Below are 57,671 nucleotides of genomic sequence, written 5' to 3'. Positions count from 1 at the left end.
CCTTATGGTCAGTGGGAAGCCGGTTTTGCATTAGGTTTAAACAAACGCACTATTTTCTTTCGGTTCATTATGCCGCAAATGTGGCGCCATGCACTTCCTGGATTAGGTAACCAATGGCTTGTATTATTAAAAGATACTGCGTTAGTTTCACTCATCAGTGTTAATGATTTAATGCTACAAACAAAAACAATCGTTAATAGAACTCACGAACCTTTCACATGGTACGCCATTGTAGGATTGATTTACCTTGCTATTACGTTAGTCAGTCAAGTTATCTTAAAACGTATTGAATTGCGTACCACTCGCTTTGAGCGAGGTGAATCAAAATGATTGATTTAATTTTAGATATTCTTCCGGGGCTACCAACCAGCTTATCACTGACGTTTAGTGCTCTTATTGTGGCTTTTCTTTTAGCGATATTATTTACTTTAATTCTCTCGCTTAAGACCCCCGTGGTTTCTCAAGCGGTTAAAGTCTATATCACGCTATTTACTGGCACGCCTTTATTGGTACAGTTTTTCTTAATATATAATGGTCCAAGCCAGTTTAAATCGTTGCAGGATTATCCAATGCTCTGGGAGTTTATCTCGACCCCATGGGTATGTGCGATGCTCGCATTAGCACTAAACAGTGCAGCGTATTCCACTTTGTTATTCCATGGTGCAGTTAAAGCCATTCCATCAGGCCAATGGCAGTCGTGCCAAGCCCTCGGGATGAGTAAAATGCAAACCATGCGTATTATTTTGCCTTATGCCTTTAAACGTTCGTTATCGTCCTATTCCAACGAAGTCGTTCTGATTTTCAAAAGTACTTCACTTGCCAGTACGATTACAATGCTAGATGTCATGGGCTACAGCCAATTGATCTTTGGGCAAAGCTGGAATGTCATGGCGTTTGTTGCTGCGGGGATTATTTATTTAGTGGTCAATGCAATTTTAACAGTGCTAATGCGTTTAATCGAGCGTAAGGCTCTAGCCTTCGAACACCGCAATTAACAAATTATAATTCAATTGGTTATATAAAAAGCTTGGGTGCCCACCAAGCTTTTTTATTCTATCGTTCTTCCATTCATATTGATAATGAAACCTTAGCTCAAATATGTACGCATATTATCAACTTAAGTCTTATTTTATTTTTAATAATGTTAATACTTCAAAATGTGCAGTGTGTGGAAATAAATCAAACAGTTGTACCTTACAAACTTGATAGCCAGACAACCACTTCAAATCTTGTGCCATCGTTTTTGCATTACAGCTTGAATAGAGAATATATTCAGGTTGCATATGAGAAAGGTAATCACACAGTGCTTTACCTATTCCTCTACGTGGTGGATTGACTAAAATAAGCTGCGGAATATCCTGATTAGCGGTAGCGAAACGCGTAGAGTCGAGGGCTTTAAATTCAACATATTGTAGCCCTAGTTCATTCGCTGATTGTTGAGCACTGGCAATTGCTGGAGCACTGATTTCAATGCCAGTTAAGCGGGTCTCTTTTTCAGCGCAGTGCAACCCAAAACCCCCAACCCCACAAAACAAATCCCACAAGCTATGAATATTTAATGCTTTTACCCACTCTCTCGCGGTTTGGTATAGCTTAGCTGCAACAACAGGATTAGTTTGGAAAAAACCTTGTGGTCGAATAAACAAAGGAACTTGATTAAACTCCTCACGCAATGTGTGTTGCGGGGTTAAGAAAATCTCTTCCTCGCCTTCGAGTATTGCCATATGTACGGGCTGAATATTTGCCGTAATCACCTCAAGTTGTGGTAATTGCTCTTGTAACCAAGGCAATGCATTTTTGAGCTGAACCAGTTTTTTCTCTGAACGCAGCACAAAGCGCAGCATAAACCTACCCGTGTGTCGGCTTTGTGTTAACAAAAGATATTTCAGTTCCCCACGTTTGCGTTCAATGTTGTACGGCGTGAGCCCTGCTCGAGCGATAAAGGGGGAAAGCACACTAAAGATATCTGAAAATGAGGCGGGGTATAATGGGCAATCCGTTAGGTCGACACCGACCCCATTTTCTCCGATAATCCCGAAAATTGGCCTTTCAACACTCCCACTAACCACCATTTTCGCTTTATTACGAAAAGCGACTTGTAAGCCAGTGACGGGGGGTTGAAACTTAATAGCCTCAATTTCTGGTAATAACGCCTGTAGTTGCCCCTGCTTTGCAGCAATTTGTTGTTCTGGTGTCAGTTCTAACCATTGACACGAGCAACATGCGCCCGTGAGGTATTTTTCACAATGCATAACAAAAAGTTAGTGAAGGATTATGGAAGGTTTATCATCATCAGGAGAAAACTCCGACTCATCTTCAGCAGAGCCGTCATCCTCACTAAAATCACCTTGATTGGCATACAAGAGATTATTACTAAAGATTTCATAAACAATAGCAGAAATTTGGTCTTCTGCTTGCTGCACAAAAAGGCAAAACTGTCGGTAAGTCATTCCTGCTTCTAAGGAAAATGATTGACTCACAACGAGTTTAGGTAAGTTTTCATCGTTAATTTCAAGAAAAACTTTAGCTGTTAATGAACTGGCATTGATTTGGCTGATATTCGCCACAAGCGTCACAATAGCCGTTGGTTTCAACTCGGCTAATGCAGACAGTACCAAAACATTATTTAAAATATCGAGCTTCGCATCAAAAATACCCTCTATGTTTTGCATATGAGGTAAATGCAATGCTGCGCAGGAATCACACTCGAAATAAGAGGTTTTGAGTTGGTCTAGCCATTCACGTAACTTTGTGATGTCAGGGTAACAAATAGAATCCATGGGCAATAAACCTTCTTCAACTCAAAATAATCATGCAATATCGGTTTGTTAGAGCCTTGATTTCACCTCTAACAGAAAAGCGAATAATTTTCACACATTGTAAGCCGAAACGCTAGCGAAACCACGTTTTTTATGGCTATTCATCGTGTTTATCATCAAAAGATTCTGGTTTTTGGCTGTGCTTTTTGGTCGATTGTTTATTATCAATCCCTAAAAAACTTAAACTATGGATAGCGCGCCAAATAATATGAATGACAGCAGGAACTAAACAGCCAATCCCAACCATAATAATCGCAATTATTACCCCTTGCTGCATTAAAGGTTCAGGTAATGTCATATAATCATTTAATGTCAGTAAAACGATTATCAGGAGTATAATTCCCACACCTTCTAATACCAAAATAGGTTTGGGCATATCCGCTAATGAGCGCATAGTCCCTTTAGATTCCGGTTTGTTACTCATTATAGTTACCTTTCCACTGTTACATCGCTATCATACTCTCTCGATTATATGTCATACCTATAGGTATAACAGGAAAATTCGACTTTTATTTCACAATTTATGTAGGCATAGTATTGAATATTGCGATTAAAATTCGAGTTCAAGATAAAAGGAGATACTATGTATACTGTTATTTTTGGTCGCCCTGGCTGCCCCTATTGTGTTCGTGCGAAAGAACTTGCTGAAAAACTGAAAAATGAACGTGACGATTTTGACTACCGTTATGTCGATATCCAAGCTGAAGGCATTTCTAAAGAAGATCTGTCTAAAACTGTCGGTAAACCTGTTGAAACTGTGCCACAAATTTTTATTGATGAAACTCATATCGGCGGTTGCACTGATTTTGAAGCTTATGCAAAAGAAAATTTGGATCTATACAAATAATTAGCCCCTCAGATTTCTCTACTCAACAAGCAAAGTGGTTCACTTATTGACAAGTACTCACACTTTGCTTGTTCTTTTTGTGCTATTTCATTTAAATTTCATAAAAAAGTGCATTTTTTTTCATCTGCCTGAGAACTTTCTTTTTTAGATGGGGTCTTAATTTATGCCACTGCTTTTCTTTGATGTCCCCATATTGAGGAGCCCGATAGCCAACTCTATGTTTTCATGCTATCGGGTTTTTTGTTTCTAATCAGCAAGTTCCCCTTGTAATGTAATAATTAACCTGCGTTTTCCGCCGTAATTACGATGTTCACACAAGTAGATCCCCTGCCATGTTCCAAGATTTAAGCGCCCTTTTGTCACAGGGATAGTCAAACTAGCTCCTAATAAACTACTTTTAAGGTGCGCAGGCATATCATCACTTCCTTCATAAGTATGCTTAAAATAAGGTTCATTTTCCGGCACTGCTTTATTAAAGAAACGCTCAAAATCTTCTCTAACGGTATAATCTGCATTCTCATTGACTGTCAAAGAGGCAGATGTATGCTGAATAAAAATATTCACTAAACCAATATCGATTAAACTTAGTTCAGGCAATTGCTGAAGGATCTCCTCTGTGACTAAATGGAATCCCCTTTGTTTTGCATTGAGCTGTATTTCTTTTTGCCACCACACGATTTTTCCCCTTCCTCAACGACGCGAAAACACTTTACCGCGTTAAATAATCATTGAGTAATTGTTTAACCGCAAGTAAATTTGTCGCACAACGCTTTCAATAATAAGACAAAGGGACTTTACCTGCTAAGTCGGAAACTTTAATCTCTCCCTCTTACATGTTTGCTCTGTCTTATTTACTAACTGTCCGAGGTACTGAACTGTGCTGGAACAACTGAATCTTGATCTTTTCAATTTGATCAATGCCACACCAGAGACCGCGAGTGGAACCATTGCGCTAGCCAATGTTATTGCCAAGCGCTTAATCCTTATTTTTCCACTTTTTACTGTTGCCTGTTGGTTCTGGGGTGCCCAGCCAAATATGACCCGCCAACGTGCTTTTGCATGCAAAGCAGCGATTGCTATTGTTGTAGGTTTAGCCATTTCTTGGTTAATTGGCTATATTGCCCCACACGATCGCCCATTTGTCATGGGAATTGGAACAAACTTCTCAGATCATGAAGCCACACCATCATTTCCAAGCAACCATGGCACCATTGTCTTTACTTTCGCCTTTGCCTTCCTTTTCTGGCTAAGAACTTGGGTGGGGTTAGTGATGATGATACCGGCTATCGTGATTGCGTGGTCACGCATTTACCTAGGTGTCCATTGGCCTTTAGATATGGCAGGTGCCTTTATATTAGCAATTGTTGCCTGTGGAATCGCACAGGTTATCTGGTCTATTGGTGCAAATAAAATCCAAGAACCTATAACCCGGCTTTATAGTTTAATTTTTGGTTCTCTTATTCGCAAAGGTTGGTTCCAACCATAGTCATTAAAAAGTACTGGTGTTAATTAATACCAGTACTTTTATTCATTTTAGAAATTGAGCTAAATCAAAGTTTCTGCTTATTTTCTTCCTCTTCTTTAAAATTATTTTTAAGTATTAAACATAATTATTAAAACAATTAATTAACAAATATTTTGTTACGCTTTTTAATTATTTTTTTCGACGCAAAAAAAGTCACAAAAAATGACATGAAAATATCTATAAATAATTAATATATGATTTTACTCCCAACAAATTACCCTCTGGTTAATCACTCACTAAACCATTCCAAGAAATAAAAATATAATGTTAAATAACAACACATTACATAAGACAAAAGTCTAATTTATTGCCCTAGCATTAGAGTAAAACTTCATACTTAGATTAGCGTGGATTATATTTCAATCAGTTTAATGCTGATTATTAATATAATAATGTTTTTCCAGCAGAATTTAATTCTGTTTGTATTTAGCTTATTTAGAATTCATTAAATCAATATATAAACGTTTTAAAAAATAAACCTAACGCAAATTTTATTAACAATTTTATAAAATATAATGATTCCTTGCAAACTTGGTGGATATTTCTCTTTTGAGAGAATGATCACGGTACTTTATTCTGTTAAACTATAGATTCACACACTCAAAAACCATTTTTAAAATTTACTGATAAATTTACAAAACTGATTGAAGATAAAATTAGTATTACTTTTAGTTTTATTTCTAATCAGATTGTTACGTAAAAGAAAACGATTGTTATTTAGTAATTGTTCGTACCAAAAGATTAAAACGTCGTAACGCATTTGAACGTTACGCTTAAATGATTTTTTTGACTTTTATTTTCGGAGACTATTATGGATGCAACAAAAGTTGGTTCCATCGACAAAACAGCCTCGCAAACAGTAAACAGCAATGCTTGGCGCAAAACTGACACAGTATGGATGCTGGGTTTATATGGTACAGCTATCGGTGCTGGAGTACTGTTTTTGCCAATCAACGCAGGTATGAGCGGCTTATTACCTGTTTTATTGATGCTAGTTTTAGCCTTCCCTATGACGTTCTTTGCTCATCGCGGTTTAACTCGGTTCGTTCTTTCTGGTTCGAAACCTGACACAGATATTACTGGTGTTGTAGAAGAACACTTTGGTCGTACAGCAGGCAACTGGATCACCCTACTTTATTTCTTCGCGATCTACCCTATTTTGCTGGTTTATGGTGTATCTATCACCAATAACGTGAATAAATTCCTAACCGAATTATTAGGTGTTGGCGCGCCACCTCGCTGGTTACTTGCCTTGATCCTTGTTGGTGGTGTAATGGCGATTGTTGCTTTTGGTGAAAAATACATAGTCAAAGTCATGAGTATGCTGGTTTTCCCATTTATCGCTGTATTAGTTGCCTTTTCTTTGTATATGATCCCTCATTGGAGTGGGGATGTACTGAATACATTAACCTTTGAAGGCATCACTGAAGCCACTAAAAATACAGGTGGGCAAAGTATTTGGATCACTATTTGGTTAACAATCCCAGTGATGGTGTTTGCATTTAACCATTCTCCTATCATCTCGGCTTTCTCTGTCGCAAAACGCGAAGAATATGGCGATGCAGCGGAAAAAAAATGTTCACGTATTCTTGCTTCTGCACATGTTTTGATGGTTTTGACTGTCATGTTCTTCGTCATTAGTTGTGTGTTTACTTTATCTTCAGCAGACCTAGCACAGGCGAAAGCACAAAATATCAGTATTCTTGACTATTTATCTGGCTACTTCGATCAACCATTCATCAAATACGCAGCTGCAATTATTGCATTCATCGCAATTATTAAATCTTTCCTAGGGCACTATCTAGGTGCTCGTGAAGGTTTCAATGGCCTAGTTGAACGTGCTTATCGTGCAAAGGGTAAAACCGTTGATGTTCGTAAGCTAAACCGTGGTACCGCAATCTTCATGCTAGTCACTACATGGATAGTTGCAACATTAAACCCTGGCGTACTGGATATCATCGAAAGCCTCGGTGGGCCTGTTATCGCCATCTTATTGTTCCTGATGCCAATGTATGCCATCAACAAAGTGCCTGCAATGCGCAAATATGCCGATAAAATCAGTAATGTATTTATCGTAATTATGGGTCTAGTCGCTATCTCTGCGGCAATATATAAGTTATTCTTCTAATTGAAGCTACCAGGTCGTTATTATGAAAATAGCGACCTGATTTCAATGACTTTCTACAAAAGGAAGCACTGAATATGATTAGTGTATTTGATATCTTCAAAATAGGCATCGGCCCTTCAAGTTCCCACACTGTCGGCCCAATGAAAGCGGGCAAACAATTTGTTGATGACCTTATTCAACAAAACTTACTTACCACCACTACACGTATTGCGGTTGATGTATACGGCTCGCTTTCCCTGACAGGTAAAGGCCACGCCACAGATATGGCAATCATTATGGGGCTTGCGGGTAACTTACCCGATACTATTGATATTGACGCTATTCCTGCGTTTATGCGTAATGTCGAGCACACAGGTAAACTTCTTTTAGCCCAAGGGCAACATGAGGTCGATTTTCCGACCGAAGGTGGGATGAACTTTCATCATACCAACTTGCCGCTCCATGAAAATGGAATGACTATCACGGCATTTGCAGGTAACGAAATTCTATACACTAAAAATTACTATTCCATTGGTGGTGGCTTTATCGTTGATGAAGAGCATTTCGGCCAAGAGAATGAAAATGCAGTTCAAGTCCCTTATCCGTTTAAATATGCGGCAGATTTACAAAAGCATTGTAAGGAAACAGGTTTATCCCTTTCTGCACTGGTAATGCAAAATGAATTAGCTTTACGCAGTAAAGATGAAATTCAACATTATTTATCCTCCGTTTGGGATGTAATGAAAGCCGGTATTGAACGCGGCGTGACAACGGAGGGTTTATTACCCGGTCCATTACGTGTCCCTCGCCGTGCCGCAGCACTACGCCGCCAACTTGTCACAACCGATAGCACAAACACAGACCCTATGGCGGTCATTGATTGGATCAACATGTTTGCTCTTGCCGTCAATGAAGAAAATGCTGCCGGTGGCCGCGTTGTAACAGCTCCAACTAACGGCGCCTGTGGCATAGTCCCCGCCGTGTTAGCCTATTATGATAAATTCATTCGCCCTGTGAATGAGAACTCCTACACTCGGTATTTTTTAGTCTCAGGGGTTATCGGTGCTCTATATAAAATGAACGCATCGATTTCAGGTGCTGAAGTTGGTTGCCAAGGGGAAGTTGGTGTTGCTTGTTCAATGGCGGCTGCAGGTCTCGCAGAGTTAATGGGCGGTAGCCCTGAGCAAGTGTGTATCGCCGCGGAAATTGCGATGGAACATAATTTAGGGTTAACTTGTGACCCCGTTGGCGGGCAAGTTCAAGTCCCTTGTATTGAACGAAATGCAATCGCGTCGGTGAAAGCAGTTAATGCGGCGCGTATGGCATTACGACGAGTCAGTGACCCGCGTGTTTGCCTTGATAAAGTTATTGAAACGATGTATGAAACAGGCAAAGACATTAACGCAAAATACCGTGAAACCTCCCAAGGCGGGCTAGCCATTAAACTGGCACACTGCGAATAAATACTTGTATACACTATCTAGCCCTAATCCCCCATAGTGGGGCGGTTAGGGCTAGTTTTAGCTAAAGATAATCACTTACCCAAAGATTGCACTCCACCAGCCGCTGATGGTTTTCATGATATAGTCCCAAATACGACCAAAGAACCCGGCTTCCTCAACAGCAGATTTTGCCACTAAAGGATGTTGCTCAACGACTTCACCATTCAGAATAAAGTTAATCGTCCCTACCGCTTGGTTTTTCGCTAAAGGTGCTTCAAGGAAATCATTTGTAAGCTGAATATCTACTTTTAAATTTTGTAGCTGCCCTTTAGGGATTGTGATAGAAACATCATCAGCAACACCGAGTGAAACCTCCGAGGTATCCCCAAACCAAACCCGTTGTTTCTTCAATGTGGTGTCTGCTTTTATTGGTGTCACCGTTTCAAAAAAGCGAAAACCCCAAGTCAGTAACTTCTCACTTTCTGAAAAACGCACTCGGTCACTTGGCGCCCCTAACACAACAGAAATTAAGCGCATATCACCTTCCGTGGCTGATGCCACTAAATTATGCCCTGCGCCACTAGTGTGCCCTGTTTTTACGCCATCAACTTTTAAATTTTGGTTCCACAACAAACGATTACGGTTAGGTTGGCGAATTTTATTAAAGGTAAATTCTTTCTCTTTATGCAATACATATTCATCGGGGACATCACGGATCATCGCTTGTGTTAAAATAGCCATATCGCGTGCTGTACTAAATTGCCCTTCAGAATCTAGGCCATGAACTGTTTTAAAGTGTGTATTCTTTAAGCCTATTTGTTGCACATAATGGTTCATTAAACTGACAAATGAATCCTGGCTCCCCGCAACATAATCAGCTAAAGCGATACTGGCATCATTCCCTGACTGGATAACAATTCCTTTGTTTAAATCCAATACTGAAACACGGTCTTTCGGCTTCAAAAACATGAGTGAAGAGCCTTTTAATACCGGGTTTCCTGTCGCCCATGCGTCTTCCCCCACTGTTACCATATCCTGCGGCGTAATTTTCCCTGATTTAACTGCCTGACCTACCACATAACTGGTCATAATTTTAGTCAAGCTTGCAGGGTCTAAACGCTCGTCAGGGTTTGCAGACGCTAGGATTTTGCCACTTTTATAATCCATTAGAACGAATGCTTTTGCATCAACTTGAGGAGCAACCGGGGTCTGAGCCGCATACGTACTCCCACTTACGGCAATCAATAGACTCAACCCAACCCCGACTTGTCGGGTTTTTAGGGACAACATTTTTTTACTCATCGGTTATTCCTTCACTTATTCATAAAACATTTAAAATAAATATCATCTTGCTCAACATCACTAAACGATGAAACCACCGCTGTGATCAAATGCGATAACTCAATCTAACCAAGCCTAATATAAGACTTTATTTTCACTGAGACCACCTATAGGAAATAAAGATTTGCCTACGAGTGAATTTAATCTATCTTAACCATGGCTGATGACAAAAAAATCAATTTAGGAGGCTGCAATGTTAACTGTCTGGGGACGCGTCAACTCTTCCAACGTTAAAAAGGTACTTTGGTGCTTAGAAGAATTAAATGTCGCTTATAATCAAAAAGATGTGGGTGGCCCATTTGGTGGGTTAGATACACCTGAATATAAAAAAATGAATCCAAACAGTACAATTCCAACTCTACAGGATGATGACTTTGCACTGTGGGAATCAAATGCAATTTTACGTTACCTTACGGAAAAGTTTGATCACTCTCACTTATTGATCGCTAAAGACCTGCAAGAGAAAGCCGCAGCGGATAAATGGATGGATTGGAGTAGTGCTAATCTGTTTGAACACATCAAGCAGATGATGAACAAAATTGTCCGTGTCCCACAAGCAGAAAGGGACCCAGAACTCGCTAAGGTAATTTATGGCAACATTAATAAATTATTGCAAATTGCCGACGATGCATTAGCAAACCAAGCTTACTTCAGTGGCGACAAATTTGGCATTGCTGATATTGCTATCGCACCGCTATTTTATCCATGGCATGAAATCGTTACCGACCGCCCTGAATTCAAAAATTTAGAGCGTTGGTATCAGCAATTAACCACACGCCCTGCATTCAAAAAAATTGTTATGATCCCAATTAAGTGATTATAGCGTCATATTCATCAAGTCAGGGTTTGGATATTGATATTCAAACCCAAGTTCTTGGCAAATCTTATTACCATTAATTACTTTACCTCCTGACTCATTTATTTCATCAATAAATTCAGGTGGTACTAAGCCAATCGATTTAGCCGCCTTGGTATAGAATTCCGCGCGTGTGGGGTGCGTTGGTGCACACAAGTTAAAAATATGGCCGCCATCAGGCTGCTGAAGCAATAGTAAAATTGCCGTGATAACATCATCTTGATGCACCATATTCACCGGTAGGTTAGCCCCTTTAACCCCTGTTTTACCCGCTAAAAACCGGCCCGCATGGCGTTTCTCTCCCACTAAACCGGCGAGTCGTAAAATATCCACTGAAATGTTCGGCAATTGGTGTAACCAGCGTTCAGCCCTTATGAGTGCCGTCGCTGAGGTTGTTGACCCATTAAGATTCGCTTTTTCCGTGATTTCACCATCTTGCTCCCCATATACCGAGGTAGAAGAGGTAAAAATCACTTTTGGCACTCGAAAAGTGACTGCACAATTAACTAAAGTTTCAATCGCTTCAACGTATTGGTCCACATTCACTTTTGAAGGCGGGAGCAAAATGACCAAGGCATCGCTCTCCACCATAAGCTGAGTTAAATCTTCACTGTCACACTCAATTTCAGGGGTTAGCTTTAATGCATAGCATTCTATACCCACAGCACGGGCGGCCTCTATGCCATCAGGCGTCGTCTTAGTTCCGACAACTTGAATACCCTTTGCTAATAAAGCCTGAGCCAATGGTAACCCAACCCAACCTAGCCCAACGATGGTCACTTTTTTCATACAATCGATCCTCCATTGACTCATTCACTGAAATTCACTCTAGGTTATCTGAAAACCTTAAAACTTCCGAATACATTTTTTGAGGGATTTATCACTATAAATCCTACTCAACTAATTATTATTGGTTATTTTTTAAAAAAAGGTTGCATTCATAGGGGGAAATCGGATAGGTTGAATACCAATGAGTATTTAGTTAGCACAGTGAATGTTTAGTCATTCACGTAAATTAGAGAACGGAAGACATTATGAATCGTATTTCACGCAACCATCATCATCACCATCATCCTGATTAGTCTTTCGGGCGATGTGTGCTGGAAGACGATCAACGAATCTTCCGGTGGCTGAAATGCGAATTGAGAAAACCCTCGGAAGATAATCTTCCGAGGGTTTTTTTATTTTAAAACAAAAATTTATTAAAGGAATATGGGGTAAGGTTATGTTGGATAAATCACGTTTACGTATTGCAATTCAAAAATCAGGTCGTCTGAGTGAAGAATCAAGAGAATTACTATCTCGCTGTGGGATCAAAATTAATTTACAACAACAACGTTTGATTGCTTATGCAGAAAATATGCCTATTGATTTACTTCGTGTCCGCGATGATGACATTCCAGGGCTGGTTATGGATGGCGTTGTTGACCTCGGTATCATTGGTGAAAACGTTCTGGAAGAAGAGCTATTAAATCGCCGTGCTCAAGGTGAAGACCCTCAATATAAAACACTACGTCGCCTTGATTTTGGCGGCTGCCGCCTATCACTTGCTGCACCATTAGATTTCAACTATACCGGTGCAGAATGCTTAAATGGTTCCCGCGTTGCAACTTCTTACCCGCACTTATTAAAACGTTATTTCGACCAAAAAGGCATTCAATTTAAATCATGCTTACTTAATGGCTCAGTTGAAGTTGCACCACGTGCAGGCCTATCAGACGCGATTTGTGACTTAGTCTCAACAGGGGCGACATTAGAGGCAAACGGGCTGAAAGAAGTGGAAGTCATTTACCGTTCAAAAGCCTGTTTAATCCAACGCGATGGTGAAATGTCGGCAGATAAACAGCAACTCATTGACCGCATGATGACCCGAATTCAAGGCGTTATCCAAGCTCGCGAATCTAAATACATCATGTTACACGCGCCAAGTGAAACACTGGAAGAAATTATTGCACTACTGCCTGGTGCTGAGCGCCCAACTATTTTACCTCTAGCGGGTGAACAAAGCCGTGTAGCAATGCACATGGTTAGCTCCGAAACTTTGTTCTGGGAAACCATGGAAAAACTGAAAGCATTAGGCGCAAGTTCAATTCTTGTTCTGCCAATCGAAAAAATGATGGAGTAAATCGTCATGGAAATGGGATTCAACCAGCCAATTCGCTGGGCAGATTGTAACGACCAACAACAAAGTGCATTGCTGATGCGCCCTGCTATTGCTGCCTCTGGCAGCATTACTAGCGCGGTCAGTGACATTATCGACCAAGTCCGTCGTGAAGGTGACCTTGCCCTTCAAACCTTAAGCCGTCGTTTCGATAAAACCGAAATCGACACCGTGCGTATTGCAGCGAATACGGTAGATGAAGCTGAAGCTCGTCTTGGTGATGAAATTAAAACTGCAATGAAAACGGCAATTGGCAATATCCGTCGTTTTCATGAGGCGCAAAAGCCTGTATCAATAACGGTAGAAACCCAAGCTGGTGTTGTTTGCCAGCAAATCACGCGCCCAATTGATGCGGTTGGCTTGTATATTCCGGGTGGTTCCGCGCCATTACTGTCAACGGTTATGATGTTGGGAACACCAGCCAATATTGCGGGTTGTCGGAAAATTATCCTGTGCTCTCCTCCACCAATTGCTGATGAAATTCTGTATGCAGCCAAGCTGTGTGGTATTAGCGATATTTTCCAAGTAGGTGGCGCACAAGCGATTGCCGCCATGGCATTTGGCACCCAAAGCATTCCTACAGTGGATAAAATTTTTGGCCCCGGTAATGCCTATGTCACAGAGGCAAAACGCCAAGTCAGCCAAAGCCATGATGGTGCTGCCATTGATATGCCAGCGGGCCCTTCTGAAGTATTAGTGATTGCGGATAGCGGAGCAAACCCAGCGTTCACCGCATCTGATTTACTATCACAAGCGGAACACGGCCCTGATTCACAAGTCATTTTATTAACTGACGATGAAAACTTTGCCCAGCGCGTGATTGAGGAAACAGAAAAACAATTAGCGCAACTTTCTCGTGCAGAAATTGCAAGGGAAGCACTGAGTGCCAGCCGTGTGATCATCGCTGATTCGATCGAACAATGCGTTGAAATTAGCAATCGCTATGGCCCTGAGCATTTAATATTACAAACCCGCGATGCTGATAACCTAGTCGACGCTATCACTAGTGCAGGGTCAGTATTCGTTGGTGACTGGTCACCGGAGTCTGCGGGGGATTACGCATCAGGGACTAACCACGTTTTACCGACCTATGGCTATACCTCGACTTATTCAAGCCTTGGCCTTGCTGATTTTATGAAACGCATGACCGTACAAAAGTTGTCTAAACAAGGCCTATTAGGGCTAGCCAACACCATCGAAACTTTAGCTCAAGCAGAGCAACTCACCGCTCACAAAAATGCCGTTACCTTACGCGTTAACGAACTAAAAAAACAAAATCAGGAGTAAGTCATGAGCCAAAAATTTAATGCCGCCAGTCTTGCACGTGAAAATGTTAAAACCATGACCCCTTATATGTCTGCACGGCGCTTAGGTGGAAATGGTGATGTCTGGCTCAATGCCAACGAATACCCCATTGCCCCTGATTATCAATTCAGTGAACATAACCTTAACCGTTACCCTGAATGCCAACCGGTTGCCGTAATCAATAACTATGCGGCTTATACGCAAATTACACCAGAACAGGTGTTGGTTTGCCGTGGAGCCGATGAGTCCATTGAGTTGTTGATCCGCGCATTTTGTGAGCCGGGAAAAGATGCGGTGATGTTTTGCCCGCCAACCTATGGCATGTACAGTGTCAGTGCAGAAACCTTTGGTGTTGAACAAAAGAAAATCATGGCGTTGCCAGACTGGGCATTAAACGTTAATGCGATCCGTGAAAACTTATCTAATACCAAACTGATTTATATTTGTAGCCCAAATAACCCAACGGGCAATATCATCGATAATAAAGATTTACGTGAAGTGCTAGATATGGCAGCGGGCCGTGCATTGGTGGTAGTTGATGAAGCCTATATTGAATTTTGCCCGCAATATAGCGTGACTACTTGGTTAGCAGAATACCCAAATTTAGTTATTTTAAGAACCTTATCAAAAGCTTTCGCTCTCGCTGGGTTACGTTGTGGTTTTACCCTTGCTTCACCTGAAGTTATTGAAGTGCTATTAAAAGTGATTGCGCCTTATCCATTATCAACACCGGTTGCCATGATTGCGGCTCAAGCCTTAGATGAACAAGGCATAACCACCATGAGAAACCGCGTAAAAACCGTAACAGAAAACCGCATCGCCCTCAGTGAAGCCCTGCGTGACTTATCGGTGGTTGAACATGTTTATCCGAGTGAAACTAACTATATTTTAGTGCGCTTTAAAGATGGCAATAAAGTGTTTAAAGCCCTGTGGGATCAAGGCATTATTTTACGTGACCAAAGTAAACAACCTGGTCTTGAAAACTGTTTACGCATTACTATCGGGACAGAAATTGAAAATACCCGTGTTATTGAAGCTATTGCAGCACTTTGCTAATTAGGAATGACTCATGAGCCAGAAAATTCTTTTTATCGACCGTGATGGTACCTTAATTACTGAGCCACCGACGGATTTTCAAGTCGACAGCTTAAACAAACTCGCCTTTGAAAAAGCGGTCATTCCTAGCTTACTTGCTCTGCAAAAAGCCAATTACCGCTTAGTGATGATAACCAACCAAGATGGCTTAGGCACCGATAGCTTCCCAACTGCTGACTTTGAACCACCCCATAATTTAATGATGCAAATTTTCACTTCTCAAGGCATCACGTTTGACGAAGTTCTAATTTGCCCTCATAAGCCTGAAGATAACTGCCCTTGCCGTAAACCTAAACTTCAATTGGTAGAACGCTATTTAGATAGCAATGTATTAGATAGCGAAAACAGCTATGTGATTGGTGACCGCGAAACCGATATTCAGCTTGCTGATAATATGGGGATCAAAGGCTTACGTTATAATGCAACTGAGCTTGATTGGGAAGCGATCACAGCACAACTCACTAAACGTAATCGCCATGCACGAGTAGAACGCGTTACCAAAGAAACGAATATACAAGTAGAAGTTTGGTTAGACCAAGAAGGTGGCAGTAAAATCAACACTGGGGTTGGCTTCTTCGACCACATGTTAGACCAAATAGCGACCCATGGCGGCTTCCGTTTAAATATCGAGGTCAATGGTGACTTATTTATTGATGACCACCACACAGTTGAAGACACAGGGCTTGCATTAGGTGAAGCTCTCAGAATTGCTTTAGGTGATAAACGAGGCATCGCACGCTTTGGTTTCGTGCTCCCAATGGATGAATGCCAAGCACGCTGCGCACTGGATATTTCAGGTCGCCCTCACCTTGAATATAAAGCAGAATTTAAATACCAACGCGTAGGTGATTTAAGTACAGAAATGATTGAGCACTTTTTTAGCTCACTTTCCTATGCAATGGGCTGCACATTACACCTAAAAACAAAAGGAAAAAACGATCACCACAAAGCAGAAAGCTTATTTAAAGTCTTTGGTCGGACACTGCGCCAAGCGATCCGCGTTGAAGGGGATACCCTCCCAAGCTCAAAAGGGGTTTTGTGATGAACGTCGTCATCCTTGATACTGGCTGTGCTAATTTGGCGTCTGTCGCTTATGCAGTAAAACGTTTAGGCTATGACCCGGTGATCAGCCGAGAAACCAATACTATTTTACAGGCAGACAAGGTGTTTCTACCCGGTGTCGGTACCGCTAGTGCCGCAATGGAAAAGCTCATTGAGCGTGAATTAGTCCCATTAATTAAGGCGCTAACTCAACCTGTATTAGGTATCTGTTTAGGGATGCAATTGCTTGGCTCCTTTAGCGAAGAAGGGCAAACAAATATCCCATTACTGGGGCTGATTGATAGCCCAGTACAAAAAATGGATGCTAACGGTTTACCTGTTCCCCATAGTGGTTGGAACCAAGTCAAAGCACTTGCTGGAAACCCGTTATTTAAAGGCATTGCCGATGATGCTTATTTTTATTTTGTACACGGCTATGCTATGCCTATTTCAGCGAATACCATTGCGCAAACACAATATGGAAATTTATTTAGCAGTGCTATCAATCGCGATAATTTCTATGGCGTACAATTTCACCCAGAGCGCTCTGGGGCTGCGGGTTCTCGCTTGATTCAGAATTTTTTGGAGATGTAATTACCATGATCATTCCTGCATTAGATTTAATCGATGGCACGGTAGTACGGTTACACCAAGGGGATTACGCTAAGCAAACAGATTACGGTAATGACCCTCTGCCACGCTTGCAACAGTATGAAAAAGAAGGCGCAAAACTCTTACACCTTGTGGATTTAACGGGGGCTAAAGACCCGCAAAAACGCCAAATTCCACTTCTTAAAAAATTATTAGCTGGCGTTAGTGTGCCGGTGCAAGTTGGTGGCGGTATTCGTAGCGAAGACGATGTTAAAGCATTGCTAGAGGCCGGTGCGACTCGCGTGGTGATCGGCTCAACGGCCGTAGCAAAACCTGATCTCGTAAAAACTTGGTTTGAAACCTATGGTGGAGAAGCCATTGTACTGGCTCTAGATGTACGCATTAACACCGAAGGTGTAAAAGAAATTGCTATCAGCGGTTGGCAAGAAAACTCAAATTTAACATTAGAACAAGCCATTGAAATCTATCAACCTTATGGTTTAAAACATGTGCTCTGCACCGATATCTCTAAAGATGGCACGTTAACCGGCTCTAATGTGAATTTATACCAAGAAATCAGCCAAAAATTCCCTGATATTGCCTTTCAAGCATCTGGAGGAATTGGTAATTTAGACGATATTGCGGCTATTCCAGCATCTGGTGCCGCCGGGGTTATTGTTGGTCGTGCATTATTGGAAGGCAAATTTACCGTTACGGAGGCAATCGAATGTTGGCAAAACGCATAATTCCGTGTTTGGACGTCCGTGATGGTCAAGTCGTTAAAGGGGTGCAGTTTCGTAATCACGAAATCATCGGTGATATCGTTCCTTTAGCGCAACGCTACGCACAAGAAGGCGCTGATGAACTGGTATTCTACGATATTACAGCTTCGTCGGATGGCCGCGTTGTGGATAAAAGCTGGGTCGCTAAAGTTGCTGAGGTGATTGATATTCCATTTTGTGTAGCGGGTGGTATTAAAAGCGTTGAAGATGCAGCTCAAATACTGTCTTTTGGTGCAGACAAAATTTCAATTAATTCCCCCGCGTTATCTGACCCAACCTTAATCAGCCGCTTAGCAGATAGGTTTGGCGTACAATGTATTGTTGTTGGTATCGATACTTGGTTTGATGACAGTACTAATGAATACCTTGTATACCAATTTACCGGTGATGAAAAACGTACAACACAAACTCATTGGAAAACCCTCGATTGGGTCAAAGAAGTGCAACAACGTGGCGCAGGGGAAATCGTTTTGAATATGATGAACCAAGATGGCGTCCGCCAAGGATATGACCTTGTTCAACTGAAAAAAGTCCGTGATGTGTGCCAAGTACCACTCATCGCATCAGGCGGTGCGGGGGAAAAAGTCCATTTTCTTGATGCCTTTGCTGACGCCAATGTTGATGGGGCTTTAGCCGCCTCGGTTTTCCATAAACAAATTATTAATATCGGTGAGTTAAAACAGTACCTAGCCGAAAATGGAGTTCAAATTAGAGTATGTTAACCACAGAACAATGTAGCCAACTGGCATGGCAAAAAGTCGATAATTTAATGCCTGTGATCGTGCAACATGCCGTATCAGGGGATGTATTAATGCTTGGGTATATGAACCCTGAAGCATTACAAACCACTTTAGACAGCCGTAAAGTCACTTTTTATTCTCGAACTAAACAACGTTTGTGGACCAAAGGTGAAACATCAAATAATTTTTTAAATTTAGTTGATATTTACCCTGATTGTGACAGCGATACTTTATTGGCGCTCGCCTTACCGGATGGCCCAACATGTCATAAAGGCACTCAAAGTTGCTTTGCTCCCGCACAAAGTGATTGGGGCTTTCTGTTTGAGCTAGAAACCTTGCTAAAAGAGCGAAAAACGGCATCACCTGAAAGCTCTTATACCGCTCGTTTATATGCAAGTGGCACTAAACGTATCGCCCAAAAAGTTGGGGAAGAAGGTGTTGAAACGGCCTTAGCAGCCACCGTCAATGACCGCGCTGAATTAACTAACGAAGCCGCTGATTTGATGTATCACTTAATGGTACTACTGCAAGACCAAGAACTTGATTTAAGTACTATTATTAAACGTTTAAAAGAACGTCACCAATAAATCAATAGCTGCCAGTTTTACTGGCAGCTAAATTTTAAGGGTTCAAAATTTTATCGATTTGCTGGTCACTGAGGCGAATTGCAAAGAATTTCAAGTAAAAATCTGCGGTTTCCTGTTTCATGTCAATATCCGCAAAGCGTTCGGGGTAAAGTGTTTGCGCCAACCATAAAAATTGTAATGCTTCTTCTGACGTCTCACGGCACCACCAGAACATACCCTTTGGGTTCACATATACTTGCTGGTTCTTTACTGCGCGAAGCGCACTCCACTGAGCTGATGATTTTATTATCTGTGCATCTTCTTTATTCATTGCCACTATTACATCAGGGTTCGCCGCAATAATAGTTTCGAGTAAAACTTCACCAGAATTATTTTTCTTATTGGAAAACCATGTTTCAGCGACATTTTTTGCGCCAGCTAAATCCATCCAGTCTTGGTTTAATGAGGGACGACCAGAGGTAAATAACGCACTCCCCATACTATGGTATACCGTCCGCTTCTCTCCCTCGGTTAACCCGACTAAGCGTTCGCTGACTAATGTAATATTGCGGTCAAAATAACGTTGATATTCTATCGCTTTTTGCTGTGCATCCGGGCCTAGCTCAACCGCCGTTGCTTGTACTCTTTCCTGCAAAGCTTGTAGTGAATTGGCAGGGTACTCCACAACTTTCACCCCCGCACTTTCTAAAATGTCTCTCTGTGGTACTTCCATCCCTTTTGCAACAAACAATAATTGTGTTTGTAATGAAATAATCTGTTCTGGGTTTAATTGGTTACTTAGGCTGATAACTGGAACATTATCAATGTTAGGTAACATTTGGCGAAATAATGGAATTTTCTTCGCAATCACCGATGTACCAACAATCTGCTCACCATACCCCAACATCATAATAATGGTATTTTGTGCCGGCCATGGTGTCGCAATCCGTAGATCGGGGTTATCTGTTTTCGCTAGGGATAAACCATAAGTTAGCAGCCCTACCAGCAAAATAACCGTTTGTAAAAAATCAGCTTTTCTCATATTTGTCACCCTTCTTTGCTGAATAATAAAGAAAGGTGCCCCTTATTTTTATAGGATTAATTAGAAATCAAAAGTTGCGGTTGCGCGTACTTCACGGCCTGAACCTACAAATGCGCTATTACCACCGCCTTGGCCATTATTTCCCCCCGGGAAAATCGATGCCCAATAGCGCTTATCTGTCACATTATTAACGGATAACCTAAAAGTGGTAGGAACAAGACCTATTTTGGTGCTGTAACGAGCCCCTAGGTCTAAAGTGGTGTAGCTATCTATCCAACTCGTATTTGTATCATTAGCGGCACGTTTTCCGCTGTAATGCACATTAGCGCTATAAACCAGTTCAGGCACCGATGGTAAGCTATACTCTACGAGCATATTGGCTTGGACTTTAGGTACCCCAACGACGCGTTTGTCTTTAGTCGATATTAACCCTGTATCTGTTAATTTAGGGTCAAGAAAAGTCACACCACTATAGATATTTAACCCCTGCCATACATGGCCTGTCGCGCTAAGCTCAAGCCCTCGATTTACTTGTTTTCCCTGTTCACGAAAGAGATCATTACCATCCACATAAGCAAATGGCCGTTCTAAATGAAACAACGCAGCCCCTAGGTTTAAGTCGGCAACATCGGCTTTAATTCCCAACTCATATTGCTTACTACGGTAAGGGTCTAAAGTATGCCCTTCATTTTTAATACCTTGTCCTAATGGAGCAGTATCTCCTTCCTCCAGTGAATCCGCATAGCTAATATAGGTCATTACTTGTGGGCTAATTTTGTACATCAGTGCCGCTTGTGGGCTAAGACCATGATGATGAGTTTGACTCGTTTTATGGTGTTGTTTATCAAAACTACGGCTTTCTAACCAACTTTGACTGAGGTAAAACATTGCAGACCATTGGGGGTCAAAGGTGATGGTATCGCCAATTGTGATACTTTGTTGGCGATTTTCAGCCGATTTATAACGTGAGCCCCCCGTATGGATCTTACCATCAGAAGGCTCTTCCATTGGCGATGGATGGTACATATTGGTATCACCTAAATTGCGTCGAGTACTATTTTCTTTTGAGCTATAAATCGACCACACATAGCCATTCGTCGCTAACGACAAATCATGAGCGATTGGCCCTGTCTCCACATGGCCATTTAACATTACGGAGTGACTTAGCACTCTAAAGCGCCCCGATGCAGGAGAATCCATCAACGATCGGGAAATCGTTCCATTATTATCTTGAATAGCACTGGTTACCGTCCGCATAGCTCTATCTGCTTGTTGATAGCCTACCCCAGCTTTCAATGACCAATCTTCATTAAAATCATGAAGTAAGCGAGTGCTAACTGTATCAGTAGTTAAATCATTGCCTGCGGTATGTAGTGCTAAGTTTTTATCTTGTGGATTTGGTGCTTTTGGTAACTTAACCTTAGGACCATAGCTGAAACTCCCCACATACCCTTTTTGCACAAAGTTATAATGGCTCGCATTAAGTTGTAATTGCGTACCAGGCTGAATATTCCAATCCAGTGCTAATGAGGCAAATTTACGCCGTAATGTACTATCATCTACACTGCCCGTACCTTCTTCATCCAGTAAGTTAAGACGGTAGCCAAAGCGCTTATTTTCATCAAAATACCCTCCTAAGTCCCCATGACCACTATAGGCATTACGGCTTTGATAGCCTAACGTTAAGCGTTGCACATCCTCAGGTCGTTTGGCCGTAAAATTAAACTGCCCCGCTGGACTTGCAGGGCCATACAATGCCCCCGTCAAACTATTAATGATGTCGACCCTGTCCAGCATTTCAACAGGGAATGCTGTGGTCGAAATAATATACAAATCATCAAGGCGACTATTTGCCACCACACTACCCTGCATTCCTCTGCTTTGAGGACGCCCAACATCCATGCCCCCTCGGGCTTGCATTTGTGTACTTGGTGCAAACTTCAACAATTCACTCAAACTTTTAGCTTGTTGGTTATTGATTATTTCGCGGCTAATAGTGGTTGTGGAGTATGGTGTATCAATCCATTCCAAATTCCCTAATGGGCCAATATCAATTTGTGAAGTAAAAAAGCCGGCTCCGGCTTGCGCTTCTGTCGTGACATCGTTTGGCGCTGCTGTCACCAACATACTGTCTTGTTTAGGTTTAGCTAGTTGCTCAGAGACTTGAGCAGCAACAATAGATGGGGCTATCCCTGCAATAAGAGGCAATATTACAGATAAGTTAAATTTACGGTTCATATTATCTTTTCGTTATATAAAACTTTATATTACCGATAATAAAATACAGCGTAAATGATCAACCTCAATTCTTAACAATTTGTATTCTCACTAACTCATGAAAAAACATAACTATAACGGTTTGATTTTAATAGAAATAAAAAACAAAATAGCATATGAAATAGAAAAGGCTATAAACCAACCAATAAAACAGATTAAAACCGCATCTGATATGCAATTTATAATATTTAGCATATTTTGATTTTTAACATCCCTTGGTTTTGCGGTTGTATCTGCATGTAAACTTGCTATCATTCCCTGATATTGATGTGGTTTTAAAGGGAATAACAGTGTCTGAAAATTCTATTTTTATGCAGTTAACGCAATTACTTAATAAAAATAATGCAAAGTATCGTGTGATGGAGCACCCCACCGCTGGGAAATCAGAAGAGGTGGCAAAAATACGTGGCACTCAACTTGGACAAGGTGCAAAGGGATTGGTATGTCATGTTAAAGGTAATGGTATCCGCCAGCATGTACTCGCGATTTTGCCAGCAGATAAACAAGCCGATTTAAACAAAATTGCACTGGCAATTGGTGGAACTCGTGCGTCGTTAGCAAGCCCGAAAGAAGTGGATGAACTCACGCAATGTGTATTCGGTGCGATCCCCCCTTTTAGCTTTCATCCCAATTTAAAGCTCATTGCTGACCCGCTGCTGTTTGAACGTTTTGAGGAATTAGCCTTTAATGCAGGCACATTAGAACGCTCGATTATTTTAAATACAAAAGATTACCAAAGAATAGCCAAGCCCACTTTAGTAAAGTTTATTCGTATAGAAGAAAGCTAACCATCTAATCGTAAAAAGGGTTATTCCATAGAATAACCCTAAATGACAATTACTGATTAAGCTGTCGGTCGTATTCAATACTGGCTTGCTTTAGTGCCTGAAAATCAGATCCACAAATCACGCGCTTTAAAGCGGAGAATTTTGCTTCTGGCCAATCATAGATTTTCAGCGCCAAGAGTTCGCTAATCACTTCAGGCGCAAACCGGTGTTTAACTGGCTTGGCAGGGTTCCCCCCAACAATGCTATAAGGCTCAACATCTTTAACAACCACACTGTTGCTCGCAATGACGGCTCCCTCACCAATTTTGACACCCGGCATGATAAAAGCTCGCATGCCAATCCATGCTCCGTCACCAATCACCGTATCCCCCTTTCCTATATAAGCTTCCTCAATATATTCAAGGAAAGGATATAAACAAAACCAATCCATTCGATGAGTATGATTCCCACCCATCAAAATCACGGCTTCACTGCCAATACAAACATAGTCCCCAATGTAAAGTTGGTCTACATGCCACGCAAGCTGCCAATCTCGACTTTGCTCATCCCCCTGAAGGTAACGAACAACCGAATTTTCAAAGCCATTATCCCAACAATCACTGTAGTAGCTATGCTTACCTTTAATATGAATATTAGGGTTTTGCACAACCTCATGCAGTAATTCATATTTTGACCAATGCTTTTTATTCATGGTAATAAACCTTTTAATCCGTTTATATTTACCATAGAACGCTGTCTATGGTGATGTATTCGCGTTCAAAATACATCACCTTTAGCTACCCTTGGCTTATTTAACAATGGATTCTGCATATTCAATACTCAGCTAGAAATATCATACAAACTTACCATTAATTAAAGTTTAAGACTAACTGTTAGTCAATCATGATTATTAGCTGCACTTTATTTAATATAATATTGATAAGTAATTTTAATTAATTACTTGATTGATAAATACCAAAAATATAAAAAGGAATTTTATGTTTAATCCTACTACGAGCGCACTACCATCAATAACAGAAATAATCGAGGCTGAAAATACCTATCCCTTCACTCTTAACCCTGAAAATGATAACAGAATTTTATTAGATATATGGCACATCATACATGAAGCTAATACTAACCCATTAATAAGTGATAAATACCTAGAAGTACAATTATTCCAGCAACGGTTCAACGATATCATTAATGCAAAAATGAAGTATTTTAATAAAAACCAATTTCCTAATGACCTTATTGGGGAATTAAAGGCTAATGTCACTTTTGCTCAAGCCAGTATAATCCCTGCCAAAAATAGAATTGCTGGAGACACACACCCAACTCTAGTTTCCGACCGTAATACTTTGATACTGGTAAAACCCCATAAAATTATTGCAGAGAGTGAACCTTTTCAATTCAAAATATTTGATAAAAAAAACAACTTATTAATAACTAAAGAGCTTCTTCCCCCTTCAAAACTCCCCCCCACTGCAAATAACCATATTCCAGAAACTGACTTATTACCTCACTATTTTAATAAAACAAATAAATTTGACCTGACTATTAACCATAATGATGACCTAGAAAAGGTAACAGAAAACCCCATTTACTTTGATAAGTTAATTAAAATAAATGATAAAATAAACATAATATTCAATGCCCCTTTCCCGCAGGAAACCTTTGTAATTAATAATAACACTGAATATAGCTATAAATACATCTCTATTTACAATGATTCAAATAAAACCGTAAAAATTGAATATGGTAATAAGCATACCTCACTAAAAAAAAACAATAGCCTTATTTTTATTTGTGATGGAAATGGCCGATGGCAAACAAAGAAGGATGTAGAAATATCTGAGTACTACCGGGTTACACCATCTTCTTTCGAATTTAAACTAAAAGGATTTACTCAATTACTCGCCCCCCGAAAAGAGGGCAGAACTGACACAAATAATTTAGACCAATATTTTAAAATTCACTCGAGTATAGAACTTGAATTAACAGATAATGATTGGGTTAAAAAAATTTACTTAATTAATAACAAGCAGCATAGTGGTAAAAAAATACTGTTTTCATCCAAAACTAAAAAACAAACGGAGATTAGCTTCAATAATAATATTGTCTCACTGAAAAAAGGTGAACAACGACTTCTCGTTTGTAACTTTGATGGTGTATGGGAAAACACTCCCATTGCTGCTCCCCCACCATTAACTATTTCACCTTCTATAATAGACGGCAGTTTATATGACTTACTCATTAGTGATAACTCACAAATCCAAAAAATCACCAATGATAGTGAATCTTTTAACCAGCTAATCGCACACAATGAAACGATAAAAATAGCAACTAGTGATGGGAATTGGGCGCCAAAATTTCGACTTAACGCTAATGACTTTTTCCATAATAAGAAAGTTATGTTTTCATCCGAAGCTTCTTATACCAGTTCTATTTTCTACGGCAGTAAAAAATATGAGCTAAAAACAGGCGAAAAAATCACTTTTATTTATGATATAAAAAAAAAATGGGTCCCGATAACAGAACCTACCACAAGCGCCCCGCTTGAAAACCTCGCCTATTCAGAAAATACTTGGTCAGCTATCATTCCTAAAGAATATATAAAACCGGGGATACGCTTTGAGTTCAATACCCTTGAGTCTACAGGAGCGCTTAATGATGTGAAAATTGGTGCTCCCAATATCCTGATGATTAACACTATAGATATTGGTATGTTAACCCCCCCAAGGAATGAGTTTGACTTTCAAAATAACCATGAGTTAAACCGCCAATATGGCCAAACAGTCCCCGCTGCGACATTGATTGTAACTCGTTTTGACCCCGTCTACTTAACTCAAGTTGTTACCCCTCGTGGTGAGCTATTTATTGATAAAGCAACAGGCGAAGGGGGTGGTCATGACGGGAATATGCGACATGAGATTGCCAAAGACCTCATTTCTGACGGCATTAATTCAGCCAACTATGGTATTAATAGTTCTCAGGCATCAGCTCCATCATTTCTCCCCACATTCCAAGTAACCATGCATAATTCTGTTGGCGTATACGAAAATGGCATACAACATCATGGTTGGTCGGAAGGCGGTGGAAAAGCCACATTATATGAATCAAAGGGAAATGAGGTTAGCCATGAATTAGGTCATAATTTTGGCTTAGGTGATTATCACGGCGGTCCTGAAGGCGGAACACACACCACACCCGATAAAAAAAACTCATCATGGCTATGGGATTGTGAGTACAATTATTTTATTCCTAACTTGTCACACGACGGGGTATTTAATACTGATGCAATGTCTAGTGGCTACCCTTTCGACTCAAACTATAATTCTTTTACCGCTTACACACCAAATTCATTAGCTGCAATTCAAAAACGGCTTCAAAATAGTTATATATTTTCCCCTGAATCGACGACTGGTTATAAAAAATGGGATTCTGAAAAAGCAGAAATGGTAGATGCCAGCCCTGATCTTTCAGAGCTTATATTCTTTCATTATTCGACAAAGAATGGGGAAAATTTAACCGATGAAAAACTTAATACTTTTGCAGAGAAATATAAGTTTATTCACATACAAAGTGGTAATGGCTACCATACTCCTAATATGATTTTCCCTCCTGCCACGCCTAAAAATAAAGGCTCAATCATAAAAATAAGCTCATTTGCAGACTGGAGTAGTAACGTAATCGTCAATAGCGTTGAAAGTAAAATAACTAAAGACAAAATACTATCTTATATTTCGAATGGCCATACTTGGCAAAAAATAGAGAGCCAAGGGATATATAAAAAACCTGATAAACAAGGCGTCCCTATTATTACCTTAACCGGGTTTTATGACCCCGACGGCAAGTTTGAAAGGCAAAGCTGTATACCTCTCTATGGTTCTTTCGGCATGGTTTATCGACCTGATGAACACATTTCCCCTGACTCACCATATTTAGAAGTAATATTACAAGATGGCACAATTAATAAATACCAACTGCATGCCTTTAGAATGAAAGAGGGCCTGATGAATAAATACCATGTCAATATTGAATGGAAGCTTAACCCAGTAAAAGTGAATATTTATGTTAATAATAAAATAGTTCACACTGAAGATATCGAAATAAAAACCCTAAAACACCCAACAACAATTAATGGGGAAATAGTTTAATGTTGATATAAGGTATTAGCATAAAGTAATCTCAAGGCTCAATTAACATTGCTAGCTAATCGAGCCTTGAATGGCATTAATAATTAATGACTTTCGTCTTTAGTTAATTTTAAGCTCGCCTTTCTTGCAACTAAGCCAAAAATACAACCAATTAACATAACTATCGCTAGGGATAGTTTCGGGGCGATAGGTAAAGCAATGGCAAATAACCCTAACCCTGCTCCTCCTGCCATTTGCACAAATCCCACTAACGCAGAAGCCGTCCCGGCTTCGTTACCAAATGGTTCTAAGGCATAACTTGTTGCGGTGCCCATCATAAAGGCAAGGCCAGTACAAGCACATGCGACAGGTAACATATACACAGCCCAATGATTTTGCACTTGTTCAGAGAGTAAAATAAAACCAAGCAGCAACCCTAAACAACCTAATGCCATCATCGTACTGCCCACTAATAAACAAGTTGGCCGGCCAATTTTATGAATAAAGTAATTGGCAATATAGCTGGCAAACATGATCCAAAAACCATTTATTCCAAATACAATAGAAAATTCTAGTGGGGTAAGTTGTGCATCCCCCATTAGAACGCTGGGCGCAAGGGAAACATAAGTTAGTGCCATCCCCATAGTCCCTGCATTAACCAAAGCAAAAATGATAAATTGACGGTCACCCAAAATCCGCCAATAGGTTTTAAGTTGGGTCGTTTTTACTGCTGGCAAATTTGTTGGCCGTGTTTCCGGTAATAATATGATAATCAGTACTAATATTACCAACGCATACAGTGCAAGGAACCAAAATGGCGCGCGCCACCCCCAAGCCTCCGCCAATAACCCCCCTAATAATGGGGCTAATGCAGGAACAATATTGAGTGTACCATTTAGAAAACCGAAGGCTCGCGCCGCTTCTGTACCATTCATACGGTCGCGCACACAACTAAAAGCCACTACAGAAGTGCAACAAACCGCAACTCCCTGCAATAAACGAGAAGCAATAAATACTGCCGGTGTCGTTGCTACAATCGCAACACCTGCACCGATGATATATAGCACCATACCTGCAATCGCGACAGGTTTTCGTCCATATCTATCCACTAGTGGGCCCGAAATTAATTGCCCTAACCCCAGAACGAGAATGAACAGTGCTATCGTTGACTGGATCACCGACTCACTGCTACCTAAATCCCTCGCAATATCAGGTATTGTCGGCAAATATAAATCAATCCCTAATGGACCAAGTAATACTAATAAAAGCAATAAAATAAGAAAGTTACGCATAAACCATGCCTAGACTCGATAAAATATAATTTAAAAAATATTCGCTGTTATAAATTATAAAAAAGCTATATTCGATACCGAATAAGCGATTTACTCATCGTTATAAATTAACCATTTTACGGTGCTTAAAAGTCAAAAAAGGCGCTAAACCTAGCGCCTTTTATGTCATCAATAATCAATGATGACGGATTATTCCATCCATTCTGTGTGGAAAACACCGTCTTTATCCGTACGTTTATAAGTGTGAGCACCAAAGTAGTCACGCTGCGCTTGGATTAAGTTTGCAGGCAATACCGCTGAACGGTAGCTATCATAGTAAGAAATTGCTGCTGAGAACGTTGGTGTAGGTATGCCATTTTGCACCCCATAACAAACAACATCACGCAGAGCTTGTTGGTATTCATCGGCAATTTGTTTGAAATATGGCGCTAACAGCAAGTTGGCAATTTTTGCATCTTGGTTATAAGCGTCAGTGATTTTTTGCAAGAATTGAGCACGAATAATACAACCCGCACGGAAAATTTTCGCGATTTCACCGTAGTTGAGGTCCCAATTATATTCATCTGATGCCGCTTTCAGCTGTTGGAAACCTTGCGCATAAGAAACAATTTTACCTAGATATAACGCACGACGAATTTTCTCAATAAATGCTTTTTTATCACCATCAACTGCTTTTAATACTGGGCCACTTAATACTTTAGAGGCGGCTACACGTTGGTCTTTCAAGAATGAAATATAACGCGCAAATACAGATTCAGTGATCAGAGTCAGAGGAATGCCTAAATCAAGAGCACTTTGGCTAGTCCATTTACCTGTCCCTTTATTTGCTGCTTCATCAAGGATCACATCAACCAGATATTTACCATCTTCATCTTTTTTCTTGAAGATATCTGCTGTGATTTCAATCAAATAGCTGCTTAACTCACCTTTATTCCACTCTGCAAAGGTGTCTGCCAATTCTTCGTTACTTAAGTTCAATGAGCCTTTTAGCAATGAATATGCTTCTGCAATTAATTGCATATCACCATATTCGATACCATTGTGAACCATTTTGACATAGTGCCCTGCACCATCTGGACCAATATAAGTCACACATGGCTCGCCTTCTGCTTTCGCTGCAATCTCTTTTAAAATTGGAGCAACTAATTCATAAGCTTCTTTTTGACCGCCAGGCATGATTGAAGGGCCTTTCAATGCACCTTCTTCACCACCAGAAACACCTGTACCGATGAAGTTGAAACCTTGTTCAGATAATTCGCGATTACGACGGATAGTATCTTTATAAAGAGTGTTACCACCATCTATTAAGATATCACCTTTGTCCAAATGAGGAGTCAGCGAGGCAATTGTTTTGTCTGTTGCTTCACCCGCTTTAACCATCAACAAGATGCGGCGTGGTTTTTCCAGAGAGTCAACAAACTCTTCAATTGTATAGTTGGGAACTAATTTTTTCCCTGGATTTTCGGCGATAACTTCATCTGTTTTATCTTTAGAACGGTTAAAGATAGACACTGAATAACCGCGGCTTTCAATGTTCAGCGCAAGATTGCGCCCCATGACAGCCATTCCGACAACACCAATCTGCTGCTTTGACATGAAAAACTCCTGTCTGATTAGGACCAAGTCAGCCTTGATAGTGCTGACATTCTGTTAACGGGATCACATATTAACCTAGGATTGTGCAGCATGGTAGTTATTGATGCAATCGATGACGTATTCACGACTTTTTTTGTCAAAAAATATCTAACTAAAGTGAATTTTTATTGATATTTAGTTCAACAAACCGCATTATTCACCTGTCGGCATAAGCCGTCATATCAGAAGGTAAAACAAACTGTATGGAATGGATCGCAGATCCTTCGATTTGGGCGGGCCTCGCTACCCTTATCGTTCTAGAAATCGTTCTTGGTATAGATAACCTCGTTTTCATCGCCATTCTAGCTGACAAGCTCCCGCCTAAGTTGCGTGATAGAGCCCGTGTAACGGGGCTTATGCTTGCACTTATCATGCGCGTTGTCCTGCTCTTTAGCCTGTCATGGCTAATTACGCTAACGAAACCAATATTGACACTCTTTGAGCATCCTTTCAGCGCTCGAGATCTGATCATGTTGATCGGGGGGCTATTCCTATTGTTCAAAGCAACAATGGAGCTAAACGAACGGCTAGAAGGTAAAGACGAGCACACTAATACTCAACGAAAAACATCGAATTTCTGGGCTGTTGTTGCACAAATCATTGTTCTTGATGCGGTTTTCTCTCTTGACTCTGTCATTACAGCTGTCGGTATGGTTGACCATATTGGCGTCATGATTGCCGCAGTCACTATTGCAATGCTGTTGATGATTTGGGCAAGTAAACCGTTGACTAGCTTTGTCAATAACCACCCCACCATTGTCATACTGTGTTTAAGCTTCTTACTTATGATTGGTTTCAGCTTAGTTGCCGAAGGCTTCGGTTATGCCATACCGAAAGGCTACTTATATGCTGCGATCGGCTTCTCTATCATGATTGAAGTTCTTAACCAATTTGCGCAGTTCAATCGCCGTAAATTCCTGACGGGAACAAGGCCTCTGCGCGAACGTACTGCTGAAGCGGTATTACGTATTTTAAGTGGTAAAGCAGAAAGAGGCGAATTAGACCCTCACACATCAGATCTGATTGCGGATAACCAATCTGTTTTTGACCCGCAAGAACGTTTGATGATTGCGCGTGTCTTAGGTATGGCACAACGTAACGTTGAGAGTATTATGACCTCACGTCATGATGTGGATTACCTCGACATCAATAAATCCTCCGCCGATTTACTGCAATTGATGGAGAAAAACCCGCATTCACGCTTAGTGGTTATAGATGAAACAATTAGTGATGAACCTGTTGGTGTTGTTCATGTAATGGATTTAGTCAAACAACAGCTTCGTGGTAAACCGCTTAATTTGCGTGCATTAATCACGCAACCTCTAATTTTCCCTGAAGGGTTATCACTATTAAAAGCATTAGAACAGTTCCGTAAAGCCCATACACACTTTGCGTTTGTTGTGGATGAATTTGGCTCTATCGAAGGTATCGTCACATTGACCGACGTAATGGAAACAATCGCGGGTAACTTGCCTGTTGGTGATGAAGAAAATGACTCACGCCACGATATTCAAAAACTGGATGATGGTACTTGGATTGCCAACGGCTTTATGCCACTTGAAGACCTGATCATGTTTATCCCAATGGAATTAGACGATAAGCGTGAATATGAAACAATTGCAGGTTTACTAATGGAACACTTACAGCGCGTTCCTGAAGTAGGCGAACAGATGACTATCAATGGCTGCGTATTCCAACCACTTGAAGTCAACAGTCATCGTGTTAATAAAGTGCTCATTACACCGCCAGCACCCGAAGGTGATGGCTATGAATTTGAAGATGACTAACCTTTAGCTCTAAACAAAATAAATACCGGCCTCTGAGCCGGTATTTTTATTTCACTTTTAGTGAAAAATGGCTATTTAATAGCAGTAAATAAAAAACAACATCGTTTTTTAAAAGAATAATCATTGAAATACTGAATAATTTATAGCATTGAATACACCTAATCTTTAACCAAGGTCATGCTATGTATATAAAAACTCAGTCTCCAAATATAAATACGTTAAAAACACAGAAAATTAACCAAACTACAAATAAATCATCAGGAAAGGTTGCTGTTACCGCTAATCAACTTCAAAATAATACTGAACAATATCCTATGGCTTCTAAAAAGAAAGTCCGCTTTTTAGAAAACGACCAAATGAAAGAATTATCTCGTCAAGAGACCACGAGTAAACTCTCAAAAAATAAATCTACTGATGCATTAACCAAAAAAGAATTACTAATTACATCAGAGAAAATAATCCATAAGCAAGATATCAAAGATTTAAGAAATTACATATCTAAAAGCTTAGATTTAATTTCCAAACAAATAAAAAAAATAGGCACCTCAGATGATCGAGGGTGTAAAGTTACCCTATCTAAAGATACGATGAATAAGTTTAATAACATATTATTAAACTTAAAAGATAATATTCAACACTATAAGAATGAATTAGGGCGTTCAACTTACCAGCACAATAGTAATAAAGAAAAAACACTTAGCAAATTAGAAAATAAATTAAGTAAACAACAGGGGAATTTATAAAAAGTGAAGGAAGAAGTAACTATTTATCTAGGGATAGTTCAGTTAAGCAGACTAAAAATACCGTTGAAAACACAAAACAAAGATAAGAAGATTATAAAAATGGAAATGGCTACTATTAATGTCCATTTGCATTTATAAAAAACGCCCAATAAAGGGCGTTTTTTTAAGTTAAAGCGCGTTTAATAAATCATTAAGCCCTTTATTTTCTTCTTTTTTTAAGAAATTACCAATGGCTTCTTTAGCTTGAGTTCGTAATTCATTTCGCAAGAGTTTTTCCACATCTAGCTGGTACTGTAAACTATACCAGCTACCGTAAATCCGCAGAGGAATTGTCATCTCTTGTAGCTGTTTAACCAAACGTGAATCCCCACCCCAACCATTGGCGATATTCACACCTAAATTAACATCTATAGTTTCATTAGGGATATTCATATTCCCTTGACCATTAATATTAACCAAGGCAGAGGTCGCTTGCATGGAGGATATATTTAAATTACCTTTATTCAAAATACCAGCTACCTTGAATAAATCTACTTCCGTATAATTACCAGTATTAACGGGAGCATTTATTTTATTCGTAACACGAGAAACCGACTGCTGAATTAGTTGTGGGATATTCAAGCCTTGTAATTTGGCACTTCTCAATTCAAAGCTAACCGGCCCCTGCCATTGGTTTTTTACCGCATAATCATCATACCCAATACCCGATAAGGTTGCATTTAACGAAATAATACCGCTTATTTTCTGCGGCATATTAAATGCTTTTAGTAATGGTGTTAAATCGATATGGTTAAATTTTGGCTTAGCTGAAACATAAGCAGGAGTTGAGCGGTAATTCAAGGTGACGGGCAATGAGAAATCCCCACCAAACGCTTTCCCTTGCAGTTTAGCAACGCTAAAACGTGGAGCTTGGTTTTGTGCCTCAAAAACCACATCAGTTACTGTCATTCCACGATAAACTAAATGATTAATAGCTAAATTAATATCTGCGGTAAAAGACTGTAAACCAGATAAATCATACTGTTGAGTATTTGAACCTGATATCACAGGTTTAACACCGATACGGTTATTATTTGTCTCAGCCGTTGAATTAGAATCAGCCGCTGCTGTACCAAGTAAGTTATCTAAATCTAATTTATCTGAAACTAACTCTATCGCCACTTTTGGGATATCTGTTAATTGGATACTGATATTGCCCGTTAAGCTACTCTCATTGGCTTTGATCAACAAATTACTCAAACTTGCATTTTCTATTTTCCCTTTTGAATACAGGAAATCGCTGGTAATCTGCCCTTCTATACCGTTTTCGGGTAAATCAACACCACTTAATTTATAGTCAAATTGTGTCAACTTCCCACTAATCTTTTGATTAATATTAGATAAATCTATATCAGCCCGTGTATCAAAAATAAGTTCTTGCTGGTTTTTATTCAAGTTACCACTGAATTTGGCTGCGATTTGTTTTTTATCACTTTTTTTCAATGATAAATTTATATTTCGTAAATTAAATTCGTCTTTAGCAGTTTGCCAGATAACTAAGCTATTGGATATATTGATTTTTTCTATATCTAATAACCAATTAGTTTTTTCTGTTGGAGAGGATGATGGCGCTGTTCCGCCAGGGGCTACTGGGGCATTGGTGTGAATTTTGGGTTCGCTTTCTGGTGTTTTGCGAATGACCGCACCATCAATCACAATTTGCTCAACGGAGAGCTTATGAGAAATAAGCGGCCATAATTCAACATCTAGGCGCATGTTTTCCGCACTAAGAACAGGAGTTGTCGCATTAGGAGCTGTGAGAGATATCGGCCCCGTAATAATACTGAGTGTAGGCCAAACATGCCAACGCATATCCCCATTGAATTCAAGCTGATATCCACTTTTTTTATCTACTTGTTCCACAATGTAATGACGGAAATCGTTGGGGTTTACTAGCATCACAAGTGTTGTCAAACCCGCAACAATGACCACAAGTAAAATAATCAATGTCGTTAAAAAACGTTTCATGCTTCCCTCTCTTAAAACCCACCAGCGCCCATCATAAAGCGAACTTACACCACTGCTATCCCTGAAAATGGGCGGAAATTGCTTCTCATATCCTTCAAGAACAACAAGTTCCGCAAAATTACAGTGCTTAGTCTTCGCTAATCCGGCTACCTACTGCACCTTGTTGGTTTTTATATTTAGCATCTTGACGGCTATTATATGGGCGGTCTGCACTACCAGATAATGGCTCAAAACTTAAAGCACCGATCACCATACCCGGACGTAACGCTAAAGGCAATTTCCCAGAATTATAAAATTCTAACACGATTTGCCCATGCCAGCCGGGATCAATTCGATGTGCTGTTACGTGCACCATCAAACCCAGCCTTGCTAGTGAAGAACGACCATCTAACCAACCAACAAGATTGTCAGGGAGCGTAACAGACTCAAGCGTCACTGCAAGTGCTAATTCCCCTGGATGTAGGAAAAATGGTTCATCTTCACCTAGCACGATTTCATCGCTCATTACACGATCCAACGCGGCATTAACCTCATTTTTGGGACCGCTCAGGTCAATAAATGCAGCGGTATGCCCACGAAAAACACGGAATTGATTACCCAGTCGAACATCAGCGGTTGCACCATTAATCCGTTCAACGGGTGGGCGTGGGCTAATGACTAATTTACCATCATCCATCCATTGAATAATATCGCGGTCACATAGACGCATGGTTGTTTCCCCCTTCATTATTTTAGTCTCTGCGCTAATTTGTTAATCTTGACAGAATTCACCAATTTTTGCTTTCAAGACATCTATCGCAACCCGGTTTTTACCACCGCGAGGTACAATAATATCAGCATATTGCTTAGACGGTTCAATAAACTGCAAAAACATTGGGCGCACAGTTTTATTATATTGTTCGATGACAGAATCAAGTGTTCTGCCCCTTTCATTTACATCACGTTTAATGCGGCGCATCAAGCAAATATCGAGTGGAGTATCAACAAAAATAGAAAAGTCCATCTCACCACGTAAGCGTTTATCAGTTAACAATAAAATGCCTTCAATGATAATGACTTTTTTAGGTTTAAACGTAATGGTTTTTTGTTTGCGAGTATGAGCGACATAGTCGTATTGAGGAATTTCTACTGCTTGACCACTTTTCAGTGATTTAAGATGCTCATAAAGCAAGCTGTGATCCATTGAATTAGGATGGTCATAGTTTACTTTAAGCCGTTCTTCCATTGGAATATCTGCTTGGTCTTTATAATAACAGTCCTCTGGAATAACACCTATATTATGATCACCGACCTTTTCCCTAAGTTCTCGATATAGAGTGCTTGCAATTAAGCTTTTGCCAGATGCAGAGGCTCCCGATATACCTACAATGGTACAGTGATGCGCTATGTCAGTCATAAAATGATAACCTGGTTAAATATTTTAGAAATGAAAATACATAACATAGAAATGTTATGTTGGCGGAATTATAGGGGGTAATGACGTGTTGTTCCAGCATCCCTCGGCAAAGTTTGCTAAAAAAACGCCAATATTTGAAGAAAAGCCGCTAATCAATACTCGCTGTATTTATTTTACTATTAAAATTGCTTTTTACCTTCCAAGACAGCAATGCGGTTTTCAATAGATGGGTGTGTAGAAAAAACTGAATCTCCCTTATTAAAAATATAAGCCGCTTTTCGATAAGCCTGACCAGTACTTCGCTCATCGTACTCATGGGTTTCATGCTTCCCAGATATTTTTTTCAACGCACTGATCATGGCTTGGTTATCAGATGTCAGATCGACTGCGGCTGCATCTGCCATATATTCACGTGTGCGAGATAAGTAAAAATAAAGAATTTGTGTTATCCACGGTAAAACGAAATTAAGGACTAGTAAAATAACTTGAGCCTTATTAGCGGCATTATTTCTGCTTCGCCCAGCCGTGCGAATAAAGATTTGGCTAAATAAATTGGTCACCGTCAAAATAACATTTGCTAAAATACCCACATACAAGGTTAATTTTGAGTCCCCATGGATAATATGCCCCACTTCATGAGCTAAAACGGCCTGAACCTCCTGTCGATTAAGGCTTTGAAGCAAACCTCGGGTCACTCCCACAAGGGCATTACGTTTGTTCCACCCCGCAGCAAAAGCATTCGGCTCGTCAGTATCTAAAATATATAAACGTGGAATATAACCTAAACTAGCGCTCAAACTAAGCTCTTCGATAATATTGAACAGTTGTTTTTCTTCAGAACTTTTTGCATTTTCCTGAGTGATTTCCCTAGCGTTCATTCCCGCTAGCATCATTTTATGCCCTCTAAAATGAATATAAATCAACCCAAGAAATGTCAAACCTAGAACAATAAATGTCGCTATAGGCCACTCTTGAAACGTCACAAATTCCATCGCATTATCAAACAAATCTAGCTGTTCATTTGGGTGCGTTGCAATATCCGCCAGTAAACCAATGACTAACATTAGCAAAATATAACTCATCACAACTAAACGAGTACGAATATTATTTTTGCGTATGACGTTTCTAAAATCCATAAAATGACCTGTTCTCTACAATAATACAAAACATTGGAATGCTGTCGAGAAGGAACCTCAGCACCCCAATGATTTTTCAATATTATGAATTAAAACGATATTTAATCGAAGTTAATACGACGTGATTCTTCAGATTTAATCGTTTCTTCATCAAGACGCCAGTATTCCTTAGATATTTTTAAGCTCGGAATAATACCAACAATCAGTGCAGCTGGCATTGAGGCTATATAAGCGTTATACGTTTCTAATGAACGGTTATAACCACGTTTGGCAAAAGAAAGTTTATTCTCAGAAGAAACGATTTCCTCTTGCAAATTGGCCATAATCGCATCTGACTTTAACTCTGGATAAGCTTCAACCGCAACATTGATAGCGCCACTAGTCACCATTTTAGACAGCGCATCTTCCGCTTCTCGTGCTTTATCCCCTGTTGCATTTTGTGCTTGGGTTCGTAGTTCAGTAATTTTACTGAAAACTTCGGTTTCATGGCTTAAATATTTTTTAACCGTTGCAAGCAAACTATCAAATACTTTTCCACGGCGATCTAATTGAACTGAAATTTCAGTTTCACTAGAAATAACCGCTTCACGCAATGCCACAATGCGGTTATAAAAGTAAAAAATAATAATCGCTATAACAACAATAAAAATTAAAAATTTCATAATCACCTTTTAGGGCTTACCCGCAGGAAGACAACTGATTAAACAAGATATGCTGCTATTCTACGCGAACATTAAGCAATAAAGAAACGCTAAGCATATAAATCAGAAAAATAGAAAGTTTAGGTAAACATTTTTCCGTTATAAGAGATATAAAAAACAAAAAGAAAAATACAACTCAGAACATTTGCTAATAAAAAAGGGGAAAAGCCGCGCTTACCCCCTATTTCACTTATTAAGCTAGTTTACTTTTAGCGCTCAATAATGGTTTCTACTTTGCGATAACTTAAACCGCACGGAAAGAAATTTCCGTTGGGATTTTATCCCCTTCCCAATACATAAGTGCAGAAATACCTGACGCAATTTCACGGTAAATATCCGCAAACTCACCTTCAGGGTCACGCATAACTGTCGGTTGCCCGCGGTCTAAGTCTTCACGTAGAGAGATATGCAGTGGAACCTGCCCTAATAACTTAGTATGGTATTTTTCTGCTAATTTCTCTGCGCCACCAGTACCAAAAATTGGTTCAACATGGCCACAATTACTACAAATATGAGCACTCATATTTTCGACCACTCCCAGTACAGGGACATTCACTTTCTTAAACATCACGATACCTTTCATGGCATCAACTAATGCGATATCTTGTGGGGTAGTAACAACCACTGCACCGGTTACTGGGATATTTTGTGACAGTGTGAGTTGAATATCACCCGTTCCTGGTGGCATATCGATAACTAAATAGTCTAAATCTGGCCATAGTGTATCTTGGAGCATTTGCATTAATGCTTTGCTTGCCATTGGGCCACGCCAAACCATCGCATTATCGTCAGTAACTAAATAACCGATTGAATTCGTTGCTAGACCATAAGCCATTATCGGTGCCATGTGCTGACCATCAGGAGATGTAGGGCGCTCTAGTGTGGTCCCTAACATATTCGGAATAGATGGGCCATAGATATCCGCATCAAGAATACCGACTTTAGCCCCTTCTTGCGCCAAAGCTAATGCTAAGTTTACCGAGGTACTTGATTTACCAACACCACCTTTACCTGAACTCACCGCTAAGATATTACGAACACCATTAATACCGGGCAAATCATTTGCTCGTTTTAACGTCGTAATATCATGACGAAGTTTCCATTCAACTGCGTGTGCGCCGGTTTGTTGTTTTAATTCTGCTGTTTTTTCGCTAATTAATGCTTGAAACGGCCCTTTCCAAACGAAAGGCATCACTAACTCGACATGCAGCACATTGTCCAACATTGCGCAGTGGTGTAATGCTTTAATAGCAATCAAATTACGTTGCAGCGTTGGGTGTGTAAATGAAGCCAAAACCTTGGAGACTTGTTCAGTCAACAGTTCTGGTTTGTTTTGCTCGGGGGATTTATCGTTCATCCCGGCTCCTTTATTTATATTTTTGAACTATGTATATCCTAAATAGCGTCTCTAGGTTTATCAAACTCAGTAAACTACCGAAGATCCGCTGAATATACTTTGACTAAGATTAATCATAACAGAGAACACAAAAAATAGTGAAGCTAAGCTCAGGAAAAGCCACGAAGAGTTAATCTCCCCCCCTAAAGTGAACTGAATGACAAAGTTTTATGGTGTCTCAGATAACAATTTCTTTTTTAAACAAATTTCCAATTAATATTTTATACCCCTAGCAGCGATGGTTTTGATCGGTTAACATCAAAGACCCTTTTCAAATAATGGAAGTAAGAAAGTTACTATGTCTCAAGTCGCGAATAAATCACTGGTAACCTGTGCGTTACCCTATGCTAACGGTTCAATCCATCTTGGTCATATCCTGGAACATATTCAGGCTGATATTTGGGTCCGTTATCAGCGAATGCGCGGCAAAGAGGTTCACTTTATCTGTGCCGATGACGCGCACGGTACGCCAATCATGCTTAAAGCGCAGCAACTCGGTATTACCCCCGAAGAAATGATTGCAGCAGTGAGCCAAGAGCATCAGGACGATTTTGCTGGTTTTGCCATTAGCTATGATAATTACCACTCAACACATAGTGCAGAAAATAAAACATTATCAGAACTGATTTATGGGAAGCTGAAAAATAACGGTTTTATTAAAAACCGAACCATTTCACAGCTTTTCGACCCAGAAAAAGGCATGTTTTTACCTGATCGCTTCGTTAAAGGCACTTGCCCAAAATGTAAAGCTGAAGACCAATACGGTGACAACTGCGAAGTGTGTAGCGCAACCTATAGCCCAACGGAATTAATTAATCCACGTTCGGTGATTTCTGGTGCTACACCTGTAATGCGTGATTCCGAACACTTTTTCTTTGATCTTCCTGCATTTAGCGACATGCTTCAAGCGTGGACTCGCTCAGGCGCATTACAAGAACAAGTCGCAAACAAAATGCAAGAATGGTTCGAATCAGGCCTACAACAATGGGATATCACCCGTGATGCGCCTTATTTCGGTTTTGAAATTCCTGATGCGCCGGGGAAATATTTCTATGTCTGGCTTGACGCTCCTATCGGCTATATGGGCTCATTTAAAAACCTCTGTGATAAACGCGGTGATCTCGATTTCGATGAATTTTGGAATAAGGACTCAAAAACTGATCTTTACCATTTTATTGGTAAAGACATCGTCTATTTCCATAGCCTATTTTGGCCAGCCATGCTAGAAGGCAGTAATTTCCGTAAACCGACAAATTTATTTGTTCATGGCTATGTCACGGTAAACGGTGCAAAAATGTCTAAATCGCGCGGTACTTTTATTACTGCTCGTTCATATTTAGATCATTTAGATGCTGATTGCTTACGCTATTACTATGCAGCGAAGCTATCTTCACGTATTGATGATATCGATTTGAATTTAGAAGACTTCGTACAACGAGTGAACAGTGATATCGTCAATAAAGTGGTTAACCTAGCCTCCCGTAATGCAGGTTTTATCGCTAAACGCTTTGATGGCAAATTATCAGCAAACTTAGCTGAACCTGAGCTATACCAACAGTTTGTCGATGCTGCAAAAATCATTGGTGAGGACTATAACAACCGCGAATACAATAAAGCTATCCGTGAAATTATGGCTCTGGCCGATATCGCTAACCGTTACGTAGATGAGAAAGCCCCTTGGGTGGTCGCGAAACAAGAAGGTAAAGACCAAGAGCTGCAAGATATTTGCTCTATGGGTATTAACTTGTTCCGAATTCTCATGACTTACCTGAAACCCGTTTTACCAGGCCTGACTAAACGTGCGGAAGCATTCTTAAATACGGAACTTGCATGGGATGCGATTAACACCCCATTATTGAACCACAGCGTCGCACCGTTCAAAGCGCTATTTAACCGTATTGAAATGGCAAAAGTAGATGCGATGGTTGAAGCCTCAAAAGAGAGCATCAAACCTATCCAGCAAGTTACTGGGCCTTTGGCTGACGATCCTGTCCAAGACACTATCACTTTTGATGATTTCGCTAAAATAGACCTACGTATCGCGTTAATCAAACATGCTGATTTTGTTGAAGGCTCTGATAAACTTTTGAAATTACAACTAGATATTGGTGGTGAAACTCGCCAAGTATTCTCTGGTATTCGCTCTGCTTATCCAGATCCAAAAGTATTAGAAGGCCGTTTAACCGTGATGGTTGCAAACCTTGCGCCACGTAAAATGCGCTTTGGTATTTCAGAGGGTATGGTAATGGCAGCAGGCCCTGGTGGAAAAGATATTTATCTGCTCAGCCCTGATAACGGAGCACAGCCAGGTATGCAAGTTAAATAACGAGCATATGCAGTAATCCAGTTATTTGTTATAAGTGGGGAGCTAAAAACTCCCCACTTTTTTATTGCCTTTTTATTGTGATCGGTAGCACAATTATAAAGTTAATTGTATGATGAATAGATATTACATAACAGGACCAGTCTCATGTCATTTAAGCAGGTACTGATAACGGGGTGGCAATATTTGCGCGCTTTTGCAATACTTTACCTCTGCCTGATTATCGGAAACCTTATTTCCGCACTACTTCCCTTTTCCATTCCCGGCAGCATTGTCGGTATGTTAATCTTATTTGTATTGCTTGCATTACAAATAATTCCAGCTCACTGGGCCCAACCCGGTTGCAGTATTTTATTGAAAAATATGACCATTCTGTTTGTTCCTATTGGTGTTGGCATAATGAATTACTATGAATTAATCAGTCAACAAATGGTTCCTATCATCGTTTCTTGTGTGGTCAGTACCTTAATCGTCATGGTCGTTGTTGCTATCAGTTCAAACTATATCCATAAAGAACGCCCTGTCGTTGGCGCTAAACCAGATGAAGTTCCGTTACCCCCTGAAGAACCTATTTCTTCGGTTATTAATAATGATAAAACTAAGGGGGAGGACTAATGCTAGCGCATATTTGGTGGTCATTGCCGCTGACTATTGTAGTGTTTTATTTAGCACGCCAGCTGTCAGTAAAATTTAAATTACCAATTTTAAACCCACTATTGGTCACAATAGCGGTGCTTATTACGCTATTAGTTTTAACTAACACATCCTATGAGCACTATTTTGCAGGTAGCAAAATACTCAATGATTTACTGCAACCTGCAGTCGTCGCGCTTGCTTTTCCACTTTATGAGCAAATGCACCAGATCCGCGCTCAGTGGAAATCCTTATTAAGCATTTGTTTTGCTGGTAGCTTAGTGGCTATGTTCAGTGGTGCAGCCATTGCACTCTGGTTAGGTGCAACCCCTGATATCGCAGGTTCTATTTTACCTAAGTCGGTCACTACCCCTATTGCGATGGCTGTTGCTGATTCGGTTGGTGGGGTCCCTGCCATTAGTGCTGCTTGTGTGTTGTTTGTTGGGATTTTAGGCGCCATGTTCGGCCATAGCTTATTTGATGTGCTGCGTATTCGAACCCACGCGTCTAGAGGCCTTGCAATGGGAACTGCTTCTCACGCCTTAGGCACCGCACGTTGCGCTGAAGTGAATTATATTGAAGGGGCTTATAGCTCACTAGCACTAATGACCTGTGGTGTGATCACTTCACTTATTGCTCCGTTTATATTTCCTGTCATTTTACATCTTTTTAGCTAAGCTTAACTCACTAAGAAAATAACTAATCATATGAGTAAGAGGAATTAATCAGCCTCTTACTCACTAGCTCACATTAAAACATGAGATACTTCTCTCAATTCAAGAATTTGTTTCATATGTTTCATTTAAAATAGTGACTTTAGTCACATATTGTTCTACGTATTATTGAATAGAATGAAAACAATTAAATAGGGAGGGTAACTCATGCATTCAAGATTTAAGGCCGCTTGGGCCGAGCTTCCAGAAAAGTTACAGTCTGTACTTAGACCTATCATCGATAAGTCCGATTTTTCGGGGATGTTAACCGCAGAACAAGTTAAAAATATTAAAACACAAAGTGGTATTAACGATTCGGAATTAGCTTTTGCATTGTTACCTTTTGCCGCAGCCTATGCCGTCACACCTATCTCCCATTTTCAAGTTGGTGCAATCGCTTGCGGTGCAAGTGGTAATTTGTACTTTGGTGCCAATATGGAATTTAGCCACGTATCAATGGGGCAAGTCATTCATGCAGAACAATGCGCTGTAACCCATTCATGGATGAAAGGTGAAACACAAATTACCTCAATTACCGTGAATTACACACCATGTGGGCACTGCCGCCAATTTATGAATGAATTACGCGAAGGTGGCAAAATTATGGTGAATTTACCAGGCCGCACACCTGCGGTACTACACCACTATTTACCCGACTCATTTGGGCCCTCTGACCTCAATATTACTACACTACTGCTAGACACTGTTGACCATGGTTATAAAAACCAAAGCCGTGACCGGTTATTAAGTGCAGCAATTGAGGCTGCAAACCAATCCCATGCACCTTATAGCCAATCCCATTCAGGAATTGCGTTACAATTAAAAGATGGCTCACTGTTTACCGGACGCTACGCAGAAAATGCCGCATTCAACCCAAGTTTACCGCCACTGCAAGCCGCTTTAATTATGATTAACCTAGCAGGTAAAGATATTCACGCCATCGACCAAGCTAAATTTGTTGAAAAACAAGATGCGATTATCAAACATTGGTGTGTGACCGAAAATACATTACAGGCACTAGGTTGCCAAAATATTGAATTAGCTTATTTGGATTAATTTTATATTTATTTAAATATAACGGTTATTGCTGGGAGCTTGAATAAACAGCAATAACCGTATAGTTGCTATTAGAACTTTAATCTTGTTCACAGTACCATTTACCTGCAAAGTGGCCATCCATAATAGAACTCACTAGTTTTGATTAATATAAGCCCTAGTAAGTGAATTCATTAAACAATTTTTCTGTTTCATTTATCGTCTCTTCTAATGTAATAACTAAAGGGATCTTTCGCATTTTTTCTAGCCAAGCTTGGCTTTGTTGCTGTTTTATCGATGCAGATTGCGCGGCTTCTTCTTTCATGTCTAGCCAAATGCTAGCAAATAACGCTGATTCACCATTAAGTGATTTATTAGAAAAGCTATTTAATAGTTTCCCTATAATTTTATTCTTTTTATCTATAGATAATACTTCAAATACATCTTTAAACAACCAACCTTCATAAGGAATCCCTGAATTTAACATCGCTTCTTTTTTTATTTTAAGAAATTCTTGATGTGTAATATCACCAATTGGGATGTTGTCACTTTCTTTGTGATTTTTCATAATTCGTCCATATGCTAATTTGACTTCTTTTTGATACCGACTCCGCTTTTCACTGGTGAATGACTCACCCCGTGCCTTCATATGATTATTTAAAAACTCTTTTTCTAGATAAATAAAAATACTGAAATATTTATCACTTGAATCATTTACCTTTTGAGGGTTATATTTTTCATTAAAAGAGTAACCTTTATTTATGAGAATTAAACATGATAAAATTATAAAAATTAATTTAGAAATAATAGATTTAGAAACCATCATTAGAACTCCTTTTATTCTTATTAAAATTCATTGAATTATTAATCATTTCTTCAAACATAAAGTCTAATTCTTTTTCTATATTTTTAACTAAAGTAATCCGCCTCATTTTCTCCAGCCATCTTTTGCTTTTAATTTGCTTGTCTGATGGTGGTTTGGAAGCTTCTCTTACCATTGCATACCAAAGCATCATGAATAATTTAGCTTCCTTCGCAGGATCGTTGTTATTCATCACAAAAATGAACTGTTGCCATAGTGCCTCTCGGTTTCTCTCATTAATAACATCTAAAACATCTGCTAAAATCCAAGCATAATAAGACATTCCCATTTCATTTAAATTCTCACGATAAAAACCCATTGCCTGTTCATGGCTTAATTTTTTAATAAATGCTTCCTTTGGATACTTTAAAAACTCTAACATTAGGTTATTATCTTTTTCACCCTTAAAAATGACTAATTTTTTTCTATCAAATATTAAATCCTTAGATTCAGAAAAGTATAACATCTGTAGCATAAAGAAAAGACGTGGCGTTTTAACACCTTTATTTTCACAAAAATTAATTGTATTTTTTTTATATTTCACATTATTTCCTTGAGGATTTTGTCAAGCACCGAGAAGAAAAACTGAAAGTACAACTATTAATTTATAATTCATAGACATCCTTGTGATTCATAAAGTTAGAAACCAACAATCTTAAAAAGAAATTATGTAAAAAAAACATTGTCCACATAAAAATAAACATCAGTAATCAGCATTCGATTACTAATAACTAAAATAATTTATTTTATTATAAGTACTCTTTTTAAATATTAATTAAAACTAAAAGATCCTCCAGAAGAATAACCACTATAACTAAATTCAGGTATACTTGGCATTGAGGGTATTGAGTATTTATCATCAAATGAGTCCATTGAATTATTCATTGATGACATATTGTCTCTTAAATTATCAATCATATTTTCAAAATGATTGTTATTTCTTATGGTATCTGTAGGGAAGTCTTTAAATCCGGAAGTTCCTGGAAGAACAACACTCGGGCGTTCTAGATAATAATTTGTTGGTGTTTCATTATCCTTAAACCTATCAAGTAAGTTTGTTGTACGAGGTACTAATTGTCTATTCGGTTCAGATTTTGGATAAGTGCTTTCCAATATCGATTTATCTACCATATTGTGTGGATACTTAATTGGAGGTGTTGACTTGTTGTTTATTGATGGCATATTTTCCCTTAAACCATCAATCATATTGTCATAATGAGCAACATCTGGTTGATAATTAACTGATGGTGAATCAAATAAGCCTGTTTCTGGTAATATATAGTCAGGTCTTTCTAAATAATATTCAGACAATAGATTTTTATGTGTAAATTCCGTTTGACCACGCCAATCTGTTTGTACAGAAAGTCGATTATTATCGCCAGATGGGAAATTCCAAAATGAAAACCTATTAGTTCCTCTATCGATTAATGGATTACCTGTTTCGTACACTAGCGCATTAATATTATCTATATTAGTTTTAATTGTAGGTGTTACAATGGAACCATATGTCTTTTTAAGACTAATGGTTACTCCATCCACAGCATTGTCTATGTCTACAACCCTTCTAAGCCAACAGTGTATTTGAGGTTGCTTACTAGCAGGGGCATCATATAAACTTTCAAACATAATATTTAAAGTTCTTAAACTTAATTCAGTTTCTTTTTCTGTATTACCTACCGCATCCAATGCCTTTTGCCAATACACCTCCCTTATTTCTCCGTTTGATAGTACATCAAAAACAGGTTGTAAGGTCCAGGATTCCGCAGGTAAGCCATATTTACTAAAAACACGTTCATGAAATTTCATTGCTTCTTCATGGGTTATATCACCTTTTATTTCTATGCCTTCCTCAGTGAATCTGTCTCGTAAAATTTTGACATAACCATAAGCCATATCGAATCGTATATTGTTAACTTTATCCTCATTAAATTTTTTACCATTTTCTATTGTTACTTCTTCTAAATAATTTAACGCAAAAGCACCTGAAAAAGAGTCCCCTTTTACCACACTATTAGCTAACGGAGCATATCGATCCCCTTTGCTTTCTAAATATTCATACATCAATTCTGGTTTTTTAGTTAAAATTAATATTTTTAAAGCCTTAGACGTATCAGTCCAATTTAATTTCATATTCCCTTTTCTACTAGTTACATTATTCATTTATCATTTCCTATTTATCATTTTCTGGTTTAAAAATATAACAATATCATTCTTTATTTCTTCCCACATAATTAAATCATCAAAAATCATATTTAACCTAACTTTAACACCAATGTTTTCAATTAAAAAAATAGCATCACAGTCACTATACTCCTGTCTAAATGGAATCCAAATACATTCAAATAAAGTATTTACATCATTATTTTTCAACTCCCAATAGTATCTGTTTTTATAATATTCCGGATCAATATTTTTTTTCATCCTCTTTAATTCAACATCGCTAAAGTAAAGATTTATTTTTTCATCATACAATACCTCGCCTTTTATTTTCTCCTCTCCTCTATCAAGATATAAGTATCTTTTATACTCTAGATAGCCATTAACATCTCCATCTAGTGGTTCAATAGATACTCTAATTATTTTTATATTTTCATTTGAATCAATTGGTTTCATTTCTGGCCATGACATCCTCATTGGCAGAATTCTAAAATTAGCCTCACACCCTTTTTTGTTTTCAACAAACCTTGGATCAAAATAGCTATACCCTTCATATTCAGCAAATGGAAAAACATACTCAGCAGGAACTTCGATAATATTCTTATTAAACTGTCCACAAACAAAACCGGGCCGGTTTTCCCCATAAGAAATATGAGAGAATAATAATAACGGTAGAATCAAACCAAAATATAATTTCATAATAATTGACACCTTAATACTTATATAATATTTAATTTTTAAACTTATTTAAATGAAAACTATGATTTAGCAAAAGATAATGTTTTACTCATACGTTCATACCATTTATTAATAATGATTTTCTGTTTTTTAGTGGCCTTCTTTTCCTTTTCTAACATCACTTTCATTAAGCTGTATATTACCGATAATTCATGGCCACGGTCTCCGGAAGCTGCCATAATTTTTTGCCAATAAAATTCTTTTTCTTTTTCATCTAATACAGAAAATACCACACCTAAAACCCAAGCTTCTTCCGGTATTTTATTACGTAACATAACCAGATAGTGTATTTCATCTGCTTCTTTATAGGTCATATCATGAGAGACTTTTTCACCTGTACTCTGTTTCCTCGCTTTTCGCTTCAATACTTGAAGCATTTCTAATGCATGGTCATAATTTATTTTGTCTATCAATGTCTTATTAATTGTTTTGTTTTTTTCTTTCATCACCAAATAAAAATAATCTGTTATAACTCGACCAAAAATTGATGAACCATATTTGTTTTCATAGAAATAGTTGTCAATATTCCTTAGTGTTTCTTTTGGGTTATAGTCTGCTCTTGAGTGATTCATTCCTCCTAGAAATGCCATAATAAGTAATATATAAATACGCTTATTTCTTAACACCCCATTAATTAAATTCATAAAACTCCTTAGTGAAAAATGAAATATAAAATAAAATTCAACTTATATAAATTTAAAACTTGCAGCAATATATGATGTTTGAAAATATAATTTCGCTTACAGTAAACTAATTTACTCACTCATTAACTCATTAAAAACAGTGAAAAAAACATTAAGAGAATTTATCCATCAGGAAGTTAAACCATTGTTTAAAAAACCGTTGAGATAAAAAGAATTCATTCATACTTGCCTAACCGTGATCTACCCACCGTAATGAGTACACCATTGACAGCTTTCATTCCCTTTCGCGCTTAAACTCCTTATCATATGCACAATATTTTTCAGTAAATTTTTTAACGCTTTTTTATCATTATTTACTGTACATATTTGCTGTTTAGCTTAGGATCTACCCTGACTTTGTTGATTAATCGTCCGAAGAGTGATATTTCATGGAACATGAATACGAAACAAAACGCCCTCTCTATATACCCTACGCTGGCCCAATTTTGCTTGAGTTTCCTTTACTGAATAAAGGAAGTGCGTTCACCGAAGAAGAACGCGCAAGTTTTAACTTACATGGATTACTGCCTGAACAAGTTGAAACCATCGAAGAACAAGTTGAGCGTGCTTACCGCCAATTAATTGATTTTAAATCAGATATTGATAAGCATATCTATTTAAGAAATATTCAAGACACCAACGAAACCTTATTTTATCGCCTTATTGATGCCCACCTTACAGAGGTCATGCCAATCATCTATACCCCTACGGTGGGTGAAGCCTGTGAGCATTTCTCTGATATTTATCGTCGTGCACGCGGTTTATTTATTTCTTATCCGAACCGTGAATACATCGACGACATGCTACAAAATGCCACCAAACAAAACGTAAAAGTCATCGTTGTAACCGATGGTGAACGTATCTTAGGTCTTGGTGACCAAGGTATCGGTGGAATGGGCATCCCAATTGGTAAACTCTCTTTATATACTGCGTGTGGGGGGATCAGCCCAGCTTATACCCTGCCAATCGTTATTGATGTGGGGACCAATAATCCACAACGCCTGAATGACCCCCTGTATATGGGATGGCGTCATCCACGGATCACTGGCGATGAATACAACGAATTCCTCGAAGAATTTGTACAAGCGGTAAAACGCCGCTGGCCAAATGTATTGCTGCAATTTGAAGATTTTGCACAGAAGAATGCAATGCCGTTGTTAAACCGCTACCGTGATGAGCTCTGCTGTTTTAATGATGATATTCAAGGTACTGCATCCGTCGCACTTGGTAGCTTAATTGCAGCTAGCCATGCTGCTGGTAGTAAGTTAAGCGACCAACGCGTCACTTTCTTAGGCGCCGGTTCAGCCGGGTGTGGTATTGCTGAGCAAATCATTGCCCAAATGAAATCTGAGGGTCTGAGTGACGAAGAGGCTCGTTCACGCATATATATGGTTGACCGCTTTGGTCTGTTAACCGATAAACTGCCTAATTTACTGGACTTCCAAGCAAAATTAACCCAAAACAGTGGAAATTTAACCGACTGGGATGTTAACAGTGACTCAATTTCACTGTTAGATGTGGTGCGTAATGCCAAACCAACCATATTGATTGGTGTGTCTGGCCAAGCTGGGTTATTCACAGAAGAAATCATTAAAGAGATGCATAAGCACTGTGAACGCCCTATCGTCATGCCGTTATCTAACCCAACTTCGCGGGTTGAAGCTCGCCCTGAAGATATTATCAATTGGACGGATGGCAAGGCCTTAGTCGCAACAGGAAGTCCATTTAGCCCAGTGTCTTACAAAGACCAAGTGTTCCCAATTGCACAATGTAACAACTCCTATATCTTCCCAGGTATTGGCCTTGGTGTGATTGCCTCAGGAGCAAAACGGGTTACTGATGGTATGTTAATGGCTGCCAGCCGTGCGTTAGCAAGCTGTTCTCCTCTGGCAAAAGAAGGGAAAGGGGCGTTATTACCTTTGCTTTCTGATATCCAACACGTTTCTCGTATCATTGCTAAACAAGTTGCAAAAGAAGCACAGATTCAAGGTGTTGCAACCGTAACTTCGGATGAAGCACTTGATGAAGCAATTGAACGTAATTTCTGGAAACCGGAGTACCGCACTTATAAACGAACTTCATTTTAATTCGTAATAAGCGTATGAAAGGGGCTCTTAGGCCCCTTTTTTGTTTTTACAATTCCCTAAAAAGCTAAAATCTGTATTCTCAGATAATGATAAATTGCGCTAAACAAATCACTTATTTAAGATAACGTCCATGACTGATTAATAGGATATTTACATGACTGGCGACCTCAATGCAGCAACTGTGCAGAAACCTAAATTTTCCCTATGGGCAATAGCCCTGACGCTCTGTATTGCGGTGCTAAATATTGTTGTTTATTTTTATCAACTCAATTATGCCGCCCCACTCGATTCCCAAGAAAATAATTTATTGCTATTTGGTGCCAATGTTTACCAACTTTCATTAACTGGGGATTGGTGGCGTTATCCAGTCAGTATGGTATTGCACTCAGGCGGTATGCACCTTGCTTTAAATACGTTGGCCTTGTTTGTTATTGGGATTGAATGCGAACGTAACTATGGGAAATTTAGAATGCTCGCGATATACCTATTTTCAGGTATCGGAGCTGCCTTTTTCAGCGCTTATTGGCAATATCAAGAAGCATTAAAAGAAGTGGCATCTCAAGCCTCATTAAATACATGGAGCAGCCTTTATCTACCCGATAATACCGTTTATATCACTGTTAGTATTGGCGCTTCAGGTGCCATTATGGGGTTAGCCGCAGCCTCAGTTATTTACCTTTTAAAAGCCATCAATAACCCTGCTCTTTCTATAGAACAACGAAACCAGTTAAAGCGCCCGTTATACAATATAATGGCCATGATAGGTCTAACTTTGGTAAATGGTTTGCAATCAGGGATTGATAACGCGGCACATATTGGCGGTGCAGTTCTTGGCGCATTTATTAGTGGGGCTTTTGTACTTGCGCCACAGGCAACCAACCGAGGAAAATTTACATCTAGTATATTAATTACTTTAATTGCGGCTATTTTACTGTTTTTTGCACTTAATCAGTATTCATCATCCGAAGATGAAGAACTTAACTATGAGCGTCAATTTATTTATCAAGAAATGGAAAAAGAGCTCAATCAATGGCAAAGCTGAGCCCTAACACGATAAAACTAAAAAGAAAATAAATTCATAGTCATCATCACCGCACTACAGGCAATCAATAACAATGTGACATATTGGAAAGTGCGCTCAGACAAATGAACCAATAAATATTTCGCAAGGGGCATCACCATCAATGCCCCAGCACATAATATCAACGCCAATTTTAAATCGGTATAGCCATCCTGTGCATAAGCCAAAGCTGATGAACCCGATAATAACGTCGTCACAAAAATTGATGTCCCTATTGCCTGTTTAATATTCAGCTGCATATATCGCAATAGCATAGGTAACACAACAACACCACCACCCACCCCCGTTGCACCTAGCACCACGCCGGCTAGAATAGCAGGGAGCGCCATCGCTTTTAGTTGGTTGGTTTCTACCATTTTTTGCTTAATGACTGAAACAAAAAACATTCTCTGAATAAATAAATACAACGAGAAAATAATTGCAGCAGCAACTAAAAGGTTAATCCCCCATTCGACTTGTAGTTGATACCCAGGCAATCCCCCAAGCCAAGTCACTAAAAGACTTGATAAAAAAGTACTCGGCAACATAATGGCTAAAACAATCATCGCCCCTTTAAAAGGAATATTGCCTAACCGAAAATGCATATAGGAAGAAGAGACTTTCATCAACATCGAAAGAAAATTAGCTGTCGCGACAGCCGCTAATGCGTTAAGCCCAAAAAAATAGGTTAATATGGGCAGAACAATCACTCCACCACCAACCCCCGTTGTACTGATAATCAGCCCAATTAGAGCACCTATTGCTAACTCTGTTACAATCATTAACTCTTGCCTTGTATCAGTGCTTGTCGCCCTTTTTGTAATGCTAAGTCTGCATCACTATCCACTAACGTAAGATATTTAAAAAACAACGTATCAAAGATGATCATCTGTAACACTTGGGGGGTAATTATCCCTAACTGTGTATGCTGTTCATCATAAAAATAAGGTAAACTGAAATCAGCTAATTTCACCGCTTCATCTTGCCCGAAACGAGTTAAAGCAACCGTCGGGCAGCCTGTCTCTTTCGCAGCTCGCAACATCTGGTTGATTTCTTGAGTATTCCCACGAGCAGTCACTGCAATAGCTAAATCATCTTGGTTTAAATTAGCAGAATAACTTAACTGAACATGTAAGTCGTAGCTGAATAATGCATGCTTGTTGATACGAATAAGTTTATGGTAAATATCACTGGCAACAATTGCTGATGACCCCACACCAAACAATACAATCCGCTTCGCATTATTCATTTTTTGGGCAACGTCATCGATAACTGACGGTTCTAGTAAATCCAATGACTTTTCAATTGCCGAAATAAACATTTGCCCTGTTTTAGCGATTATCTGCTCCGTTCCATCATTACGGCTCAGATTACCGTATAAGCTTTCCGCTTTATGTTGTTTTTCATCAGACAAATAATCAACTTTAAATTCAGGATAGCCACGGTAACCCATCTGGCGTGAAAAGCGGATAACAGACGCACTACTGACCCCAGCAGCTTGTGCTAATTCTGCGGCATTCATCGCAATCATACTGTCACGATTATCCAACAAAAATGTGGCAATTCGCTGCTCAGTGCCTTTACCTCTAGTTTGTAAGCTTTCCAGTTTTACCGTCAGTGTCGACATGGCTATTCCTTCTAGTTATTTTTCTGGATCAGTGAAGCCTATTATCATACTGGCAATGAACCCGACAATCCATGCGCCTGCAACTGCAATTAGAAAGTCCAGTATTTGCCCATCTCCTACTAATGGGATTAACGATAACCCAGCGGTGCCAAATGGGATGATAATACCAACATGGAAAAAGGCCATTAATGCACCACCAGCAGCACCACCAATACAGCCAGCTATGAAGGGCTTACCTAGCGGTAATGACACACCAAATAACAATGGTTCACCTACCCCAAAAATACCGACCGGCAATGCCCCGACTAGCGTTTTTTTCAACCGTTGATTTTTAGTTTTTAAATACACCCAGAAACAAGAACCTACCTGCCCCATACCGCCCATTGCTAAGATTGGGAATAAATAATTCAGACCAAAGGTTTGTAAAATTTCCGCATGGATAGGTATCAACCCTTGGTGCAGACCCGTTAACAGTAAAAATAAGAAACTACCGCCTAAGACCCCACCTGTCGCTACAGCACCACCACCACTATCCAGTAATGCAACAGAAACACCTTGCGCCAAGATTTGATTCAAATAATGGCCAGCAGGTTGGAATACGATAATGGCAACCATTGCTGATACTAAGATCGTAACAAATGGTGTGACTATCAAATCAAGGCTTTCTTTGATAATACTTCGAAACCACACTTCAAATTTTGACGAAAAAACAACGACCATCAAGACGGCGAATATCCCACCACTATTTGGTACCAGTTTGGAGCCAAATAAAGTAATATCAGCCAATCCCGGCATGGAGAGCAAGCCCGCCATAACCGCACCAATTGAGGTCGATGCGCCGAGTTCCTTTGCCGTATTTACCCCAATCATAATTGATAGATAAACAAATACTGAACTGCCGATTAATTTCAATAATTTGAATAGCTCTGGAAATTGTTCTACAACCCCTGGTGCAACCAAACGAACAATATTGATAAGCCCCATAATAAGGCCGCAACCAATCAGAGCTGGAATAGTAGGAACAAATATAGCAGCCAAGGTGTTTAAAGTACGACGAATAGAAAACGCTTTTTTCTCTACAGGAACTTGCTCGGCTGTGGTGGCTGATGCACTACCCTGCATTCGCTTATTCATTACTGAAAAAACTTTTGCTGCGGTGCCCATACCAACAATCACCTGCTGTTGCTCACCATTAAAAATAACACCTTTCACACCATCAATTTGCTTCAACGCATCAGCATCAAACTTGCTATTGTCCTTTAACACTAAACGGATACGAGTCATACAGTGAGTTAAAGTTGCCACGTTCTCAAAGCCGCCCGCATATTTTTCTATTTCTCTGGCGAGTACTTCCAGATGTTCTATCTTATTAGCCATATTATTCCCCTGATGTTGGCTGAGCCAATAGCTTGGCTCTCCATCATGCTATACCGGTTTATTAACGGTGAGTTTCTAACATTTTATCCAGTGTTGTATTTGGATGCTGCTGAACTATATCCGTTGCTTGCTGTGCACTAATTTGTAATTCATACATTAAAATTGCGCGTCGTGGGTGGTAATCCACTTGCACTAATAACTCTGCGGCTATTTGTGTATCAATACCGCAAACTTCACTGACAATTCGTTCTGCACGGCGTAATAATTTAATATTACTGGCAACGACATCAATCATTAAGTTAGTGTGGATACGGCCGAGGCGGCCCATAACACATGTACTTAACATACCTAAAATCATTTTTTGGGCGGTACCACTCTTCATGCGCGTTGAGCCTGATAGCACTTCAGGCCCTACATCTGGCGCAATCGCTATTTTTGCAATATGACTTAAGAGCCCGCGGCCCCGGGTCGTGATAGCAACGGTTAACGCACCAAGCCCATTGGCATAGTCAATCCCTGCTAAAGTAAATGGAGTTCGCCCACTTGCAGCGATACCCACAACAACGTCTTTTCCACAAAGCTGGCGCTTTTTCAATTCTTCTATTGCTGCTTCAGGTGAATCTTCAATATTTTCAACTGCCTTTAGCATCGCATCTTGACCACCAGCAATAATTGATTGCACTAATTCTGGTGAGGTACCAAAAGTTGGAGGGCACTCCGCGCTATCTAAGACTGCAAGCCTTCCACTAGTCCCCGCACCGATATAAAACAAACGACCGCCTTGTTTTAAGCACTCAGCAATAGCATCAACCGCCTCTGCAATCGCGGGTAAAACGGTCTGAATAGCCCCTGCAACTGTGCTATCCGCTTGGTTAATTAGTGTAACCATCGATAATGTCTCCAAACGTGAAAACTGTAAGGTTTCCTGATTGAATTCATTTTGTAGACAGTCACTCAGAGTACTTTCGGCTAGAGACATTGAAACACCCCTCATTGCATTTGAAATTTAATTTCAATAAAAATTACTATATATGAATTTCTATTTCAATTTAAATTACAATAATAAAATCAACTAAAGTGATGATTATGATCTTTCTCACAGTTCATTCATGTTCTAAGGGAAAAAGCGGCAGTGAAATACTGCCGCTCATAGCGTTATTTTACAAATTTACAGGTGCCAAAAGCAGAAGGTATATGAAAATCAGGTTTTACAGAATCAGGTTTGATCCAGCTAATCCACTTACGGACTTGCTTAGGCTCACCAGTACTAAACTCCCCGCGTAAGATAGCGCACATTAGGGTTTTCTTATCTTTGTCTTGCCATAAATTAAGCTTGCTGAACTCATCAAGGTCAATCTTGCCTGTTAATATATAGCCGTTTGGTGTTATTTCACCCACGGTTTGCAGCGTTTCCCAATTCCAACTAGGGTCGACCTCCCGATAAAAATTAGCCTTCGCGTCAAAAGTACGCCCTTTAGGGTCCATTTCAGCAGTATAATAAGGCTTTAGTTCAGGGCTGGTAGCAAAAAATAGCTCTACACGATCAGAATCTAATACTGCTTGGTCTTTATCAGGGTCATCCCCCAGCTGTATGTCTTTATCTTCGGCAATAAAACGAAAATATAATGCGTCATCACTCCAAAGTGCACGAAAATCTGTTTTCGGAGCGGCTTCTTTTTCCCATGGATAAGTAAAGTCCGTCAATACCTCTGCCTGTTCCCAGATTTCAGCACTTTTAGTCGCATCATTCAGTGATTTCAACTGTTCTGTATGGTTAATTTGGTAATCTTTTGCTGCTACGCTTGAAGTAATCAGTACCGCACTTGCCGCGATTAATGTCGTTAGTTTCATGCTTTTCACCTATCAGGTTACTGTGTTTATTATCAAAGATAGACTACATTTAAAGAAATTTAATTTCACAACAAAATATAAATATAGAATTAAAATTTCATAACAGATAGCCTTATGACATAAAAACTACCGAGATGTGAAACTGCTCACTGTTTATAATGGCAAACTTTCAATTTTTTCATCCAATCGCTGATGTTTTTTCACACAATAATGCGCTTTAATATTCGTCAACCTTATACAAAGGGCTAACATTGACACGACTTTACGTTACGTGACTTGCGCCACTTATTTAACTCAAGTAGCCTAGAAGCTCTGGTCAATTAAGGCTAGCAATCTCATTTATGATTTTTTATTTTCAAGGCTAGGACATGAGGAAACGTCTGATTATTGGTCTTTTTATTCTTGCAGGGATAGCAATAACGACCATTATTTTGCTTGATCGCTGGATAAGCTGGGATACCGCTCCCTATATCTATGAAGATATAGAAAAATTGCCTGCACGCGATGTTGGCATGGTGCTTGGTACATCAAAATATTACACATCCGGTGTGACTAACCTCTACTATTCCTATCGCATTAAAGGTGCAGCAGAAGCTTACCGTAGTGGCAAAGTAAAGTATTTGCTCTTAAGTGGTGATAATGGTGCACATAATTACAATGAACCCATCAATATGCGCAAAGACCTTATTAAAGAAGGTGTTCCCGCGTCAAAGATTGTTCTTGATTTTGCAGGTTTTAGGACTCTGGATTCTGTAGTTCGTACTAAGAAGGTTTTTGATACCGATAATTTTACTATCATTACCCAACGTTTCCATTGTGAGCGAGCGGTCTTTATAGCAAAACATAAAGGTATTGATGCGCAATGTTTAGCGGTCCCCACCCCCGAAGGAATGTATAGAGTCAGGGCTCGGGAAGTGTTCGCACGGCTCGGTGCATTAGCTGATTTATATATTTTAAAGCGCGAACCAAAGTTCTTAGGGGAGCAAGAA

The 57,671-nt window shown here is 39.5% G+C and carries 53 protein-coding genes and 1 other annotated feature (2 of these 54 running past the window's edge); of the genes, 26 read left to right on the top strand and 27 right to left on the bottom strand.

All coding sequences use genetic code 11. From position 1 onward, the window contains the following. Together artQ and artM are read left to right on the top strand one after the other, a co-directional pair. On the top strand, positions 1-330 hold the final stretch of the coding sequence (gene artQ, locus ACHB7C_RS09420; RefSeq protein ID WP_042846526.1) for an arginine ABC transporter permease ArtQ. 411 nt of this gene lie to the left of the window's left edge; only the last 330 of its 741 coding nucleotides appear in the window; its start codon lies beyond the left edge, outside the window; it ends in the stop codon at positions 328-330. After that, entirely contained in the window at positions 327-995 is a 669-nt protein-coding gene (gene artM, locus ACHB7C_RS09415; protein ID WP_131680514.1) for an arginine ABC transporter permease ArtM, read from the top strand. The genes artQ and artM overlap by 4 nt, the downstream gene beginning before the upstream one ends. Positions 996-1,124: 129 nt before the next feature. On the opposite strand, the gene rlmC is transcribed toward artM, so the two are convergent. The 3 genes from rlmC to ACHB7C_RS09400 all read right to left on the bottom strand — a co-directional run bounded on the left by rlmC (position 1,125) and on the right by ACHB7C_RS09400 (position 3,243). Beyond that, complete coding sequence (gene rlmC / locus ACHB7C_RS09410) at positions 1,125-2,252, bottom strand: 23S rRNA (uracil(747)-C(5))-methyltransferase RlmC (protein WP_198861196.1); 1,128 nt, start codon at positions 2,250-2,252, stop codon at positions 1,125-1,127. A 9-nt stretch (positions 2,253-2,261) separates the two neighbouring features. Continuing rightward, the gene (locus ACHB7C_RS09405; protein ID WP_042846530.1) at positions 2,262-2,780 is read right to left on the bottom strand and encodes a YbjN domain-containing protein; all 519 of its coding nucleotides are present in this window, start codon (positions 2,778-2,780) and stop codon (positions 2,262-2,264) included. A 136-nt stretch (positions 2,781-2,916) separates the two neighbouring features. Continuing rightward, positions 2,917-3,243 carry a YbjC family protein gene (locus ACHB7C_RS09400; protein ID WP_042846531.1) on the bottom strand — a complete coding sequence of 109 codons (327 nt, stop codon included), beginning with the start codon at positions 3,241-3,243 and terminating at the stop codon, positions 2,917-2,919. A 159-nt stretch (positions 3,244-3,402) separates the two neighbouring features. Here ACHB7C_RS09400 and ACHB7C_RS09395 point away from each other — a divergent pair, with 159 nt between their 5' ends. Then, on the top strand, positions 3,403-3,666 hold the full coding sequence (locus ACHB7C_RS09395) for a GrxA family glutaredoxin (RefSeq protein WP_042846532.1): 264 nt from the start codon (positions 3,403-3,405) through the stop codon (positions 3,664-3,666). A 246-nt stretch (positions 3,667-3,912) separates the two neighbouring features. Here the strand turns inward: ACHB7C_RS09395 and ACHB7C_RS09390 are convergent, their stop codons facing one another. Continuing rightward, entirely contained in the window at positions 3,913-4,341 is a 429-nt protein-coding gene (locus tag ACHB7C_RS09390; protein WP_048606528.1) for a secondary thiamine-phosphate synthase enzyme YjbQ, read from the bottom strand. Positions 4,342-4,543: 202 nt separating this feature from the next. Here ACHB7C_RS09390 and ybjG point away from each other — a divergent pair, with 202 nt between their 5' ends. The 3 genes from ybjG to ACHB7C_RS09375 all read left to right on the top strand — a co-directional run bounded on the left by ybjG (position 4,544) and on the right by ACHB7C_RS09375 (position 8,761). Further along, positions 4,544-5,152: an undecaprenyl-diphosphate phosphatase gene (gene ybjG / locus ACHB7C_RS09385; protein WP_042846534.1), complete on the top strand. Its 609-nt coding sequence runs from the start codon at positions 4,544-4,546 to the stop codon at positions 5,150-5,152. An 850-nt stretch (positions 5,153-6,002) separates the two neighbouring features. Further along, positions 6,003-7,319 carry a serine/threonine transporter gene (locus ACHB7C_RS09380; RefSeq protein ID WP_042846536.1) on the top strand — a complete coding sequence of 439 codons (1,317 nt, stop codon included), beginning with the start codon at positions 6,003-6,005 and terminating at the stop codon, positions 7,317-7,319. Positions 7,320-7,393: 74 nt separating this feature from the next. Beyond that, the gene (locus ACHB7C_RS09375; RefSeq protein WP_048606527.1) at positions 7,394-8,761 is read left to right on the top strand and encodes an L-serine ammonia-lyase; all 1,368 of its coding nucleotides are present in this window, start codon (positions 7,394-7,396) and stop codon (positions 8,759-8,761) included. Positions 8,762-8,836: 75 nt separating this feature from the next. On the opposite strand, the gene ACHB7C_RS09370 is transcribed toward ACHB7C_RS09375, so the two are convergent. Next, the gene (locus ACHB7C_RS09370; RefSeq protein WP_395347082.1) at positions 8,837-10,042 is read right to left on the bottom strand and encodes a serine hydrolase; all 1,206 of its coding nucleotides are present in this window, start codon (positions 10,040-10,042) and stop codon (positions 8,837-8,839) included. A 232-nt stretch (positions 10,043-10,274) separates the two neighbouring features. Between ACHB7C_RS09370 and ACHB7C_RS09365 the strand changes: the two genes are divergently transcribed. Next, positions 10,275-10,898, top strand: coding sequence for a glutathione S-transferase family protein (locus tag ACHB7C_RS09365; RefSeq protein ID WP_042846539.1), 624 nt, complete (start codon positions 10,275-10,277; stop codon positions 10,896-10,898). On the opposite strand, the gene ACHB7C_RS09360 is transcribed toward ACHB7C_RS09365, so the two are convergent. Further along, positions 10,899-11,726 carry an SDR family oxidoreductase gene (locus ACHB7C_RS09360; RefSeq protein WP_042846540.1) on the bottom strand — a complete coding sequence of 276 codons (828 nt, stop codon included), beginning with the start codon at positions 11,724-11,726 and terminating at the stop codon, positions 10,899-10,901. Between the two features lie 268 nt (positions 11,727-11,994). Beyond that, positions 11,995-12,122, top strand: a sequence feature (His leader region). 40 nt (positions 12,123-12,162) lie between these two features. On the opposite strand from ACHB7C_RS09360, the gene hisG reads away from it, so the two are divergent. The 8 genes from hisG to hisIE are packed head-to-tail and all read left to right on the top strand — an operon-like array spanning position 12,163 to position 19,239. Continuing rightward, positions 12,163-13,062 carry an ATP phosphoribosyltransferase gene (gene hisG / locus ACHB7C_RS09355; protein WP_042846642.1) on the top strand — a complete coding sequence of 300 codons (900 nt, stop codon included), beginning with the start codon at positions 12,163-12,165 and terminating at the stop codon, positions 13,060-13,062. A gap of 6 nt (positions 13,063-13,068) precedes the next feature. After that, entirely contained in the window at positions 13,069-14,385 is a 1,317-nt protein-coding gene (gene hisD / locus ACHB7C_RS09350; RefSeq protein ID WP_166685343.1) for a histidinol dehydrogenase, read from the top strand. Positions 14,386-14,388: 3 nt separating this feature from the next. Next, positions 14,389-15,459 (top strand): histidinol-phosphate transaminase, encoded by a 1,071-nt coding sequence (gene hisC, locus ACHB7C_RS09345; RefSeq protein ID WP_042846542.1) that lies wholly within the window; start codon positions 14,389-14,391, stop codon positions 15,457-15,459. 13 nt (positions 15,460-15,472) lie between these two features. Beyond that, positions 15,473-16,540, top strand: coding sequence for a bifunctional histidinol-phosphatase/imidazoleglycerol-phosphate dehydratase HisB (gene hisB, locus ACHB7C_RS09340; protein ID WP_042846543.1), 1,068 nt, complete (start codon positions 15,473-15,475; stop codon positions 16,538-16,540). Then, complete coding sequence (gene hisH / locus ACHB7C_RS09335) at positions 16,540-17,133, top strand: imidazole glycerol phosphate synthase subunit HisH (RefSeq protein ID WP_042846544.1); 594 nt, start codon at positions 16,540-16,542, stop codon at positions 17,131-17,133. Before hisB ends, hisH begins: the two co-directional genes overlap by 1 nt. Before the next feature lie 5 nt (positions 17,134-17,138). After that, entirely contained in the window at positions 17,139-17,876 is a 738-nt protein-coding gene (gene hisA, locus ACHB7C_RS09330; RefSeq protein WP_166685344.1) for a 1-(5-phosphoribosyl)-5-[(5-phosphoribosylamino)methylideneamino]imidazole-4-carboxamide isomerase, read from the top strand. Continuing rightward, complete coding sequence (gene hisF, locus ACHB7C_RS09325; RefSeq protein WP_042846546.1) at positions 17,858-18,634, top strand: imidazole glycerol phosphate synthase subunit HisF; 777 nt, start codon at positions 17,858-17,860, stop codon at positions 18,632-18,634. Before hisA ends, hisF begins: the two co-directional genes overlap by 19 nt. Further along, positions 18,628-19,239, top strand: coding sequence for a bifunctional phosphoribosyl-AMP cyclohydrolase/phosphoribosyl-ATP diphosphatase HisIE (hisIE, locus tag ACHB7C_RS09320; protein WP_042846547.1), 612 nt, complete (start codon positions 18,628-18,630; stop codon positions 19,237-19,239). The genes hisF and hisIE overlap by 7 nt, the downstream gene beginning before the upstream one ends. 34 nt (positions 19,240-19,273) lie before the next feature. On the opposite strand, the gene ACHB7C_RS09315 is transcribed toward hisIE, so the two are convergent. Together ACHB7C_RS09315 and ACHB7C_RS09310 are read right to left on the bottom strand one after the other, a co-directional pair. Further along, complete coding sequence (locus ACHB7C_RS09315; protein ID WP_081363939.1) at positions 19,274-20,260, bottom strand: ABC transporter substrate-binding protein; 987 nt, start codon at positions 20,258-20,260, stop codon at positions 19,274-19,276. Between the two features lie 60 nt (positions 20,261-20,320). Next, positions 20,321-22,498: a TonB-dependent receptor gene (locus ACHB7C_RS09310; RefSeq protein WP_395347076.1), complete on the bottom strand. Its 2,178-nt coding sequence runs from the start codon at positions 22,496-22,498 to the stop codon at positions 20,321-20,323. Between the two features lie 350 nt (positions 22,499-22,848). On the opposite strand from ACHB7C_RS09310, the gene ACHB7C_RS09305 reads away from it, so the two are divergent. Further along, positions 22,849-23,325 carry a YbaK/prolyl-tRNA synthetase associated domain-containing protein gene (locus tag ACHB7C_RS09305; RefSeq protein ID WP_129466782.1) on the top strand — a complete coding sequence of 159 codons (477 nt, stop codon included), beginning with the start codon at positions 22,849-22,851 and terminating at the stop codon, positions 23,323-23,325. Positions 23,326-23,374: 49 nt separating this feature from the next. On the opposite strand, the gene ACHB7C_RS09300 is transcribed toward ACHB7C_RS09305, so the two are convergent. Then, on the bottom strand, positions 23,375-24,016 hold the full coding sequence (locus tag ACHB7C_RS09300; RefSeq protein ID WP_129466746.1) for a CatB-related O-acetyltransferase: 642 nt from the start codon (positions 24,014-24,016) through the stop codon (positions 23,375-23,377). A 286-nt stretch (positions 24,017-24,302) separates the two neighbouring features. On the opposite strand from ACHB7C_RS09300, the gene ACHB7C_RS09295 reads away from it, so the two are divergent. Beyond that, positions 24,303-27,464, top strand: a complete 3,162-nt coding sequence (locus ACHB7C_RS09295; RefSeq protein ID WP_395347074.1) for a M66 family metalloprotease — start codon at positions 24,303-24,305, stop codon at positions 27,462-27,464. A gap of 83 nt (positions 27,465-27,547) precedes the next feature. Here the strand turns inward: ACHB7C_RS09295 and ACHB7C_RS09290 are convergent, their stop codons facing one another. Together ACHB7C_RS09290 and gndA are read right to left on the bottom strand one after the other, a co-directional pair. After that, positions 27,548-28,735, bottom strand: a complete 1,188-nt coding sequence (locus tag ACHB7C_RS09290) for a multidrug effflux MFS transporter (protein ID WP_129466748.1) — start codon at positions 28,733-28,735, stop codon at positions 27,548-27,550. A 189-nt stretch (positions 28,736-28,924) separates the two neighbouring features. After that, positions 28,925-30,331, bottom strand: coding sequence for an NADP-dependent phosphogluconate dehydrogenase (gene gndA / locus ACHB7C_RS09285; protein WP_042846554.1), 1,407 nt, complete (start codon positions 30,329-30,331; stop codon positions 28,925-28,927). 242 nt (positions 30,332-30,573) lie between these two features. Here gndA and ACHB7C_RS09280 point away from each other — a divergent pair, with 242 nt between their 5' ends. After that, a complete protein-coding gene (locus tag ACHB7C_RS09280; protein WP_129466749.1) occupies positions 30,574-32,157 on the top strand; it encodes a TerC family protein in 1,584 nt (527 codons plus the stop codon). Between the two features lie 182 nt (positions 32,158-32,339). After that, positions 32,340-32,900: a hypothetical protein gene (locus ACHB7C_RS09275; protein WP_166685349.1), complete on the top strand. Its 561-nt coding sequence runs from the start codon at positions 32,340-32,342 to the stop codon at positions 32,898-32,900. Between the two features lie 168 nt (positions 32,901-33,068). Here the strand turns inward: ACHB7C_RS09275 and asmA are convergent, their stop codons facing one another. The 6 genes from asmA to apbC form a co-directional block, all read right to left on the bottom strand. After that, entirely contained in the window at positions 33,069-34,907 is a 1,839-nt protein-coding gene (asmA, locus tag ACHB7C_RS09270; protein ID WP_129466751.1) for an outer membrane assembly protein AsmA, read from the bottom strand. Positions 34,908-35,034: 127 nt separating this feature from the next. Beyond that, positions 35,035-35,616, bottom strand: coding sequence for a dCTP deaminase (gene dcd / locus ACHB7C_RS09265; protein ID WP_042846558.1), 582 nt, complete (start codon positions 35,614-35,616; stop codon positions 35,035-35,037). A gap of 42 nt (positions 35,617-35,658) precedes the next feature. Beyond that, positions 35,659-36,303, bottom strand: a complete 645-nt coding sequence (gene udk, locus ACHB7C_RS09260; RefSeq protein WP_042846559.1) for a uridine kinase — start codon at positions 36,301-36,303, stop codon at positions 35,659-35,661. A 179-nt stretch (positions 36,304-36,482) separates the two neighbouring features. Further along, positions 36,483-37,439 carry a zinc metalloprotease HtpX gene (gene htpX / locus ACHB7C_RS09255; protein WP_042846560.1) on the bottom strand — a complete coding sequence of 319 codons (957 nt, stop codon included), beginning with the start codon at positions 37,437-37,439 and terminating at the stop codon, positions 36,483-36,485. Positions 37,440-37,540: 101 nt separating this feature from the next. After that, positions 37,541-38,101, bottom strand: coding sequence for a LemA family protein (locus ACHB7C_RS09250; protein ID WP_042846562.1), 561 nt, complete (start codon positions 38,099-38,101; stop codon positions 37,541-37,543). A 283-nt stretch (positions 38,102-38,384) separates the two neighbouring features. Then, positions 38,385-39,497, bottom strand: coding sequence for an iron-sulfur cluster carrier protein ApbC (gene apbC / locus ACHB7C_RS09245; RefSeq protein ID WP_042846563.1), 1,113 nt, complete (start codon positions 39,495-39,497; stop codon positions 38,385-38,387). A 337-nt stretch (positions 39,498-39,834) separates the two neighbouring features. On the opposite strand from apbC, the gene metG reads away from it, so the two are divergent. The 4 genes from metG to cdd all read left to right on the top strand — a co-directional run bounded on the left by metG (position 39,835) and on the right by cdd (position 44,261). Continuing rightward, positions 39,835-41,862: a methionine--tRNA ligase gene (metG, locus tag ACHB7C_RS09240; RefSeq protein WP_042846564.1), complete on the top strand. Its 2,028-nt coding sequence runs from the start codon at positions 39,835-39,837 to the stop codon at positions 41,860-41,862. Between the two features lie 144 nt (positions 41,863-42,006). Next, entirely contained in the window at positions 42,007-42,474 is a 468-nt protein-coding gene (locus ACHB7C_RS09235) for a CidA/LrgA family protein (RefSeq protein WP_042846565.1), read from the top strand. Continuing rightward, entirely contained in the window at positions 42,474-43,169 is a 696-nt protein-coding gene (locus ACHB7C_RS09230) for a CidB/LrgB family autolysis modulator (protein ID WP_042846566.1), read from the top strand. The genes ACHB7C_RS09235 and ACHB7C_RS09230 overlap by 1 nt, the downstream gene beginning before the upstream one ends. 204 nt (positions 43,170-43,373) lie before the next feature. Beyond that, entirely contained in the window at positions 43,374-44,261 is an 888-nt protein-coding gene (cdd, locus tag ACHB7C_RS09225; protein ID WP_071547869.1) for a cytidine deaminase, read from the top strand. A gap of 157 nt (positions 44,262-44,418) precedes the next feature. Here the strand turns inward: cdd and ACHB7C_RS09220 are convergent, their stop codons facing one another. The 5 genes from ACHB7C_RS09220 to ACHB7C_RS09200 form a co-directional block, all read right to left on the bottom strand. After that, positions 44,419-45,066: a hypothetical protein gene (locus ACHB7C_RS09220; protein WP_395347066.1), complete on the bottom strand. Its 648-nt coding sequence runs from the start codon at positions 45,064-45,066 to the stop codon at positions 44,419-44,421. Beyond that, a complete protein-coding gene (locus ACHB7C_RS09215) occupies positions 45,053-45,646 on the bottom strand; it encodes a hypothetical protein (RefSeq protein WP_395347065.1) in 594 nt (197 codons plus the stop codon). Before ACHB7C_RS09215 ends, ACHB7C_RS09220 begins: the two co-directional genes overlap by 14 nt. A 227-nt stretch (positions 45,647-45,873) precedes the next feature. After that, positions 45,874-47,262, bottom strand: coding sequence for a serine protease (locus tag ACHB7C_RS09210; RefSeq protein ID WP_395347063.1), 1,389 nt, complete (start codon positions 47,260-47,262; stop codon positions 45,874-45,876). A gap of 3 nt (positions 47,263-47,265) precedes the next feature. Then, positions 47,266-47,958: a hypothetical protein gene (locus ACHB7C_RS09205; RefSeq protein WP_210854829.1), complete on the bottom strand. Its 693-nt coding sequence runs from the start codon at positions 47,956-47,958 to the stop codon at positions 47,266-47,268. A 59-nt stretch (positions 47,959-48,017) separates the two neighbouring features. After that, complete coding sequence (locus tag ACHB7C_RS09200) at positions 48,018-48,641, bottom strand: hypothetical protein (RefSeq protein ID WP_131680504.1); 624 nt, start codon at positions 48,639-48,641, stop codon at positions 48,018-48,020. 428 nt (positions 48,642-49,069) lie between these two features. Between ACHB7C_RS09200 and ACHB7C_RS09195 the strand changes: the two genes are divergently transcribed. After that, the gene (locus ACHB7C_RS09195) at positions 49,070-50,767 is read left to right on the top strand and encodes an NAD-dependent malic enzyme (RefSeq protein ID WP_129466758.1); all 1,698 of its coding nucleotides are present in this window, start codon (positions 49,070-49,072) and stop codon (positions 50,765-50,767) included. Positions 50,768-50,921: 154 nt separating this feature from the next. Then, complete coding sequence (locus ACHB7C_RS09190) at positions 50,922-51,809, top strand: rhomboid family intramembrane serine protease (protein ID WP_129466759.1); 888 nt, start codon at positions 50,922-50,924, stop codon at positions 51,807-51,809. A gap of 17 nt (positions 51,810-51,826) precedes the next feature. On the opposite strand, the gene ACHB7C_RS09185 is transcribed toward ACHB7C_RS09190, so the two are convergent. The 5 genes from ACHB7C_RS09185 to ACHB7C_RS09165 all read right to left on the bottom strand — a co-directional run bounded on the left by ACHB7C_RS09185 (position 51,827) and on the right by ACHB7C_RS09165 (position 56,682). Beyond that, positions 51,827-52,609 carry a sulfite exporter TauE/SafE family protein gene (locus ACHB7C_RS09185; RefSeq protein ID WP_042846573.1) on the bottom strand — a complete coding sequence of 261 codons (783 nt, stop codon included), beginning with the start codon at positions 52,607-52,609 and terminating at the stop codon, positions 51,827-51,829. Beyond that, positions 52,609-53,454, bottom strand: a complete 846-nt coding sequence (locus tag ACHB7C_RS09180) for a MurR/RpiR family transcriptional regulator (protein WP_042846574.1) — start codon at positions 53,452-53,454, stop codon at positions 52,609-52,611. The genes ACHB7C_RS09185 and ACHB7C_RS09180 overlap by 1 nt, the downstream gene beginning before the upstream one ends. A 15-nt stretch (positions 53,455-53,469) precedes the next feature. Then, positions 53,470-54,831, bottom strand: a complete 1,362-nt coding sequence (locus ACHB7C_RS09175) for a PTS transporter subunit EIIC (RefSeq protein WP_349488677.1) — start codon at positions 54,829-54,831, stop codon at positions 53,470-53,472. 61 nt (positions 54,832-54,892) lie between these two features. Beyond that, positions 54,893-55,810, bottom strand: coding sequence for an N-acetylmuramic acid 6-phosphate etherase (murQ, locus tag ACHB7C_RS09170; protein WP_042846576.1), 918 nt, complete (start codon positions 55,808-55,810; stop codon positions 54,893-54,895). A gap of 176 nt (positions 55,811-55,986) precedes the next feature. Beyond that, positions 55,987-56,682 (bottom strand): carbohydrate-binding family 9-like protein, encoded by a 696-nt coding sequence (locus tag ACHB7C_RS09165; RefSeq protein ID WP_166685358.1) that lies wholly within the window; start codon positions 56,680-56,682, stop codon positions 55,987-55,989. A 368-nt stretch (positions 56,683-57,050) separates the two neighbouring features. On the opposite strand from ACHB7C_RS09165, the gene sanA reads away from it, so the two are divergent. After that, positions 57,051-57,671, top strand: the 5' portion of a protein-coding gene (gene sanA / locus ACHB7C_RS09160) for an outer membrane permeability protein SanA (protein WP_042846578.1). The gene runs 84 nt beyond the window's last position; the window shows 621 of its 705 coding nt (coding positions 1-621); the start codon lies at positions 57,051-57,053; its stop codon lies off the right edge, out of view.

The sequence above is a fragment of the Providencia sp. 2024EL-00732 genome (assembly GCF_044006275.1).
GTDB lineage: Bacteria > Pseudomonadota > Gammaproteobacteria > Enterobacterales > Enterobacteriaceae > Providencia > Providencia huashanensis.
This window is presented reverse-complemented; position numbering and strand designations above follow the sequence as displayed.

What these genes read in the sequence shown, in the direction of transcription:
- artM (WP_131680514.1), top strand. Translation starts at nt 327, where the DNA reads ATGATTGATTTAATTTTAGATATTCTTCCGGGGCTACCAACCAGCTTA.
- rlmC (WP_198861196.1), bottom strand. Translation starts at nt 2,252, where the DNA reads ATGCATTGTGAAAAATACCTCACGGGCGCATGTTGCTCGTGTCAATGG.
- ACHB7C_RS09405 (WP_042846530.1), bottom strand. Translation starts at nt 2,780, where the DNA reads ATGGATTCTATTTGTTACCCTGACATCACAAAGTTACGTGAATGGCTA.
- ACHB7C_RS09400 (WP_042846531.1), bottom strand. Translation starts at nt 3,243, where the DNA reads ATGAGTAACAAACCGGAATCTAAAGGGACTATGCGCTCATTAGCGGAT.
- ACHB7C_RS09395 (WP_042846532.1), top strand. Translation starts at nt 3,403, where the DNA reads ATGTATACTGTTATTTTTGGTCGCCCTGGCTGCCCCTATTGTGTTCGT.
- ACHB7C_RS09380 (WP_042846536.1), top strand. Translation starts at nt 6,003, where the DNA reads ATGGATGCAACAAAAGTTGGTTCCATCGACAAAACAGCCTCGCAAACA.
- ACHB7C_RS09375 (WP_048606527.1), top strand. Translation starts at nt 7,394, where the DNA reads ATGATTAGTGTATTTGATATCTTCAAAATAGGCATCGGCCCTTCAAGT.
- ACHB7C_RS09370 (WP_395347082.1), bottom strand. Translation starts at nt 10,042, where the DNA reads ATGAGTAAAAAAATGTTGTCCCTAAAAACCCGACAAGTCGGGGTTGGG.
- ACHB7C_RS09365 (WP_042846539.1), top strand. Translation starts at nt 10,275, where the DNA reads ATGTTAACTGTCTGGGGACGCGTCAACTCTTCCAACGTTAAAAAGGTA.
- ACHB7C_RS09360 (WP_042846540.1), bottom strand. Translation starts at nt 11,726, where the DNA reads ATGAAAAAAGTGACCATCGTTGGGCTAGGTTGGGTTGGGTTACCATTG.
- hisG (WP_042846642.1), top strand. Translation starts at nt 12,163, where the DNA reads ATGTTGGATAAATCACGTTTACGTATTGCAATTCAAAAATCAGGTCGT.
- hisD (WP_166685343.1), top strand. Translation starts at nt 13,069, where the DNA reads ATGGAAATGGGATTCAACCAGCCAATTCGCTGGGCAGATTGTAACGAC.
- hisC (WP_042846542.1), top strand. Translation starts at nt 14,389, where the DNA reads ATGAGCCAAAAATTTAATGCCGCCAGTCTTGCACGTGAAAATGTTAAA.
- hisB (WP_042846543.1), top strand. Translation starts at nt 15,473, where the DNA reads ATGAGCCAGAAAATTCTTTTTATCGACCGTGATGGTACCTTAATTACT.
- hisH (WP_042846544.1), top strand. Translation starts at nt 16,540, where the DNA reads ATGAACGTCGTCATCCTTGATACTGGCTGTGCTAATTTGGCGTCTGTC.
- hisA (WP_166685344.1), top strand. Translation starts at nt 17,139, where the DNA reads ATGATCATTCCTGCATTAGATTTAATCGATGGCACGGTAGTACGGTTA.
- hisF (WP_042846546.1), top strand. Translation starts at nt 17,858, where the DNA reads ATGTTGGCAAAACGCATAATTCCGTGTTTGGACGTCCGTGATGGTCAA.
- hisIE (WP_042846547.1), top strand. Translation starts at nt 18,628, where the DNA reads ATGTTAACCACAGAACAATGTAGCCAACTGGCATGGCAAAAAGTCGAT.
- ACHB7C_RS09315 (WP_081363939.1), bottom strand. Translation starts at nt 20,260, where the DNA reads ATGAGAAAAGCTGATTTTTTACAAACGGTTATTTTGCTGGTAGGGCTG.
- ACHB7C_RS09310 (WP_395347076.1), bottom strand. Translation starts at nt 22,498, where the DNA reads ATGAACCGTAAATTTAACTTATCTGTAATATTGCCTCTTATTGCAGGG.
- ACHB7C_RS09305 (WP_129466782.1), top strand. Translation starts at nt 22,849, where the DNA reads ATGCAGTTAACGCAATTACTTAATAAAAATAATGCAAAGTATCGTGTG.
- ACHB7C_RS09300 (WP_129466746.1), bottom strand. Translation starts at nt 24,016, where the DNA reads ATGAATAAAAAGCATTGGTCAAAATATGAATTACTGCATGAGGTTGTG.
- ACHB7C_RS09295 (WP_395347074.1), top strand. Translation starts at nt 24,303, where the DNA reads ATGTTTAATCCTACTACGAGCGCACTACCATCAATAACAGAAATAATC.
- ACHB7C_RS09290 (WP_129466748.1), bottom strand. Translation starts at nt 28,735, where the DNA reads ATGCGTAACTTTCTTATTTTATTGCTTTTATTAGTATTACTTGGTCCA.
- gndA (WP_042846554.1), bottom strand. Translation starts at nt 30,331, where the DNA reads ATGTCAAAGCAGCAGATTGGTGTTGTCGGAATGGCTGTCATGGGGCGC.
- ACHB7C_RS09280 (WP_129466749.1), top strand. Translation starts at nt 30,574, where the DNA reads ATGGAATGGATCGCAGATCCTTCGATTTGGGCGGGCCTCGCTACCCTT.
- ACHB7C_RS09275 (WP_166685349.1), top strand. Translation starts at nt 32,340, where the DNA reads ATGTATATAAAAACTCAGTCTCCAAATATAAATACGTTAAAAACACAG.
- asmA (WP_129466751.1), bottom strand. Translation starts at nt 34,907, where the DNA reads ATGAAACGTTTTTTAACGACATTGATTATTTTACTTGTGGTCATTGTT.
- dcd (WP_042846558.1), bottom strand. Translation starts at nt 35,616, where the DNA reads ATGCGTCTATGTGACCGCGATATTATTCAATGGATGGATGATGGTAAA.
- udk (WP_042846559.1), bottom strand. Translation starts at nt 36,303, where the DNA reads ATGACTGACATAGCGCATCACTGTACCATTGTAGGTATATCGGGAGCC.
- htpX (WP_042846560.1), bottom strand. Translation starts at nt 37,439, where the DNA reads ATGGATTTTAGAAACGTCATACGCAAAAATAATATTCGTACTCGTTTA.
- ACHB7C_RS09250 (WP_042846562.1), bottom strand. Translation starts at nt 38,101, where the DNA reads ATGAAATTTTTAATTTTTATTGTTGTTATAGCGATTATTATTTTTTAC.
- apbC (WP_042846563.1), bottom strand. Translation starts at nt 39,497, where the DNA reads ATGAACGATAAATCCCCCGAGCAAAACAAACCAGAACTGTTGACTGAA.
- metG (WP_042846564.1), top strand. Translation starts at nt 39,835, where the DNA reads ATGTCTCAAGTCGCGAATAAATCACTGGTAACCTGTGCGTTACCCTAT.
- ACHB7C_RS09235 (WP_042846565.1), top strand. Translation starts at nt 42,007, where the DNA reads ATGTCATTTAAGCAGGTACTGATAACGGGGTGGCAATATTTGCGCGCT.
- ACHB7C_RS09230 (WP_042846566.1), top strand. Translation starts at nt 42,474, where the DNA reads ATGCTAGCGCATATTTGGTGGTCATTGCCGCTGACTATTGTAGTGTTT.
- cdd (WP_071547869.1), top strand. Translation starts at nt 43,374, where the DNA reads ATGCATTCAAGATTTAAGGCCGCTTGGGCCGAGCTTCCAGAAAAGTTA.
- ACHB7C_RS09220 (WP_395347066.1), bottom strand. Translation starts at nt 45,066, where the DNA reads ATGATGGTTTCTAAATCTATTATTTCTAAATTAATTTTTATAATTTTA.
- ACHB7C_RS09210 (WP_395347063.1), bottom strand. Translation starts at nt 47,262, where the DNA reads ATGAATAATGTAACTAGTAGAAAAGGGAATATGAAATTAAATTGGACT.
- ACHB7C_RS09205 (WP_210854829.1), bottom strand. Translation starts at nt 47,958, where the DNA reads ATGAAATTATATTTTGGTTTGATTCTACCGTTATTATTATTCTCTCAT.
- ACHB7C_RS09200 (WP_131680504.1), bottom strand. Translation starts at nt 48,641, where the DNA reads ATGAATTTAATTAATGGGGTGTTAAGAAATAAGCGTATTTATATATTA.
- ACHB7C_RS09195 (WP_129466758.1), top strand. Translation starts at nt 49,070, where the DNA reads ATGGAACATGAATACGAAACAAAACGCCCTCTCTATATACCCTACGCT.
- ACHB7C_RS09190 (WP_129466759.1), top strand. Translation starts at nt 50,922, where the DNA reads ATGACTGGCGACCTCAATGCAGCAACTGTGCAGAAACCTAAATTTTCC.
- ACHB7C_RS09185 (WP_042846573.1), bottom strand. Translation starts at nt 52,609, where the DNA reads ATGATTGTAACAGAGTTAGCAATAGGTGCTCTAATTGGGCTGATTATC.
- ACHB7C_RS09180 (WP_042846574.1), bottom strand. Translation starts at nt 53,454, where the DNA reads ATGTCGACACTGACGGTAAAACTGGAAAGCTTACAAACTAGAGGTAAA.
- ACHB7C_RS09175 (WP_349488677.1), bottom strand. Translation starts at nt 54,831, where the DNA reads ATGGCTAATAAGATAGAACATCTGGAAGTACTCGCCAGAGAAATAGAA.
- murQ (WP_042846576.1), bottom strand. Translation starts at nt 55,810, where the DNA reads ATGTCTCTAGCCGAAAGTACTCTGAGTGACTGTCTACAAAATGAATTC.
- ACHB7C_RS09165 (WP_166685358.1), bottom strand. Translation starts at nt 56,682, where the DNA reads ATGAAACTAACGACATTAATCGCGGCAAGTGCGGTACTGATTACTTCA.